The organism is Pseudidiomarina tainanensis, assembly GCF_004214835.1.
In the GTDB taxonomy this organism is placed as follows: Bacteria; Pseudomonadota; Gammaproteobacteria; order Enterobacterales; family Alteromonadaceae; genus Pseudidiomarina; species Pseudidiomarina tainanensis.
This window is the reverse complement of sequence record NZ_PIQJ01000001.1, coordinates 1,667,586-1,725,256: the sequence shown is the minus strand read 5'-3', so window position 1 is coordinate 1,725,256 and position 57,671 is coordinate 1,667,586. Positions and strand designations below refer to the sequence as shown.

The 57,671-nt window shown below is 47.0% G+C and carries 56 protein-coding genes and 1 tRNA gene (2 of these 57 cut by a window edge); 48 read left to right on the top strand and 9 right to left on the bottom strand.

Features of this window, described 5'->3' with window-relative positions:
* Window positions 1-220, bottom strand: partial view of a hypothetical protein gene (locus tag CWI82_RS08405; protein WP_130203153.1) — the beginning only. The gene continues 893 nt to the left of window position 1, outside the view; only the first 220 of its 1,113 coding nucleotides appear in the window; the start codon lies at window positions 218-220; its stop codon lies off the left edge, out of view.
* 104 nt (window positions 221-324) lie between these two features.
* Between CWI82_RS08405 and CWI82_RS08400 the strand changes: the two genes are divergently transcribed.
* From CWI82_RS08400 to CWI82_RS08390, 3 genes are all read left to right on the top strand, one after another.
* Window positions 325-1,776, top strand: a complete 1,452-nt coding sequence (locus CWI82_RS08400; protein WP_092854137.1) for an ExeA family protein — start codon at window positions 325-327, stop codon at window positions 1,774-1,776.
* Window positions 1,776-2,492: a general secretion pathway protein GspB gene (locus CWI82_RS08395; protein ID WP_130203152.1), complete on the top strand. Its 717-nt coding sequence runs from the start codon at window positions 1,776-1,778 to the stop codon at window positions 2,490-2,492. Before CWI82_RS08400 ends, CWI82_RS08395 begins: the two co-directional genes overlap by 1 nt.
* Window positions 2,493-2,571: 79 nt before the next feature.
* The gene (locus tag CWI82_RS08390) at window positions 2,572-4,347 is read left to right on the top strand and encodes an acyl-CoA dehydrogenase C-terminal domain-containing protein (RefSeq protein WP_092854141.1); all 1,776 of its coding nucleotides are present in this window, start codon (window positions 2,572-2,574) and stop codon (window positions 4,345-4,347) included.
* Window positions 4,348-4,389: 42 nt separating this feature from the next.
* On the opposite strand, the gene putA is transcribed toward CWI82_RS08390, so the two are convergent.
* Window positions 4,390-7,557, bottom strand: coding sequence for a bifunctional proline dehydrogenase/L-glutamate gamma-semialdehyde dehydrogenase PutA (gene putA / locus CWI82_RS08385; RefSeq protein WP_092854143.1), 3,168 nt, complete (start codon window positions 7,555-7,557; stop codon window positions 4,390-4,392).
* 228 nt (window positions 7,558-7,785) lie between these two features.
* Here putA and CWI82_RS08380 point away from each other — a divergent pair, with 228 nt between their 5' ends.
* A complete protein-coding gene (locus CWI82_RS08380; RefSeq protein ID WP_092856779.1) occupies window positions 7,786-9,276 on the top strand; it encodes a CYTH domain-containing protein in 1,491 nt (496 codons plus the stop codon).
* A gap of 8 nt (window positions 9,277-9,284) precedes the next feature.
* A complete protein-coding gene (gene glnE, locus CWI82_RS08375) occupies window positions 9,285-12,023 on the top strand; it encodes a bifunctional [glutamate--ammonia ligase]-adenylyl-L-tyrosine phosphorylase/[glutamate--ammonia-ligase] adenylyltransferase (RefSeq protein WP_092856776.1) in 2,739 nt (912 codons plus the stop codon).
* A 9-nt stretch (window positions 12,024-12,032) separates the two neighbouring features.
* Here the strand turns inward: glnE and lpxL are convergent, their stop codons facing one another.
* Both lpxL and tolC read right to left on the bottom strand, forming a co-directional pair.
* Entirely contained in the window at window positions 12,033-12,962 is a 930-nt protein-coding gene (gene lpxL / locus CWI82_RS08370) for an LpxL/LpxP family Kdo(2)-lipid IV(A) lauroyl/palmitoleoyl acyltransferase (RefSeq protein WP_130203228.1), read from the bottom strand.
* Window positions 12,955-14,316 (bottom strand): outer membrane channel protein TolC, encoded by a 1,362-nt coding sequence (gene tolC, locus CWI82_RS08365; protein WP_130203151.1) that lies wholly within the window; start codon window positions 14,314-14,316, stop codon window positions 12,955-12,957. The genes lpxL and tolC overlap by 8 nt, the downstream gene beginning before the upstream one ends.
* A 244-nt stretch (window positions 14,317-14,560) precedes the next feature.
* Here tolC and CWI82_RS08360 point away from each other — a divergent pair, with 244 nt between their 5' ends.
* The 8 genes from CWI82_RS08360 to CWI82_RS08325 all read left to right on the top strand — a co-directional run bounded on the left by CWI82_RS08360 (window position 14,561) and on the right by CWI82_RS08325 (window position 22,957).
* Window positions 14,561-15,166 (top strand): NUDIX domain-containing protein, encoded by a 606-nt coding sequence (locus CWI82_RS08360; protein ID WP_130203150.1) that lies wholly within the window; start codon window positions 14,561-14,563, stop codon window positions 15,164-15,166.
* On the top strand, window positions 15,163-15,603 hold the full coding sequence (locus tag CWI82_RS08355; protein ID WP_092854147.1) for a DUF1249 domain-containing protein: 441 nt from the start codon (window positions 15,163-15,165) through the stop codon (window positions 15,601-15,603). Before CWI82_RS08360 ends, CWI82_RS08355 begins: the two co-directional genes overlap by 4 nt.
* A 3-nt stretch (window positions 15,604-15,606) precedes the next feature.
* Entirely contained in the window at window positions 15,607-16,185 is a 579-nt protein-coding gene (locus tag CWI82_RS08350) for a YqiA/YcfP family alpha/beta fold hydrolase (protein WP_130203149.1), read from the top strand.
* A gap of 56 nt (window positions 16,186-16,241) precedes the next feature.
* The gene (parE, locus tag CWI82_RS08345) at window positions 16,242-18,134 is read left to right on the top strand and encodes a DNA topoisomerase IV subunit B (RefSeq protein WP_130203148.1); all 1,893 of its coding nucleotides are present in this window, start codon (window positions 16,242-16,244) and stop codon (window positions 18,132-18,134) included.
* 14 nt (window positions 18,135-18,148) lie between these two features.
* Window positions 18,149-20,389 carry a DNA topoisomerase IV subunit A gene (gene parC / locus CWI82_RS08340; RefSeq protein WP_130203147.1) on the top strand — a complete coding sequence of 747 codons (2,241 nt, stop codon included), beginning with the start codon at window positions 18,149-18,151 and terminating at the stop codon, window positions 20,387-20,389.
* A 61-nt stretch (window positions 20,390-20,450) separates the two neighbouring features.
* Window positions 20,451-21,185: a 1-acylglycerol-3-phosphate O-acyltransferase gene (locus tag CWI82_RS08335; protein WP_092854155.1), complete on the top strand. Its 735-nt coding sequence runs from the start codon at window positions 20,451-20,453 to the stop codon at window positions 21,183-21,185.
* The gene (gene rraB / locus CWI82_RS08330; RefSeq protein ID WP_130203146.1) at window positions 21,178-21,540 is read left to right on the top strand and encodes a ribonuclease E inhibitor RraB; all 363 of its coding nucleotides are present in this window, start codon (window positions 21,178-21,180) and stop codon (window positions 21,538-21,540) included. Before CWI82_RS08335 ends, rraB begins: the two co-directional genes overlap by 8 nt.
* A 55-nt stretch (window positions 21,541-21,595) precedes the next feature.
* Window positions 21,596-22,957: a GntP family permease gene (locus CWI82_RS08325; protein ID WP_130203145.1), complete on the top strand. Its 1,362-nt coding sequence runs from the start codon at window positions 21,596-21,598 to the stop codon at window positions 22,955-22,957.
* 47 nt (window positions 22,958-23,004) lie between these two features.
* Here CWI82_RS08325 and CWI82_RS08320 read toward each other — a convergent pair whose 3' ends face one another.
* Genes CWI82_RS08320 through pepA form a run of 3 tightly spaced genes read right to left on the bottom strand, consistent with a single transcriptional unit; the run spans window position 23,005 to window position 27,846 of the window.
* On the bottom strand, window positions 23,005-25,854 hold the full coding sequence (locus CWI82_RS08320) for a valine--tRNA ligase (protein ID WP_130203144.1): 2,850 nt from the start codon (window positions 25,852-25,854) through the stop codon (window positions 23,005-23,007).
* Between the two features lie 18 nt (window positions 25,855-25,872).
* Window positions 25,873-26,328, bottom strand: coding sequence for a DNA polymerase III subunit chi (locus CWI82_RS08315; protein WP_092854163.1), 456 nt, complete (start codon window positions 26,326-26,328; stop codon window positions 25,873-25,875).
* A gap of 12 nt (window positions 26,329-26,340) precedes the next feature.
* Window positions 26,341-27,846, bottom strand: coding sequence for a leucyl aminopeptidase (gene pepA, locus CWI82_RS08310; RefSeq protein WP_130203143.1), 1,506 nt, complete (start codon window positions 27,844-27,846; stop codon window positions 26,341-26,343).
* 123 nt (window positions 27,847-27,969) lie between these two features.
* Here pepA and lptF point away from each other — a divergent pair, with 123 nt between their 5' ends.
* Together lptF and lptG are read left to right on the top strand one after the other, a co-directional pair.
* Window positions 27,970-29,076: an LPS export ABC transporter permease LptF gene (gene lptF / locus CWI82_RS08305; RefSeq protein WP_130203142.1), complete on the top strand. Its 1,107-nt coding sequence runs from the start codon at window positions 27,970-27,972 to the stop codon at window positions 29,074-29,076.
* Window positions 29,076-30,146 (top strand): LPS export ABC transporter permease LptG, encoded by a 1,071-nt coding sequence (gene lptG, locus CWI82_RS08300; RefSeq protein WP_092854169.1) that lies wholly within the window; start codon window positions 29,076-29,078, stop codon window positions 30,144-30,146. Before lptF ends, lptG begins: the two co-directional genes overlap by 1 nt.
* A gap of 23 nt (window positions 30,147-30,169) precedes the next feature.
* Here lptG and CWI82_RS08295 read toward each other — a convergent pair whose 3' ends face one another.
* Window positions 30,170-30,712, bottom strand: a complete 543-nt coding sequence (locus CWI82_RS08295; RefSeq protein ID WP_092854171.1) for an RDD family protein — start codon at window positions 30,710-30,712, stop codon at window positions 30,170-30,172.
* A 199-nt stretch (window positions 30,713-30,911) separates the two neighbouring features.
* Here CWI82_RS08295 and CWI82_RS08290 point away from each other — a divergent pair.
* The 12 genes from CWI82_RS08290 to dnaB all read left to right on the top strand — a co-directional run bounded on the left by CWI82_RS08290 (window position 30,912) and on the right by dnaB (window position 40,193).
* Window positions 30,912-30,998 (top strand) — tRNA-Leu (locus CWI82_RS08290).
* Between the two features lie 314 nt (window positions 30,999-31,312).
* The gene (gene rnr / locus CWI82_RS08285; RefSeq protein WP_130203141.1) at window positions 31,313-33,670 is read left to right on the top strand and encodes a ribonuclease R; all 2,358 of its coding nucleotides are present in this window, start codon (window positions 31,313-31,315) and stop codon (window positions 33,668-33,670) included.
* Window positions 33,671-33,683: 13 nt separating this feature from the next.
* Entirely contained in the window at window positions 33,684-34,430 is a 747-nt protein-coding gene (rlmB, locus tag CWI82_RS08280) for a 23S rRNA (guanosine(2251)-2'-O)-methyltransferase RlmB (RefSeq protein WP_130203140.1), read from the top strand.
* Entirely contained in the window at window positions 34,420-34,875 is a 456-nt protein-coding gene (locus tag CWI82_RS08275) for a hypothetical protein (protein WP_092854177.1), read from the top strand. The genes rlmB and CWI82_RS08275 overlap by 11 nt, the downstream gene beginning before the upstream one ends.
* Before the next feature lie 129 nt (window positions 34,876-35,004).
* On the top strand, window positions 35,005-35,379 hold the full coding sequence (gene rpsF / locus CWI82_RS08270) for a 30S ribosomal protein S6 (RefSeq protein WP_092854179.1): 375 nt from the start codon (window positions 35,005-35,007) through the stop codon (window positions 35,377-35,379).
* Window positions 35,380-35,390: 11 nt separating this feature from the next.
* Window positions 35,391-35,714 carry a primosomal replication protein N gene (priB, locus tag CWI82_RS08265; RefSeq protein WP_233340218.1) on the top strand — a complete coding sequence of 108 codons (324 nt, stop codon included), beginning with the start codon at window positions 35,391-35,393 and terminating at the stop codon, window positions 35,712-35,714.
* Between the two features lie 10 nt (window positions 35,715-35,724).
* Window positions 35,725-35,952 carry a 30S ribosomal protein S18 gene (gene rpsR / locus CWI82_RS08260; protein ID WP_006956988.1) on the top strand — a complete coding sequence of 76 codons (228 nt, stop codon included), beginning with the start codon at window positions 35,725-35,727 and terminating at the stop codon, window positions 35,950-35,952.
* Between the two features lie 43 nt (window positions 35,953-35,995).
* On the top strand, window positions 35,996-36,448 hold the full coding sequence (gene rplI / locus CWI82_RS08255; RefSeq protein ID WP_092854183.1) for a 50S ribosomal protein L9: 453 nt from the start codon (window positions 35,996-35,998) through the stop codon (window positions 36,446-36,448).
* A 153-nt stretch (window positions 36,449-36,601) separates the two neighbouring features.
* Complete coding sequence (locus tag CWI82_RS08250; RefSeq protein WP_233340217.1) at window positions 36,602-37,171, top strand: RNA polymerase sigma factor; 570 nt, start codon at window positions 36,602-36,604, stop codon at window positions 37,169-37,171.
* Entirely contained in the window at window positions 37,158-37,688 is a 531-nt protein-coding gene (locus tag CWI82_RS08245) for a hypothetical protein (RefSeq protein ID WP_130203139.1), read from the top strand. The genes CWI82_RS08250 and CWI82_RS08245 overlap by 14 nt, the downstream gene beginning before the upstream one ends.
* 13 nt (window positions 37,689-37,701) lie before the next feature.
* A complete protein-coding gene (locus CWI82_RS08240) occupies window positions 37,702-38,649 on the top strand; it encodes a DUF4097 family beta strand repeat-containing protein (RefSeq protein WP_092854187.1) in 948 nt (315 codons plus the stop codon).
* A gap of 113 nt (window positions 38,650-38,762) precedes the next feature.
* Window positions 38,763-40,193, top strand: coding sequence for a replicative DNA helicase (dnaB, locus tag CWI82_RS08235; RefSeq protein WP_092854189.1), 1,431 nt, complete (start codon window positions 38,763-38,765; stop codon window positions 40,191-40,193).
* 10 nt (window positions 40,194-40,203) lie between these two features.
* Here the strand turns inward: dnaB and zur are convergent, their stop codons facing one another.
* A complete protein-coding gene (gene zur, locus CWI82_RS08230) occupies window positions 40,204-40,644 on the bottom strand; it encodes a zinc uptake transcriptional repressor Zur (RefSeq protein WP_092856791.1) in 441 nt (146 codons plus the stop codon).
* A gap of 69 nt (window positions 40,645-40,713) precedes the next feature.
* On the opposite strand from zur, the gene CWI82_RS08225 reads away from it, so the two are divergent.
* The 21 genes from CWI82_RS08225 to CWI82_RS08125 all read left to right on the top strand — a co-directional run.
* Entirely contained in the window at window positions 40,714-42,255 is a 1,542-nt protein-coding gene (locus CWI82_RS08225; RefSeq protein WP_130203138.1) for an amidase, read from the top strand.
* A gap of 52 nt (window positions 42,256-42,307) precedes the next feature.
* Window positions 42,308-43,330 (top strand): tRNA dihydrouridine(20/20a) synthase DusA, encoded by a 1,023-nt coding sequence (dusA, locus tag CWI82_RS08220; RefSeq protein WP_092854194.1) that lies wholly within the window; start codon window positions 42,308-42,310, stop codon window positions 43,328-43,330.
* A 176-nt stretch (window positions 43,331-43,506) separates the two neighbouring features.
* Window positions 43,507-43,785: a hypothetical protein gene (locus tag CWI82_RS08215; RefSeq protein WP_092854195.1), complete on the top strand. Its 279-nt coding sequence runs from the start codon at window positions 43,507-43,509 to the stop codon at window positions 43,783-43,785.
* A gap of 202 nt (window positions 43,786-43,987) precedes the next feature.
* Window positions 43,988-45,172 (top strand): dipeptidase, encoded by a 1,185-nt coding sequence (locus CWI82_RS08210; protein WP_092856794.1) that lies wholly within the window; start codon window positions 43,988-43,990, stop codon window positions 45,170-45,172.
* A gap of 347 nt (window positions 45,173-45,519) precedes the next feature.
* Window positions 45,520-45,831: a 30S ribosomal protein S10 gene (rpsJ, locus tag CWI82_RS08205; protein ID WP_008488677.1), complete on the top strand. Its 312-nt coding sequence runs from the start codon at window positions 45,520-45,522 to the stop codon at window positions 45,829-45,831.
* A gap of 38 nt (window positions 45,832-45,869) precedes the next feature.
* Window positions 45,870-46,514, top strand: coding sequence for a 50S ribosomal protein L3 (gene rplC, locus CWI82_RS08200; protein WP_092854197.1), 645 nt, complete (start codon window positions 45,870-45,872; stop codon window positions 46,512-46,514).
* Window positions 46,515-46,532: 18 nt separating this feature from the next.
* Complete coding sequence (rplD, locus tag CWI82_RS08195; RefSeq protein WP_092854199.1) at window positions 46,533-47,138, top strand: 50S ribosomal protein L4; 606 nt, start codon at window positions 46,533-46,535, stop codon at window positions 47,136-47,138.
* Entirely contained in the window at window positions 47,135-47,437 is a 303-nt protein-coding gene (gene rplW / locus CWI82_RS08190; RefSeq protein ID WP_092591572.1) for a 50S ribosomal protein L23, read from the top strand. The genes rplD and rplW overlap by 4 nt, the downstream gene beginning before the upstream one ends.
* Before the next feature lie 14 nt (window positions 47,438-47,451).
* Window positions 47,452-48,276, top strand: a complete 825-nt coding sequence (gene rplB, locus CWI82_RS08185) for a 50S ribosomal protein L2 (protein WP_092854201.1) — start codon at window positions 47,452-47,454, stop codon at window positions 48,274-48,276.
* Window positions 48,277-48,292: 16 nt separating this feature from the next.
* Window positions 48,293-48,571, top strand: coding sequence for a 30S ribosomal protein S19 (rpsS, locus tag CWI82_RS08180; protein WP_026860408.1), 279 nt, complete (start codon window positions 48,293-48,295; stop codon window positions 48,569-48,571).
* A gap of 12 nt (window positions 48,572-48,583) precedes the next feature.
* Window positions 48,584-48,916, top strand: a complete 333-nt coding sequence (gene rplV / locus CWI82_RS08175; protein ID WP_055438606.1) for a 50S ribosomal protein L22 — start codon at window positions 48,584-48,586, stop codon at window positions 48,914-48,916.
* Between the two features lie 10 nt (window positions 48,917-48,926).
* Window positions 48,927-49,616 (top strand): 30S ribosomal protein S3, encoded by a 690-nt coding sequence (gene rpsC, locus CWI82_RS08170; protein ID WP_092854203.1) that lies wholly within the window; start codon window positions 48,927-48,929, stop codon window positions 49,614-49,616.
* An 11-nt stretch (window positions 49,617-49,627) separates the two neighbouring features.
* Window positions 49,628-50,041, top strand: coding sequence for a 50S ribosomal protein L16 (gene rplP, locus CWI82_RS08165; RefSeq protein ID WP_092854205.1), 414 nt, complete (start codon window positions 49,628-49,630; stop codon window positions 50,039-50,041).
* Window positions 50,041-50,232, top strand: coding sequence for a 50S ribosomal protein L29 (gene rpmC, locus CWI82_RS08160; protein ID WP_055438609.1), 192 nt, complete (start codon window positions 50,041-50,043; stop codon window positions 50,230-50,232). The genes rplP and rpmC overlap by 1 nt, the downstream gene beginning before the upstream one ends.
* Complete coding sequence (rpsQ, locus tag CWI82_RS08155; RefSeq protein WP_092854207.1) at window positions 50,232-50,495, top strand: 30S ribosomal protein S17; 264 nt, start codon at window positions 50,232-50,234, stop codon at window positions 50,493-50,495. Before rpmC ends, rpsQ begins: the two co-directional genes overlap by 1 nt.
* 126 nt (window positions 50,496-50,621) lie before the next feature.
* Window positions 50,622-52,592: a BCCT family transporter gene (locus CWI82_RS08150; RefSeq protein ID WP_130203137.1), complete on the top strand. Its 1,971-nt coding sequence runs from the start codon at window positions 50,622-50,624 to the stop codon at window positions 52,590-52,592.
* Window positions 52,593-52,602: 10 nt separating this feature from the next.
* Window positions 52,603-53,946, top strand: a complete 1,344-nt coding sequence (locus CWI82_RS08145; protein WP_130203136.1) for a tropomyosin — start codon at window positions 52,603-52,605, stop codon at window positions 53,944-53,946.
* A 53-nt stretch (window positions 53,947-53,999) separates the two neighbouring features.
* Entirely contained in the window at window positions 54,000-56,021 is a 2,022-nt protein-coding gene (locus CWI82_RS08140) for an NADPH-dependent 2,4-dienoyl-CoA reductase (RefSeq protein ID WP_130203135.1), read from the top strand.
* Window positions 56,005-56,847 (top strand): PHP domain-containing protein, encoded by an 843-nt coding sequence (locus CWI82_RS08135; RefSeq protein WP_233340216.1) that lies wholly within the window; start codon window positions 56,005-56,007, stop codon window positions 56,845-56,847. The genes CWI82_RS08140 and CWI82_RS08135 overlap by 17 nt, the downstream gene beginning before the upstream one ends.
* A 53-nt stretch (window positions 56,848-56,900) precedes the next feature.
* The gene (locus CWI82_RS08130; protein WP_130203134.1) at window positions 56,901-57,527 is read left to right on the top strand and encodes an L-threonylcarbamoyladenylate synthase; all 627 of its coding nucleotides are present in this window, start codon (window positions 56,901-56,903) and stop codon (window positions 57,525-57,527) included.
* A gap of 6 nt (window positions 57,528-57,533) precedes the next feature.
* Window positions 57,534-57,671: the 5' portion of a segregation and condensation protein A gene (locus tag CWI82_RS08125; protein WP_130203133.1), read on the top strand. Its footprint extends 696 nt past the window's final position; the window shows 138 of its 834 coding nt (coding positions 1-138); the start codon lies at window positions 57,534-57,536; its stop codon lies beyond the right edge, outside the window.

The window sequence follows — 57,671 nt, the reverse complement described above, 5'->3', positions numbered from 1 at the left end:
AGCCAGTGTAGCCTGCTCCAGATTTACGTTCGGTGCGGGCAAGAGCATATTCTTCGCCAGTTTGCGGGTGCAAAAATACCGGAAAGTCTTTGCCGACTTGGCGGAAACCTTGCGCAAGCATATCTTCTGGGCGCGCGCCTACTACCACGTAGTCGCGTTCATGAACGAACTTACCTAAGAGTTGATCACGCACTGCGCCACCGACGAGATAAACTTCCACATTTGCTCCTTTTGCTTTTTAATGATCATCGCGAATCACTAGCTCTGATGCAAGCGAGTCGTTACACTGTTTCATACTATAACTATTAATGCAGCGAAGTTGCCATGTATCTCAATTATTTTGGATTGCACACCGAGCCATTCTCAATTGCACCCGATCCACAATTCTTATATCTCAGTGAGCGCCATCAAGAAGCGCTCGCACATCTCAGTTATGGTTTGCAAGGTAGCGGCGGTTTTATCTTACTGACCGGCGAAGTCGGCACCGGGAAAACGACCGTTTCGCGTGCACTATTAGAACAACTTCCGGAGCAAACCCGTACCGCATTCATCTTAAACCCAATGTTGAACTCAGATGAATTGCTGGCAACGCTTTGCGATGAGTTTGGTATTGAGTACAACAAAAGCCAGGTAACAGCGAAGCAACTAACCGATAAACTCAGCCAATTTTTACTCGAGGCTCATGCGCAAAATCAACAGTGTGTGGTGTTAATTGATGAAGCGCAGCATTTGCAACCACAGGTACTTGAGCAACTAAGGCTACTGACGAATTTAGAAACGAATCAGCACAAATTGCTGCGGGTTATACTAATTGGTCAACCGGAATTACAAGATTTATTGCGCCGGCGCGAATTACGTCAGCTAGCGCAGCGTATAACGGCTCGTTATCACCTGTTACCGCTGCAATTGGCTGATTCTGAACGCTACATTAATTATCGGTTACAGGTAGCCGGCGCGCAGCGCGGATTATTTGACAAGAAAGCTATTAAAAAAGTCCATCAGGCAAGTGAAGGCATTCCGCGTCGATTAAACTTACTTTGTGACCGCGCTTTGCTTGCGGCTTATAACGAGCAACTGCCGGTAGTATCGGTGCGTCATATTCAAATTGCCACGAACGAATTAGACGGTCCAGTACCGCAGCATAGAGCTCGTGGTCAGTTCGGTTGGCTACAGTTATTAGCGGCTTGTGTTGTGATTGCGGGATTAACTGGATTAGGAAACTGGTATTGGCGCCAGGTTGAAACGCCACAATCAATGGCTGTGTCGACGCCGACGAATAAATCGGGAATTGAGTTGTTGGCACAGGCTTGGAGACTTCCGAATCCACCGCAGCAACAAGCTTTTTGTGAATGGATCCAGTCGTTTGAATTACTTTGCCTAGGCGGGAGTGCGCGTCTCGATCAAATTCTTATCCCGGAAATCCCAGCGCTGTTGACGTTACAAGATGGCGCGTATCAGTTGGTAAACGATAAAGCCGCTACACCAAATAGTGATTGGACAGGTGAGTTCGTGATTGTGATTGCGCAGCCGCCAGGCTATTTCGACGGTGATGCTGAAGAGGAACAGTCCGTGTATCAACAATGGCTGGCGCAGCAGTTACTCAAGCATGGTGCTGATCGACGCGAGGAAGTCACCGCGCAAATTCGACATGTGCAGCAGCAAGCTGGTGTGAAAGTCACGGGTCAACTGGATGCACTAACATTGGCATGGTTGAGTGCTAATGACACGACATCAGGTCCGCGCTTAGCTGATACTCAAATTTTGGAGGGGCGTTAATGTCTTCCGTACTTAAAGCGTTGCGCAATCAACAGTCGCCGCTGTTGCAGCAACCGGGGTCGATCGCTCTGCAGTCTGCGCAACAAGGCACCGGTATTCTGATAAAATTATTTATTGCGGTGGCGGTCATTTTCATCGCTGGCGTTTCGGGGTGGTTAATTAGTCAGCAATTGATGAATAACGCTTCCGGCACGCATTCGGCAGTATCACAAGATGAACAACCAGTAACGGCGCCAGCGCAATATCAGCTCGGCTCTGTGGTCGCTATTATTCAGCCCAATTGGCGTATTGAGAGAGAAGTAGAGCCTGAAGTGACAGAGCAATCTGGCGAAGAATTAATCAGTGCAGCAGAACAGCAAGCCGACAGCTCGGTCGTGAACGATAATCAAGCGATTGACCTCAATCAAATTTCTCCCGAAATGCTCAGTGCGTTCGAAAGCGCATTAGGGGAACAGGGAGAAAATTTAAGTGTGGTGCCAACGCTGGCGCAATTAAACCCTAGCTTTCAGCGTTCAATTCCAAGCTTTAGCTACGATGGGCACCAATATTCCTCCCGTCCTAACTCGCGTTGGATTGAGTTTAGTGGCATCCGCTTATTTGAAGGCGAAAGTTATCAAGGTTTGACAATCTTAGCTATCGCACCTGCACACGTGGTGCTGTCAAAAAATGATCAAGCTTTTCAGCAACCCGCCTTAGAAGACTGGACAAAGCCATAACGAATCTGTTATTAAAACACCTGTTTAAATCTACTGTTTGATTTCACCGTGAAATCATCGTCAGCAAAGAGGTGTTGTTATGGCGGATTATCGTGTTCCACGTGAAGATATGCAGTTTGTACTGCAGGACGTTTTCCAAGTTGATAAAGATTGGGCGCAGTTCGGCGAGCTTGCTGAATTGGATATTGATACCGCTGTAGCGATTATCGATGAAGGCGCTAAGTTAGCAGAAACGCTCATTGCTCCAAATGCTCGCGCCGCAGATGAAGAAGGCGTGTCTTTTGACAATGGCGTTGTGACTACGCCAAAAGGCTACAAAGAAAACTTTAAACAACTAGCCGAAGGCGGTTGGGTTGGTGTTACCGCTAACCCTGAGTTCGGTGGCATGGGATTGCCGAAAAGTGTATCCGCCCAGTACGAAGAAATGCTATGCGCAGCTGATATCTCGTTCTCACTTTATCCTGGCTTAACTGCTGGCGCGATTATGACGATCGATCAGCACGCTGATGAAAGTCTAAAAGCGACCTATCTCGAGAAAATGATCACAGGGCAATGGACCGGATCCATGTGCCTCACTGAACCGCATGCGGGCACTGACTTAGGTATCATCCGTTCAAAAGCGGTACCTAATGACGATGGTAGTTTCTCCATTTCAGGGACTAAGATTTTTATCACTGGTGGTGAACATGATCTTGCTGACAATATCATTCATTTAGTGCTGGCCAAGTTACCTGACGCACCAGCCGGCAGCAAAGGTATCAGCCTTTTCTTGGTACCAAAGTTTCTGGTTAATGTTGATGGTGATATTGGCGAGCGTAATGGCGTTCACTGCGGCTCTATTGAGCACAAGATGGGGATTCATGCCTCAGCAACATGCGTGCTGAACTTTGATGGGGCGAAAGGGTGGTTAGTCGGTCAGCCACATCAAGGATTACCAGCCATGTTTACCATGATGAACTACGAACGTCTTGGGGTGGGTATTCAAGGGTTAGGCGCAGCCGCGCGCTCTTATCAAAATGCTTTGGAATACGCGCAAGATCGTATTCAGGGTCGCGGCGCAAAAGCAACGCGTGAACTGGATAAAGAAGCGGATCCGTTAATTGTGCATGGCGACGTGCGTCGTATGTTATTGACGATGAAGGCGTTCGTTGAAGGTGGTCGTGCCTTTTCAACTTACGTTGGCCAGCAGTTAGACATTGCAAAATATGCACAAGATCCACAGCAAAAAGCTCGTGCCGAAGCGTTAGTTCAATTACTCACGCCGGTGGCAAAAGCCTTCTTAACTGACACCGGATTTGAAACTACTGTGATTGGTCAGCAAGTATTTGGCGGACACGGGTTTATTCGTGAGTGGGGTCAAGAGCAACTAGTTCGCGATGCCCGTATTGCTCAGATTTATGAAGGCACCAATGGTATTCAAGCACTTGATTTATTGGGGCGGAAAGTCGCTGGTTCACGAGGCGAACTACTTAAGCCTTTATTGGAAGATATTCAGGCTCTTTTAGCAGAACCACAAGCTGGTTTAGAAAAAGAATATCAGCAATTGGCGGAGGCAACTCAGTTAGTTGGCAAGGTCACGAAACATGTACTTGAGCGTGTTACACAGGATGAAAATATCATCAACAGTGTTGCTGTCGAGTATCTGAACTTGGTCGGTTATGTCGCATTTGCATATATGTGGTTGCGCATGGCAAAAGTTGCTCAACCGTTAGTTGACGAGCGCCCGTATCTGGCAAGCAAAGTGAAAACTGCGAAGTTCTATATGGCTCGTATTTTACCGCGTATCCACGGTTTGGTTGGAGCGATTGAGGACGGCAGTGAGAGCCTTTATAAACACGAAGTGGGCGAGTTTTAGTCGCCCACCTTATTTGAATTTCAACGTAATAACTTGTTGTCGCTAGTCACCTAGTGACAACAAGGTTGCATTACCACCAACCGCAGTAATGTTGTTGGTGCGAGTTTTTTCCGTCACAAAACGGGTGAGGTAGTGCGGGCCACCAGCTTTCGGACCAGTGCCTGACATTCCGCGACCACCAAACGGTTGCACGCCAACCACCGCACCAATCTGGTTACGGTTGATGTATACGTTACCCACATCGATACGACGAGCGATATCAGCAGCAAAGGTTTCGTTACGGCTATGAATGCCGAAGGTTAAACCGAAACCGGTACCGTTAATACTTTCGATCACTTGGTCAAGCTCGCTGGTTTTATAACGAATAACGTGCAAGATTGGGCCGAAGTTTTCTTTGACTAACTGGTTAATGCTATCAATCTCAATCGCAGTTGGAGCAACGAAAGTGCCGCCATTGGTGTATTCAGGCATTGGCGCTCGAGCAATCAAGCGACCAGCTTGTGATATATCATTAATATGTTGCTCAAGGTTGCTTTTCGCAACGCCATCGATCACTGGGCCAACATCGGTTTCATGCAACATCGGGTCACCAACTTTTAACTCTGCCATCGCACCTTTGAGCAAATCAATCACGCGATCCGCAATATCGTCTTGTACAAACAATACGCGTAATGCTGAACAACGTTGGCCTGCACTCTTGAAGGCGCTAGCAACAATGTCGGTAACCGCTTGCTCTGGTAAGGCGGTTGAGTCGATGAGCATGGCGTTCTGACCACCAGTTTCAGCAACTAATGGTACGATTGCGCCGGTACGGGCTGCCAAAGCACGGTTAATTGACTGCGCAGTGTAGGTTGAACCAGTAAAGCACACGCCGCCGATATCTTCTTGCGAAACCAAGAAGCTACCTACTTCAGCACCACTGCCTGGCATATAATGCAGTACGTCACCAGGAATGCCAGCCTCTAATGCCAATTGAATTGCACGGAAGGCGATTAAACCGGTTTGTTCAGCAGGTTTCGCAATGACACAGTTTCCAGTTACTAGAGCAGCAGCGATTTGGCCCATAAAGATAGCTAATGGGAAGTTCCACGGGCTGATGCAGATAAATGTACCGCGACCTTGTAGGAACAATTCGTTCGTTTCGCCAGTCGGTCCTGGCAATGTCGTACCATCGCCCATCAATTCACGTGCTTGCTGCGCATAATAGCGACAGAAGTCAACGGCTTCCCGAACTTCATCAATACCGTCTTGTAAGCTCTTACCAGCTTCCATGGTACACAGCGCAATAAGTTCATTGCGGTTTGCTTCCATTAAGTCAGCTAGCTTCTCTAGCGCAGAGGCGCGAACGTTAACATCAGTATCACGCCAGCGACGATAAGCCGCGTTTGCGCTTTGTAATGCTTGCTCAGCGAGCGCTTTGTCACCCCAACAAATTGTTCCAATCTGTTGACTAGTATTCTGTGGGCTATGAATAGCGACGCGATGGTGTGCATCAACCACATCACCATTTACAATCGGACCACCTTGCCATTGCTTATCACGATATTGATGAACGGCGTTGATAAAATCATCAGCTTGCGAGTGAATGTTCATATTCAATCCTAACGAGTTTTTCCGATCGCTGAAAATCTGCGTCGGTAATGGAATCTTATGGTTTGCGAAGTGCTCATGCTTCAGCATGGTACGCAGTGGATGCTCGGTGAGCTCTGCAACAGGCGTTTCTGGGTCCACTAGTTTGTGTACAAACGAGGTGTTCGCACCATTCTCAAGTAATCGACGCACTAAATACGGCAATAAGTCTTTGTGAGCCCCCACTGGTGCATAAATACGCACGGTTACCTTCGGGTCTTGCTCAAGCAAAGTGTCATAAAGGTCATCACCCATGCCATGCAAACGTTGAAACTCAATACGACGTTCGTATTTCTTATTGAGTTCACGAATCGCGACAACCGTTTGTGCATTATGCGTTGCAAACTGCGGATAAATGGCGCCATCGGTAGCCGGACTCATTAGATAGTGAGCACAGGCGAGATAAGATACGTCAGTGTTGGCTTTGCGCGTATACACTGGGTAGCCTTGTAAACCGTTTACTTGGCATAGTTTGATTTCGGTATCCCAGTACGCACCTTTTACCAAGCGCACAGGAATTTCATCGCCGCACTCACGCGCTAACGCAGTCACCCAACAAAGTACCGGTAATGCTCGCTTCGAATAGGCTTGCACAACCAGGCCAAAGCGCGGCCAGCCTTTGCATACGCCACTGCGGTACACCTTCTCGAAAAGCTCGAGTGAGAGTTCAAGACGGTCCATCTCTTCAGCATCAATGCTCACACCAACGTCAGCTTCTTTCGCTAGTTTTACCAGTTCGGTGAGGCTTGCTGCGAGTTCAGTAAGAACACGTTCATGATTCGCGACTTCATAGCGCGGATGCAAAGCCGATAACTTGATCGAAATTGTCGGTCGCGGCGCATTTGGGTTGTTGAAGTTTTCTTTGCCAACAACTTTAATCGAGTTGACATAATCAGCGTGATAGCGACGTGCATCAGCCATCGTCAATGCTGCTTCACCCAACATATCGTATGAATGGGTATAACCTTTATCGCGGTTATTTCGGCTATTTTTTAAGGCTTCTTGAATTGTGCGACCAAGAACAAACTGGGTCCCCATAATTCGCATGGCAGCATAGGTTGCCTTGCGCACCACCGGCGAACTCAGGCGACGTACCATGCGACGGAACACACCGCGTGGCGTTTCCATCGGTTGCCCCGTCGGGTTAATCATGCTGTTAGTTAAAGCAAGACCCCACGTTCCGCTATTAACTAGCCACGAAGCGCTCTGTCCCATATGACGTTGCCAATCACCGCCGGACAAGCGATCTTGGATAAGAGCATCTGCTGTCGTCGCGTCGGGAATACGCAGTAGAGCTTCCGCAAGACACATCAAAATGATGCCTTCTTTGGTATCAAGACTGTACTCTTGCAAGAAAGCGTCGACGCCACCGCCATCAGCACGGTCGCGAACTTTATTCACTAAATCGGTTGCTGCCTGAGTTACCGTATCAAGAGTTGATTCTTCTTGAGGGACTAAAGGCAATAGCTCACGCAAATAAGCATCTTCATCTACCAAGTAGTTGGCAGTTATCGCTTTTTGGAGTCGACCAAGGTCGGCGCCGGTATACTGAGCCGCAAGTACTTCACTCGCTTTGAACATAGCATCTCCTGTTGGACTCAGCCCAAGGCTGGCGGTGACATATTTCGGGCGCCAGTATATGACTTTTTTGGCGCGCGTAAAGCCTAGTCTGATCAGATTTTTTTTAATCTGTAAAACGCGCCCACGGTGCATTTTTTAAACACCGCTGTCAAGCCCAATTAAGTTGACCCGCACAATGAGTACGAGTAACGTATGAAGCAAGCAAAATCAACGTGTAAGAGACCACTTGTGAGTCAAGAAATAGAACTTAAGTTACTGGTAGAACCAGCCAAGCGCGAGGCCGTTTTGGCGTTGTGTCAGCAACTGGCAAAAGAAGCGCAACCAAGCCAACTTGAATTGAGCAATGCATATTTCGATACGCCAGACCTGCAACTGCGTCAGCACGATATCGGATTACGTATTCGGCGCCGCGATGATCAACGCGAACAAACTGTTAAATTGGCTGGCGAGGTATTGGGCGGTATGCATAGCCGTCCCGAGTACAATGTTGTGGTTACTCAAGACCAACCTGACTTAACGCTGTTTGAGGAAGACATTTGGCCGGACGAATTTCCAGTATTTGATGTACAACGTGAGCTGACAGAAATATTTCGCACCGATTTCACACGGCATCGTTGGCACATTGCCAGTGGTGATGGCGTTATCGAATTAGTATTCGATGAAGGTAGTATTATTGCCAACGATAAGCGTCGTTCAATTTGTGAAATAGAGCTAGAGGTTCAAGGTGGTGACGTTGCACAAGCATACAAACTGGCTCGACGGTTTATTACCCGCGTTAATGCGCGCGTAGGAAGTTTAAGCAAAGCGGCGCGCGGCTATTTATTGGCCGAGAAATCAGTTCTAGAGCCATTTACGCATGCGCATTTTGTTCGACAACAACCGAATGATGACGCTGGTAGCGGCTTGTACCGTGCGCTAGCATACGCACTACAGTATTGGCAGCACAACGATGCTTGCTTGAATGAGCAGCCCAGCGTGCGCGCAGTTGCTGGAATTACCGATGGTATTCGCTTATCAAAAGTGGTGTTACAGCAGCTGGCGTTATTTGAAATTGATGTCAGTGACCATATTGTACGCTTAGAGCAAGTGTTGGGGCATCTCGGTTGGTTGAGTCGATATGATGGGCTTAACGAGCTGACCGCTGAAGATGGCGCCTATCATCGCGCGCTAGAACAAAATCAGAAGCTTTATGATGAAATTCTTGAACAGCAAGAACATGCGGTTCAGCTCGAGCTTGTGATTAACTTGAGTAAACGAGATGACTATCAACTGACATTGTTTGAATTGGGCGAGTTATGTGCTCAACAACCACGACATGAACAACTCACTCAGCTCCCACTGAAGCAATGGGCAGCACAACGTTTGCGCGAAGATTGGCAACAAGTGTTAGAGGCATTTACTCGCCATGAGGAACTTCGCGCGGACCAGTATTTAAAACTCTTACCGCAGTTACAAAGCTCCTTGCAATTGGGATATTGCGTCGGCTATTTATTTGACGCTGATGACCGTGAAAGCTTCCGTGCTCCATGGCAGGATATGCTCCGCGGTATTCGAGAGATTATGGCTCTCAAACTATTGCGAGAAGCGATAAAAGATACCGATGACATAAACACCGACAAGCTATTAAGTTGGCAAGAGGTGCAACTGGAATCACTGCTATACGCCCTAGAACGTTCACGGCGAGCAGCTCTCAAACAAGAGCCCTATTGGATTCTGTAACGGTGGAAATGCTAACGCGGGTAAAATCAATTAGCGAGTTCGTTGCTCGTGTACTGGAGCAACAGCCGGATGCAATTGTCTGGCAAGGCGAACAAGTTGTATTGCCTTCGGTCACTGATTATCAACGTCTGTTAGACGAGCATCTTGGGCAATGCACAAATGAAACTGAGGCGAACCGTTTGGTGCGGCAGTTGCGGCAGCGTTGGTATGCAACCATTGCAGCGGCTGATTTATTGCAACAAATGTCCTTAGAGCAAGTTCTAGCGCATATTACCGCCACAGCTGATGCATTTATCAGTGCTTCATTGGCATGGCTATATCCGCGCTTTTGTGAGCGCTTTGGTACCCCGCGCGATGAAGACGGCACAACACTACCATTGCTAGTTATCGGTATGGGCAAACTTGGTGGTGGCGAACTCAATTTCTCCTCGGATATCGATCTGATTTTTTGCTATCCGCAGCAGGGCGAAACCGACCATCCTCGTAAACCTATCGAAAATAGTGTGTTCTTTACTCGGTTAGCTCAAGCGTTAGTGAATATGCTCGATCAAATTACCGCCGATGGACGCGTGTTTCGTGTTGATTTACGTCTGCGGCCTTTCGGTCAGTCTGGGCCGGTGGTCGCAAGCTTATCTGCACTTGAGTATTACTATCAGGAGCAAGGGCGTGACTGGGAACGTTATGCGATGGTGAAAGCGCGTATCATTGGCGCTGAACCCAATTATCAACACCAGCTATCGGCATTGTTACGTCCCTTTGTCTATCGGCGCTATATCGACTTTTCTGCGATTGATGCATTACGCAAAATGAAAAGTTTAATTACGCAAGAAACTCGAAGAAGAGGGCTTGAACGAAATATTAAGCTGGGGCCCGGTGGGATTCGTGAAATTGAATTTATCGCTCAGGCATTTCAGTTAATTCGCGGTGGACAGCAACGTCAGTTGCAAACGCAATCAATTTATCAAGCTTATCGTGCTATCGCCGAACTCGGATTACTGACGCCAGAAACGGTAGATGAACTTCTAGATTGTTATACGGTTTTAAGAAAAATGGAACACGTATTGCAACAGCTCAATGATGAGCAGACACAAACATTACCGGACGATGATGCTGCACAGCAACGTATCAGTTTAGCCTATCAAAAACCTTGGCGAGAAATTGACGAATTAATCAAAATAACGATGACCCGTGTTCATCAGCATTTTCGTCAAGTGATCGGTGACCCTGACGCTGAAGATGAAGAGGCCGGTGAGTTACAGCTGCTGTGGCAAGATATGATCGAAGATGACACTGCGGTAGATGTATTGATCGATTTAGGTTTAGCAAAAGCCACGGCACAATTGATATGGCAACAAGTGAATCAGTTACGCATGGATGTGCGCAAACGTGGTTCAGGCCCTCGTGGGCGCAAAGCGATGGCACGTTTGGTCCCACTATTGCTCGAGCGAATTGTCCAATTTGCTGATTCTGATTCGGTACTGGAGCGGGTGTTCCAAGTGCTCCGAAAAATCATGACGCGTACCGCCTATGTCGAATTACTTGTAGAGAACAGTGGCGCACGTGAACAATTGATTAAGTTATGTCGAGCCAGCTCATGGTTAACACAGCAATTAGCGACCTATCCACTGTTACTGGATGAGTTAATTGATCCCCAACATCTCTATCAACTACCTCAGTTAGAGGAATATCCAGCGCTTCTAGATGAGTTTCTATTACGCCTTCCGGAACAAGAACAAGACTTAGAAGCGCAGATGGATGCGCTGCGCCAAGCGCGACAAGTGCTGCAATTAAAAGTGGCGGCTGCAGATATCAGTGGTGCACTGCCGCTCATGAAAGTGAGTGACCATTTGAGTTACCTAGCTGAAGCAATTATTGCAAAGGTGGTACGACTCGCGTGGTTCCAGTTAACTGAAAAGCACGGAAACCCGCCGGGTCGGGATATCGACAACATGGGTTTTGCGGTATTGGCCTACGGTAAGCTTGGCGGGCTGGAACTTGGTTATGGTTCTGATTTAGATTTAGTATTTATCACCGACTCAGATTATTCCGGTGAGACTAACGGACCGAAAGCAATCGAAGTTCAGCAGTTCTATTTGCGGTTAGCACAACGAATTTTACATTTATTCACCACGCGAACCTTGGTCGGTACGCTTTATGAAGTCGATATGCGTTTGCGGCCATCAGGTAAGGCTGGGTTGTTGGTATCGAGGGTTGATACCTTTGCTGGCTACTTGCGCGAAGATGCTTGGACATGGGAATTACAGGCTTTAGTGCGTGCGCGTCCAGTATTCGGTAGTCCGGAGTTATGCCAACGGTTAATCGATATTCGACAACAACAATTGTCGCTAAAGCGAGACAGGACAAGTCTGCGAGAGCAAGTGCTCAGTATGCGTGAAAAAATGCGCGAGCATCTGCAAGCAAAAGTGGAAGGCTTTGAGTTTGACGTTAAGCAAGGCGCAGGTGGTATCACTGATTTGGAGTTTCTCGTGCAGTTTCTCGTATTGTGTTATGCCCATGAACACAGTGAACTGACAGAATTTACCGATAATATTCGTATATTAGAACAAGCGGCACAGGTTGGCTTGATGCAGTCTGAACAAGCGCAGAATCTTATTAATGCGTATATTGGTGAGCGCGAAGTTGCGCACCAATTAGCTCTTGATGATCGTGGTAACGTAACGCGAAGAAATTTAGAGGAATATCGCCACACGGTGATTGATGCGTGGCGATATTGGCTGACTGACTAACGTTACTAGTTAACGTTGATAAAGGTCGGGATCATCTTCATTAGGACGCGTTTTGAAGCGGCGATGAATCCACATATATTGTTCAGGTTGCTGCTGAATAGCGAACTCAATCATATGATTGACACGGGTGACGTCGTCGACATCATTGCCGGTTGGGAAGTTTTCAAATTCCGGATAAAACGTCATGTCATAGCCGCTACCATCATCCCGTCGAAAGCAGGTAACCGGTAACACAGCACAATTAGCATTACCGGCAAACAGCAGGGTACCTGTTGTTGTACTGGCTTTTTCAACCGCGAATAGTGGGGCGAAAACAGTCCGCTTTCGGCCGTAATCTTGATCTGGCAAATAACCTGCAATTTCACCTTGGTCGAGCGCTTGTAACATACTTCGTACGTCGGTGCGCGGAATCATGTACTTGTTTGAGCGTCCGCGCCCCAAGGTCTGAAGATATTCCATGACTGCATTATTGTGTGGTCGATAAAGGCCAACCGCAGGTTTCACAAAGCCATGTAAGCGAGCATGAACTTCAAGGCTCAAAAAGTGAAACAATAAAAGTAATACACCTTTACCATCCTTCTGTGCAGCGTGCAGATGTTCCTCGCCATGCACATGCAACTTACGACGAATACGCCAATCGGGCCACCACCATGCCATGCCGGTTTCGAAAAAAGCGATACCGGTATTTTGCATATTTTTTCTGACGAGAGATTCGATGTCGCTTGAAGACATATCTGGAAAACAGAGTTCGAGATTACGTCTGGCGATAGCGGCACGGCGGGGAGCAAAGCGGTAGAAGAGTCGACCTAAACCTCTACCCATTCCTAGCTGCCAACGATACGGCAGCCAAGAAATGGTATAGAGAATGCCGACGCTGAGCCACGTTAACCAATATTTTGGTAATAGAAAACGTGCCTCAAAGTGCGGTTTTTCAATTATTTTCATTAATCAAGCTTGCGTTAATGGCTACTAAATCTTGTTCACTAATTAGGCCTGAAGCTTGCTTCAAGGTCAAATACTGACGAATGTATCCATAACGAGCGCTCGATAAATTGCGGCGAGCATTGTACAAGTTACGCGTGCTATTTAGCACGTCAACAATGGTACGGGTGCCCACTTCAAAACCAGTTTGTGTTGCTTTCAATGCGCTTTGCGCCGAGACAACTGCCTGCTCGAAAGCGCGAATCGTGGCTTGTGAAGCAACAACGTCGTAGAAGGCATTGCGTACTTGACGTTCAACGCCGCGACGGACACCTTCCAGCTCTTGGCTCGATGCGACATAATTTTCACGCGCTTGATCAACTTCTGATGACGTTCTAAAACCGGTGAAAATTGGTACGTTCAAGGACAAACCGATTGAGTTTGAGTCCATACGCGGCATGTCAATCTCGTTACCACGGGCTGTGGTTGTCGTATCGCGAGTTGAGTATGAACCATTCAATGACACGGTTGGTAAATGACCGTTACGCGCTAAATCGATTTGTTGCTCAGCAATTTCAACAGATACGCGCTGTACGAGTAACTGCAAGTTTTTATCTTCTGCAATTTTCACCCACTGCATGGCATCTGCTGGCGCTGGGCTCTCGGGAGCAAAAGTTTCAGTATTTAATTGAGCGAGGTCTTCATGATAACGACCGGTGATTTCACGCAATGATTCTTGCGCTATTTCTACCGCATTTTTAGCTTGGATTTCCGCTGCAACCGAGGTGTCATATTGTGCTTGAGCTTCGTGTACGTCGGTAATTGCTGTTAAACCAACTGAGAAACGTTGTTTGGTTTGCTCAAGTTGACGCTCGATCGCTTTCTTCTCGGCGGTTGCAAACTCCAAGTCATCTTGACGTTCAAGTACTGTGAAGTAAGCATTAACGACGCGAATCATGAGTTGCTGACGTACACTTAAATAGTTCACTTCAGCTTGATAAGCTTGCTTCTCACTTAATTCTGCGCGATCCCAAACGTTCATGTCGAACACTGTTTGGCTCAGGTTTACACCCGCATTCCAGCCACGGTTTTCACTATCAATGACGATAAAGCTTTGGGCCACGGAATCGTAAGTCGCGCTCTCGGATTCATTGCGAGAGTATCCAGCAGAGAGGCTCACTTGCGGCCAAAAAGCTGATTTGGTGATATCGATACCTTTTTGTGCGGCGCGGCGCTGAGCATCAACTTGTTGTAGTGTAGGATCGTTTTGCAATGCAAGTTGGAATACTTGTGCAAGGTCGTCGGCATAGGCAACACTGGTTGTTGCGCTGAGCGTTAAGCCGACTAAAACTGATAATACGTGCTTTTTCATGGATAGGGTGTCCTAATTATTTGAAAGCATCATCTTGCCAAAAAACTGGCTGCTATTTTACATACACTCGTGAATGTTTACTAGTTTACCGTTAAACGAATTTAAATGCATGGCGCCAGTTGCAACAGAATGGGTTCAAGTGTAACTAATTATGTGCCAAAGATGGCTTTTTTTACAATTGTTATGAATCAATTTCGCGTTCAATCGAGTACATAAGACGTTAAATAACGAGAAAAGGTTGCTTGTGCAAAAATATCATCAAAACGACGTAAAAATTATCGAGAAAACACCGATTAGAGAGGGTTTTCTTAGTATTTACAAATTACAGTTACAGCACCGTTTATTTGCGGGTGAATGGTCACCTGTATTTGAACGCGAAGTTATGGACCGAGGCCATGCAGTGGTGGTGCTGCCATATGATCCGAGCAATGATGCGTTGGTGGTGCTCGAACAATTTCGAGTGGGTGCCTTAGATACTGGCGCGTCACCGTGGTTGCTCGAGTTTGTTGCTGGCATGTACGATAGCCACGATGAAACGGCAGAGCAGGTGGCCCACCGCGAACTCGAAGAGGAAGCTGGGTTAACCACCGAGAGCTTACATTATGCGCTCACGTATTTATCAACCCCCGGTGGCTGTACGGAAAAGATCTCTATTTATATCGCACTGGTTGATAGCAGCAAAGCTGCTCGTCACGCCGGATTAGCCACAGAAAATGAGGATATCCGTGTGCATGTATTACCGTTCAGTGACGTGGTGCAATTGCTTGAAGCAGGAAAAATTAACAATGCTGCAAGTGTGATTGGGCTACAATGGTTGCAATTACACAAACGCCAATTTGAGGATTTATGACAACTGATGTGATTCGAAAGCGTTACAAGTTTGACCTCGCAGCTCTGCAAAGACTTGCGGCGATAAACTATGCAGCGCTGCGGCCAATCATTGCTGGGGTCAAACAATCAGGCTCAAAAATCATTAAAGTAGGGCAACAATTACGGTTTGCGGTGACGGTGTTAGAAACCGCGCCTTACACTACTGAAGTTAGAATTGAACAGCAGGCGTTGATGACGCAGTTACCAGGATTGCGAGAAACGCAAATTGATGTGCGTCTTTATCACGATGCGCAGCTTGCAGAAGTTGTTAGAAGCCAAGGTGTTGGTAGACTTCAAGCAAGCTATGAGATACCAAACCCCGATATGCACCACGCTGATGAGAAGCATCAGGTCAATCATTTTTTACAAGAGTGGTTGCAACTTATACGAGCGAATGGCTATTTCCAGGAGGTTTAAGCCTTGTTGTTATATTTACATGGATTTGAAAGCTCGCCAGCCAGTTTGAAAATTATCCAAACCCAAGATTATTTGCAAGCCCAAGGTGTCGACGCGAACTTACTCTTTGCGCCGCAACAACCGCCGCGTATGAGAGCGATTCGAGCCATGCTGGATGAGTTGATCGAGCAGCAACCAATCAGTGCAGTCATGGGCAGCTCGTTAGGTGGTTTTTGGACGCATTATGTGGTGAGTCAACTGCATCACCGTCAACGCCAAGTTCGTGGTGTATTGATTAATCCGGCAGTACGCTCTTACAGTTGGATGCCAGAAGACGCGGTTAAACGGATTCATCCGTACACACAAGAGCATTATCAACTCGACAGTGACGACCGTGAAGTTTTAATTGCGGCAGAGCAACAGTTCTCGCAAGATGTGGACTTAATGGTGCTATTGCAGGCAGGTGATGAGCGTTTGGATTACCAGCTGGCTCGAGATTATTACCGAACTCAGCGAATGCTAGTTGAGCAAGGCGGCGATCATAGTTTTGTTGATTTTCCACGCTACTTGCCAGCTGTGCTTGAGTTTCTCGACGTCCTGTAACAGTATATGGGCATTCCTATAACAACGATTCCGTGCAACACGAGATAAAAAAGCGCATGTCAGATTACAAAGCCGATGCGATAGAGGTCCTCAATGGCCTCGAACCGGTCCGTCGCAGACCGGGAATGTACACCGATACCACGCGCCCCAATCACTTAGGCCAAGAAGTCATCGACAACAGTGTTGATGAAGCCCTAGCTGGCCATGCACGCGAACTGGTGGTGACATTACACCCTGATCAATCACTTGAAGTGCAAGACGATGGTCGTGGTATGCCTGTTGATATTCACCCTGAGGAAGGTGTTCCAGGGGTCGAATTAATCATGACCAAGCTCCACGCTGGCGGTAAGTTCTCGAATAAGAACTATAAATTTTCCGGCGGTTTGCATGGCGTGGGTATCTCGGTGGTAAACGCATTATCAACGCGAGTTGATGTGACGGTTAAACGCGACGGCCAAGTTTACCAAATGGCCTTTGAGAACGGTGATAAAGTTGCCGAACTTGAAGTGACGGGTACAGTTGGTAAACGCAATACTGGAACCAACTTGCGTTTCTGGCCAGATCCAAAGTATTTTGACTCACCTAAATTTTCAGTACTGAAATTGACGCATTTATTGCGCGCTAAAGCAGTTCTATGTCCGGGTTTAAAAATTACTTTTCGTAACCTTGTTGATAATGAAGAGCAAACTTGGTTTTACGAAGATGGCTTACGTGACTACCTAGTCGAAGCGGTCCGCGAGTTACCAACACTTCCTGAAGAACCATTTATTGGTGCATTCTCCGGCAACGAAGAAGCGGTTGATTGGGCTGTGACTTGGTTACCGGAAGGCGGTGAGGGCGTCACTGAAAGTTATGTCAACCTGATCCCAACTCCACAAGGCGGTACACATGCCAATGGTTTACGCCAGGGGTTGCTCGACGCCATGCGCGAGTTTTGTGAATTCCGTAATTTGTTACCGCGTGGTGTGCGTTTAACACCTGAAGATATTTGGGATCGCTGCGCTTATATCTTGTCGGTAAAAATGCAAGATCCGCAATTCGCAGGTCAAACGAAAGAGCGTTTGTCTTCACGTCAATGTGCGGCATTTGTTTCAGGGGTTGTGAAAGACTCTTTCAGCTTGTGGCTGAATGAACACACTGAACAGGCAGAGCAATTAGCGGAGCTATGTATCAACAATGCCCAGCGACGGATGCGGGCGAGTAAAAAGGTTGTTCGTAAAAAGGTCACTCAAGGTCCTGCATTGCCGGGGAAACTGACCGACTGCGCAACACAAGATCCATCGCGCGGTGAATTGTTTCTCGTTGAGGGTGACTCTGCTGGTGGTTCGGCGAAGCAGGCGCGCGATCGTGACTTTCAGGCGGTAATGCCATTGCGCGGAAAAATCCTAAACACTTGGGAAGTCGAGTCTGATCAAATCTTAGGTTCGCAAGAAATTCACGATATTTCAGTAGCGCTGGGTGTGGACCCAAACTCTGACGATTTAGAACAATTACGTTACGGCAAAATATGCATTCTTGCCGATGCGGATTCCGATGGTTTGCACATTGCAACTTTGCTTTGTGCATTGTTTGTCAAACACTTCCGAGCGCTGGTTGATCATGGGCATGTATACGTTGCGATGCCGCCATTGTATCGTGTTGACGTTGGTAAAGAAGTTTACTATGCGCTGGATGAAGCGGAAAAGCAGGGCATTTTAGATCGTATTGAAGCAGAGAAGAAAAAAGGCAAAGTAAACGTACAACGCTTCAAAGGATTGGGTGAGATGAACCCTTTGCAATTACGCGAAACGACCATGGATCCGAATACACGACGCTTGGTGCAACTGACTGTTGATGAGCCAGAAGCAACAGAAGAGTTAATGGATATGCTGCTTGCCAAAAAACGCTCGGGAGACCGTCGCGACTGGCTGGAAAGTAAAGGTAACTTAGTCGACTTGGCCGAGCTTTAAGGAGAATTATTCACATGTCTATGGACGCTTTAGAGCAACTCCCATTGCGCAAATTTACTGAAGATGCGTACCTGAATTACTCCATGTATGTGATCATGGATCGTGCTCTGCCGCACATTGGTGATGGTTTAAAACCAGTTCAGCGCCGCATCATTTATGCGATGTCTGAACTTGGTCTATCGGCACTAGCGAAATATAAGAAATCAGCGCGTACTGTCGGTGATGTTCTAGGTAAGTTTCACCCACACGGTGATAGTGCATGTTATGAAGCCATGGTCTTGATGGCGCAACCATTTTCGTATCGCTATCCATTAGTTGATGGACAGGGAAACTGGGGTTCGCCAGATGACCCGAAATCGTTTGCAGCAATGCGTTATACCGAAGCACGCCTATCACGATTTAGTGAGGTTTTGCTCAGCGAACTTGGCCAAGGCACTGTAGATTGGGCGCCAAACTTTGATGGCACCATGAAAGAGCCGCGCATGCTACCGGCTCGTTTACCACATATTTTGCTAAATGGTGTTACCGGTATCGCGGTTGGAATGGCCACTGATATTCCGCCCCACAACGTACGTGAAGTAGCGCAGGCTTGCGCATTGCTACTGGAAAAACCGAGCGCTGATTTAGCTGAAGTAATGGAGCACTTGCGTGGTCCGGACTATCCAACGGATGCGGAAGTCATCACGCCTCATCAAGAAATCGTGAAGATCTATGAGTCTGGGCGTGGCACGATTCGTATGCGCGCGAAGTATCACATGGAAGACGGTGAGGTGGTTATCACGGCGTTGCCACACCAAGCCTCCGGTGCCAAAGTACTCGAACAAATTGCCGCCCAAATGCAAGCGAAGAAGTTACCAATGGTGACTGATTTACGTGATGAATCAGACCACGAAAACCCGACTCGCTTAGTCATTGTGCCGCGCTCGAATCGCATCGATGTCGAGCAAATGATGCAACATTTGTTTGCGACAACTGACCTTGAGAAAAACTATCGTGTCAATTTGAACATGTTAGGGCTCGATGGTCGACCGCAAGTAAAATCAATTCTAAGTGTTCTGAAAGAATGGTTGGTATTCCGCCAAGATACCGTCACCCGTCGTCTGCAGTATCGTCTAGACAAAATCTTAGCGCGCTTACACATTTTAGAAGGCTTGTTAATTGCTTATCTAAATATCGATGAAGTGATTGCTATCATTCGTCATGAAGATGAACCTAAAGCTGTTCTTATGGAACGTTTTGGACTCACCGACACGCAAGCTGAAGCAATTCTTGAATTGAAATTACGTCATTTAGCAAAACTTGAAGAGTTTAAGCTAAAAGGTGAGCAAGACGAGCTCGAGCAAGAACGTCAACAACTTGAATTGTTGCTCAGCTCAGATCGTCGTATGAAGACACTTATTCGCAAAGAGATTCTTGCGGATGCAGAAAAATATGGTGATGACCGCCGTTCGCCACTTATCGAACGCCAAGAGGCGAAGGCTCTGAGTGAGCGAGATTTAACGCCAGCTGAAGCCGTGACTGTGGTGCTCTCGAAAAAGGGTTGGGTACGTGCTGCCAAAGGTCATGATATTGATGGCGCTAGCTTAGCGTATAAATCGGGCGACAGTTATTTGGCTCAGGCCGAAGGAAAAAGCAATCAGCAAGTGGTATTTCTTGATAGCTCCGGCCGCAGTTATTCTTGTGAAGCACACGGATTACCGTCAGCAAGAACACAAGGTGAGCCATTAACTGGCCGCTTTAGTATGGTTGCAGGTGAAACGGTCGATCAAGTGCTTATGGCGAAAGATGACCAGCGTTATCTATTAGCTTCAGATGCAGGTTACGGTTTTGTCTGTAAGTTTGGAGATCTGGTAAGCCGTAATAAGAACGGCAAGGCTATTTTGAATCTCCCAACTGGTGCCAAGATATTACCCCCAAGTACCGTCGGTGATCTCGAAAATGACCTGTTAGCTGTGGTGTCAAATGAAGGTCGTATGTTGTTGTTCCCAGTTCGTGATTTACCTGAGCTAGCAAAAGGTAAGGGAAATAAAATGCTCAGTATTCCGACGTTGCGAGCACAATCACGAGAAGAATACGTGGTTGCGGCTGCTGTCGTCCCAGCAGACAGCCCGATTACTTTACTCGCAGGCAAGCGCAAGCTGACGTTAAAGCCTTCAGATCTTGAGCATTATCGCGGTGAACGTGGTCGTCGTGGTAATAAATTACCACGTGGATTACAGCGAGTTGATGCAATTACTGTTGAAAATCAAGACTGATCGGACGTTTTTCGGCGCCTAACAGGTTATACTAGCGGGCATTGGTGATTAAGGAGACTACATGCTCGCTGTTTTACGTATAGTACTGTTAGGTGTTTTTATCGTTGTTGGCAGTACATTGTTATTGTTAATTTGTATTTTTCGTCCATTCCATCGTAACAACACCGCCGTCGCTGCGCATTGGTATGGGCGTATGCATCGGTTATTAGGTGTCAAACTCGATATTCGTATTCCTGACGAAGTCAAAGAAAGCGGCCCGCACGTCTATATTGCAAATCATCAAAATAGTTATGATATTTTCACGCTTGCCAGAGCGATGCCTCTAAACACCGTAAGTATCGGCAAGAAGAGTCTAAAGTGGATTCCATTCTTTGGCCAATTATATTGGCTAGCTGGCAATATTCTTATCGATCGCAAAAATAAAGGCCGTGCTCACGGCACTATAGAACAAGCCGCCGAAGCGATTCGTGAACGTAAACTTTCAATTCTACTGTTTCCGGAAGGCACACGTAGCTATGGCCGTGGTTTACTCCCATTCAAAACCGGCGCGTTCCGTACTGCAATGCAAGCCAATGTCGATATTGTTCCTATTTGCGTGTCAAATTTGCATGGACGGATTAAACTGAATCGATGGAATAACGGCACCGTTATTGTGGAGATGTTAAAACCCGTTAAAATTGCAAATTACAGCGCTGATTCAATTCGAGCTTTAGCAGCTCATTGTCATGAGCTGATGCAGTCGAAAATTAGCGAACTTGATCACGAACTGGCGCAAGGACAAACGACACATGGCTAATGATCTTTCTGAATTATTGAAGCAAAGTGACGAAACTGTTGATGCACTACTAGCTGATGGTGCTGATACCCAAGAAAAATTTCAGATTGAACACCATTTAGTGAGTGCAGATTTTACCAAGCTTGAGAAGGCCGCTGTTGAGTTAGTTAAAGTTGGTTATCATGTTGATGACGCAGATGAGTTCGATCTGGATGATGGCTCACGTTTATTTGCATTTGTAGCTGTTAGTGAGGTAAAACTTGAGAAACAAGTTTTACAAGCACAGACCAAGGAAGTGACCAAGATAGCGGATATCGCAGGTGTCGATTACGATGGCTGGGGCACGTTTTTCGGTGAAGAGGACGAAGAAGAGTAAACTGATTCGCTAATCACCGCGCCCTTTAAGAACAATAATAAAAGGGCAATACATAATGTTAGGTGATTTGGGGCTGGTTGCTGGATTAGCATTACTGATTTTATTGGCGCTGCGTGGCGTCAACATTTTATTGGCTGTACTGATTTCAGTGTTGGTTATTGGCGTAACTAATAACCTCCCCATTGAAGATATATTCCTCAAGCATTTTCCTTTCGGCCCTTCTGGGGCATTCAGCTTTGCTGGTAATTTTCTCCTGCTCTTTCTGTGCGGCGGCCTGTTCGGTCGCGTTATGGCGGCTAGTCATGCGGCGCAGGGCGTTGCTGTTGGAATTATGAGTTGGTTAGGGCAAAAGCGTGCGTTGCTCATCGCTATGCTCGTCTGCGCGGTGTTAACTTACGGCGGAGTGGTCGTATTTGTGGTGATGTTTACCATGTACCCGATTGGCGTCACGTTAATGCGCACCGCGAATATACCACGCCGTTTATATGCGGCAGCGATAGCGCTTGGTGCCGGTACGTTTACCATGACGGCGCTCCCTGGTACGCCATCTATTCATAATGTTATTGCAGCACGAAGCTTGTCGACCGATTTATTTGCTGGCGGTTGGTATGGTGTATTAGCTGCTGTGATTATGGCTGGTCTCGGCATGTGGTATCTGCAACGACAGTGGCATGCAGCTCAGCGGCAGGGCGAGGACTATATCGCGAACGATAAAGATCAACATATGGCAGCGTTGGCGCCCAAAGAGGGCGAGCCGCTGCCAGGCCTAGGGCTTTCGTTAGCGCCTATTATTCTAGTGCTCGCCACGATTATTTTGCCAAGGATTCTACAAAGCATCGGTTTTGATAGTACGTGGCAGCAGTTTGCGTCGACTCAGCCAGTGTTATGGGCAAGTTTTGCCTTATTGGTGGGGAGTGCGCTGTGCTTTGTTCTTTTCCCGCCGGTTCGCAAGCAGTTCGTGCAAGCTGCAGGTCAGGGCGTTGACGACGCTCTATTACCGCTCATCAACACAGCTGCAGTGATTGGCTTTGGTGGTGTGGTCATTCAAACCACCGGTTTTCATGCCTTTGCACAGTGGTTGCTGGCATTAGATATTCCAGCCTTGGTATCCGTATTTGTCTCTGCGAACTTAATTTCCGGGGTAACGGCTTCTGCATCTGGTGGGTTACAGATCTTTATGTCGAGCTTGGCTCCAGCTTACCTTGAGGCAGGAATTGCACCGGAATTGTTACACCGTATTGCTAATTTGGCGGCTGGTGGGCTCGATTCACTGCCGCATTCTGGCGCAGTGATTGCGTTACTTACGTTGATGGGATTGACCCATAAAGAGGCTTATAAAGATATTTTTGTGGTCACGGTGGCGATTCCAATGCTCGCGGCATTGATTGCTGTAGCGGCTGCACTCGTGTTGGTTTAGAACACGAGTGCAGCGTAACGAACGGCAACTAGCAATCACTATCGATATTATAGTGCGGCTATCTTAGCGCGCTGTTGCTGCAACTGATGAAGTGTTTCTTCAGCTTCGGCTTGTTTGGCGCGCTCTTTCTCAATGACTTCTGCTGGCGCCTTGCTAACAAAATTCTCATTGCTTAACTTACGCGTAAACAAATCAAACTCCTTTTGCGCCTTTTCGATTGCTTTATCTAGTCGAGCAAGTTCAGCTGCTGTGTCAATTAAACCAGCCATCGGAATATGAATTTCCATACGAGCCACTAACGCTGTGGCGCTCGCTGGAGCCTCATCGTTTGCCCCTAAGAACGTGACTGATTCTAATTTTGCCAACGCGCTTAAGAAGTTTGCGTTTTGCTCAAGGCGCTGATGAGCCAAGTCATCGGCGTTTTTAAATAAAACCGGTAGTGGCTTGCTTGGGGATAGATTCATTTCACCACGAATGTTACGCACCGCGACGATGACCTGCTTGAGCCATTCCATATCGTCACGCGCGCTAGCAAATTGCTGTGCTTGCACTTGCGGATAAGGCTGCATCATGATGGTATCGCTGCTCACCCCTGCCAGAGGTGCTACACGCTGCCAAATAGCTTCCGTGATAAATGGTAGTAGTGGATGTAATAACCGTAACAACTGTTCTAACACTGAAATTAACGTATGGCGGGTGCCGCGCAGTTGTTCGGCGGTACCATTAAACAGAACAGGTTTGGTAAGTTCTAAATACCAATCGCAGAATTGATTCCAGGTAAATTCATACGCGATGCTTGCCGCTTGGTCGAAGCGATAGTTATCAAGTGCGCTACGGAACTGTTTTACAGTGTCGTTGAGCTGTTCAATAATCCATTGATCGGCAAGTGATAACGTCATTTCACCGCCTTCAACACCGCAATCTTGTTCTTCGGTATTCATCAACACGTAACGGCTAGCATTCCAAAGCTTGTTACAGAAATTACGATATCCTTCGAGACGTTTCATATCCCAGTTAATATCGCGGCCTGTCGAAGCTAATGCCGCCAGGGTGAAACGTAACGCGTCAGTACCATGAGCAGAAATGCCTTCCGGGAATTGTTTTTCGGTACGCTTCTTAATTTTGGCTTCGAGCTGCGGTTGCATCATATTCGCTGTGCGCTTCTGTACGAGCGAATCCAAATCGATACCATCAATCATGTCGAGCGGGTCAAGGACGTTACCTTTTGACTTCGACATTTTTTGACCTTCTTCGTCGCGAATGAGCCCGGTAACGTAAACTGTTTTAAATGGTACTTGCGGTTTACCATTCTCATCTTTGAGGAAGTGCATGGTCATCATGATCATGCGTGCCACCCAGAAGAAGATAATATCGAAGCCCGTTACCAGTACATCCGTAGGATGGAAGGTTTTCAGGTCATCCGTATTTTCTGGCCAACCGAGAGTCGAGAAAGTCCACAGCGCAGATGAGAACCAAGTGTCCAAAACATCGTCGTCTTGACTGAGTTTGATGTCACCTAAATTATGTTTGGCACGAACTTCTGCTTCGTCACGACCGACATAGACATTACCTTGCTCGTCATACCAAGCTGGAATGCGATGCCCCCACCAAAGTTGGCGAGAGATACACCAGTCTTGAATGTCGCGCATCCATGAGAAATACATGTTTTCGTATTGTTTTGGCACAAACTGAATGTCGCCATTTTCAACAGCTTTCGTTGCAACTTCAGCTAACGGTGCCACACGCACATACCATTGGTCGGTTAGGTGCGGCTCAATTGGCACACCACCACGATCGCCATATGGCACTTTATTGGTGTGTTGCTCTGTTTTATCGAGTAAACCCTGTGACTCGAAATCAGCAATGATTTTCTTGCGTGCTTCAAAACGTTCTAAGCCTTGGTATGCGGTCGGCAATGTTCCGTCAAAACCATCAATACTTGGCAGTTCTTCACCGGTCGGGGTGTATAAGCCAGCTATCTCGCGTACGTGTGCGTGATTGTCAAGAATGGCGATCATTGGCAGATTATTTCGTTTGCCAATTTCATAGTCATTAAAGTCGTGGGCCGGAGTGATTTTTACACAACCCGTACCGAATTCTTGGTCGACATAACTATCGGCAATAATTGGAATTTTGCGGCCGACAATTGGTAATTCGACATGCTTACCAATAAGGCTTTGATAACGTTCGTCGTCGGGATGCACGGCAACACAAACATCGCCTAGCATGGTTTCTGGGCGAGTTGTAGCGACGACTAGGTAATTATTGCCATCAGCGGTCGTTGCGCCATCAGCTAGCGGATAGCGCAGGTGCCAAATATGTCCCTGTTGCTCTTTGTTTTCTACTTCAAGATCAGAAATAGCGGTTTGCAGTTTCGGATCCCAATTAACGAGGCGTTTACCACGATAAATTAGGTTTTCTTCATGCAAGCGGACAAAAACTTCTTTCACCGCATTCGATAAACCGTCATCCATGGTGAAACGTTCACGATCCCAATCGACTGAATCACCGAGGCGACGCATTTGCGATGTGATGGTGCCACCTGATTGCGCTTTCCAATCCCAAATTTTATCAATGAAGGCGTCGCGACCTAGCTCTTGACGCGAAACCCCTTGCGCTGCTAGTTGACGTTCCACGACCATCTGCGTTGCGATACCGGCATGGTCACTACCCACTTGCCAAAGTGTATTGTAGCCATCCATACGTTTGTATCGAGTCAGCGTGTCCATAATGGTGTGCTGAAACGCATGCCCCATATGCAAGCTGCCAGTGACATTGGGGGGCGGAATCATGATGCAATATGAATCGCCATGACCCGATGGTTTGAAGTAACCTTGCTTTTCCCAATTTTTATAGAGCTCTTGCTCAATGGCTTGCGGGGAATACGTTTTGTCCATAGAAACCTTCACTTCGTTCTATTTGGTTAATGAATTTATCTGCTCAGATGCTTTTACGGTTTGTAATTCAACACCTTGATGACGATAAGTTTTGTATCTTTCACGTGCGGCCTGACGCTCGTGCTCTGCGGCTGGAACACGTTCTAGTATAAGTCGAGCACCTTGCCAGTTTGGGATGTCGTCCATCAAATTGACAATAGCCGCTGTGCGTCGTTGCGGCACATTCGCTTCGGGCCAGCACAATTCGACAGGCGCGCCTTGTGGCGGACCTTCACCGACGAGGTTGTGCGGTACAAAAGCGTCCACGGGTGCTTGCCATAAGGCTTCATCCAATTGCTCAGCAGCGGCTTGGCTTGGGCACCACACACGCACACTGCGAAACTCACGCCATGCTTGAGTAATGCGCTCGCAAAAGAACTGCAGTTGCTGTTCCTCAGTGAGGTTATCGAGTACGTAGAAAATGCCTTGGGCCATAATGTGCTTAACTTAATCCTGTTCGCCAGAGGCGGTTCGATTAATGATAAATTGGGTTAGCAAAGGAACCGGTCTTCCGGTTGCGCCTTTTTTCGCGCCACTGCGCCATGCTGTGCCGGCGATATCAAGATGAGCCCAATGATACTTTTTGGTGAATCTTGATAAGAAACAGGCTGCGGTAATCGTTCCAGCATCACGTCCACCAAGGTTAGCCATATCAGCAAAAGGACTATCTAGCGCATCTTGATATTCATCCCACAATGGTAATCGCCACGCTCGGTCGCCGCTTTGTTCTGATGCAGATAAAAGCTCATGAGCTAGTGGGTTATGGCTACTCATTAGGCCACTGGCATGATGTCCAAGTGCGACGATGCAAGCGCCAGTTAATGTCGCGATATCGACCACAGCTTCTGGCTCAAAACGCTCGACATAAGTTAGGGTATCACATAATACCAAACGCCCTTCAGCGTCGGTATTTAATACTTCAACGGTTTGACCGCTCATGGTTGTCAGCACGTCGCCCGGCCGATAAGCGCGACCATCTGGCATGTTTTCACAGCCGGCAATGGCGCCGATAACGTTGATTGGTAATTGTAATTCAGCGATGGCTTGCATGGCACCTAGTACGGCTGCAGCGCCACCCATATCGTATTTCATTTCATCCATATTTGCTGCTGGCTTAATCGAAATACCACCAGCATCAAAGGTCAACCCTTTGCCAACTAAAACGATAGGTGCCTGCTCTTTTGCTGCGCCTTGATAATGCAACAGGCTCAACACTGATTCGTTCTCTGAACCACGACCGACAGCAAGGTACGCATGCATCCCGAGTTCAGCCATTTCTTGTTCGGTTACAGCGTTAAACGAGAGGTTATCGTAATTCGTCGCGAGTTCTTCACAACGCTCAGCTAAATATCGTGGTGTGCAAATATTCGGTGGCATGTTCGCCACGTCGCGGCAAATCGACATGCCTTTTGCCACAGCGAGACCATGAGCAATGGCTTTTTCGCTAAGCGGTAATTCACGACGCGTTGGAACGTTAAAAACAAGCTTACGAAGTGGTCGACGCGGCTCTTCTTTACGAGTCTTCAATTGATTGAATGTGTAGAGACCGCCTTGTGCGGCTTCAACCGCTTGGCGCACCTTCCAATAGGTATCACGACCTTTAACGTGGAGCTCACTGAGAAAACAAACCGCCTCCATTGAACCGGTTTCGTTCAAAGTATGGATGGTTTTTTCTATAATTTGTTTATACTGACGTTCATCGAGCTCGCGTTCCTTACCACAACCTACGAGCAATACACGCTCGCTAAATATATTAGGAACGTTGTGTAACAGTAGCATCTGACCTGATTTACCTTCGAGGTCGCCGCGGCGTAATAGGTTACTAAGGTAACCGCCGCTGACTTTATCGAGTTGCTCTGCTACACCGGATAGGCGGCGTGGTTCATAAACACCGACCACGACACAGGCAGAACGTTGCTTTTCAGGACTGCCGCTTTTTACGCTGAACTCCATATGTGCTCCCGTTGGTTGCGGTTGACAGTGGATCGCTGTCGTAGAATAATTCTTGTTAAAATGACAAGTTTACTTAAAATTCGCAGCATTTCCAGTAAAAAGCAATGTTAAGAGTGGGTTTCAGTGCGCATATTTCGCTATTTAATACGTGAAACATTTAAGTCTCAAATCGCCGTATTGGTGGTGTTGATGACTATATTTGTGAGTCAGAAGTTTGTTCGCGTATTGGCTGATGCTTCAGCCGGTGAAATTCCAAGCAACATTGTCATTCAATTGCTCGGATTAAACCTTCCTGCTTTAGCTGCACTTATCCTGCCATTGAGTCTATTTTTAGGTATTTTGTTAGCTCATGGACGTATATATGCCGACAACGAAATGACCGTACTCCATGCTTGCGGTGTCAGCGAATGGTATGTCACACGAGTTACGTTGGTTCTCTCGGTTGTATTGGCGATAATCACTGCGACGATGACGCTTTATCTGGTGCCTTGGTCACTCGAACAAGAGCGCGTTGTTGAAGAAAAAGCGCGCAGTGAAAGCGGACTCAGTGTGATTATGCCAGGACGTTTTCAACAGGCGAGTAACCAGAAGGCGGTGATTTACGTACAAGGATTGACTGATAACGGCGATCTCGATGAGGTATTCGTCGCACAATCATTGCGTGATGAAAATGATCAGGTTATCGGCGGCAGTGTTGTTATGGCTGATCGTGGAAGCGTTCTCGCTGCCGAAACTGGGGCGCAGACACTCGTTTTGAATAATGGCATGCGTTACGCCCAAAGTTTTGTTGAGGGCGAATATCAGATCATGCAATTTGATGATTACCAGTTGCAGATTAAAGAACAAGAGGGATCTGAGTATATCCGTAAACTGGAAGCCTACAGCACCTTAGAACTGATGCAAGAGCAAGATGCTGAAGCCCAGGCAGAGCTGCAGTGGCGTATCGCTATACCGTTAGCTATGCCGCTATTGACACTCATTGCAGTGCCTTTGAGTCGGGTGAATCCGCGTCAGGGCAAGTTCGCGCGAATGGCGCCAGCGTTATTAATATACCTCGGTTATTTTTTGACACTCATGGCGGCACGTTCAGCGGTTGCTGATGAAGCAATCCCGCCAACAATAGGCTTGTGGTGGATACATATTTTGCTATTGGTTTGCGGAGTTGCATTAATCGGTAAAGGAAGACCTTGGGGGCTAAGAGCTATGGCTAAGCTGAAGAGGTCACGCTAATGTTTTCAATTCTTGATCGTTACATTGCGCGCTCGGTGCTAGTCACGTCATTACTCAGTTTGGCCGTGCTGAGTGGTCTTTCAAGTCTGATTCGCTTCGTTGAGCAGTTAAAATCTGTCGGTAAAGGTACTTATTCGGTAGCTGATGCTGGTTTATTTGTGCTCTATAGCCTACCACGCGATATCGAAGTGTTTTTTCCCATGGCCGCATTGCTCGGCGGACTTATCGGCATGGGGATGTTGGCCAGTAACTCTGAGCTTGTCGTGATGCTAGCAGCAGGGCGGTCGCGGTTAAATATTGTCGGTTCCGTAATGAAAGCAGCTGTGGTGATGATGTTAGCGGTTATGGCGATGGGGGAATGGATTGCACCAGAGCTTGAATCACATGGTCGCGAACTGCGAGCTCGGGCGATTTCAGGCGGTAGCTTGATTTCAGCGCAGCAAGGTATATGGGCCCGGGATGGTTTGAGCTTCGTCAATATTGGCGAAGTTGAGAATACGGGAAGACTGCGCGACGTTACTATTTATAATTTTGATCAAAACAATGAATTAGAATCTATCACGCAAGGCAAAACAGCAACATATGCTGCCGATCAATGGCGTCTTGTCGATGTTACGAAAACGCAATATACCCTTGAAAAAATCATTCAATCGTCACAGCCAGCATTTATGTGGCAATCATCGTTAACCCCCGACAAACTTGGGGTGGTGACAGTTAAGCCGGAATCATTGTCGATTCGCGGGTTGGTGGACTATTTAGAATATCTGAAAAGTAACCGACAAGCTGCAGAACGCTACGAGTTAGCGCTTTGGCGTAAGTTATTGGCACCATTAACCGTCGCCGTTATGTTGCTGGTTGCACTGTCTTTTATCTTTGGACCGCTACGTTCAACCACTATGGGGGCACGTATCCTACTGGGGGTAATCACCGGTTTTGGCTTCCATGTCAGTAATGAAATCTTTGGTCCGATGGCACAGGTGTATCAACTGCCACCAGTACTGGGTGCGCTGTTACCGAGTTTATTGTTTGCCGCTTGGGCACTTTGGATGATGGGGCGCCGCGGCAGTTAACCGTGGCGCAGAGCAATCAATATCTATAATTCTTTCCAGTAATAGAGTTGGTTGGCTTCTTTTGACAGGGTAACAAGCTCAGTGCCGGCAGCGTAGTCGTGCCAAGCCCGCCGATTCTTAAAATCGACTAAAACCCACAAGTTACCAAGACCAAATGCGCAGGTGATAATGCGGATGAATGCTTGCTTCTTGGTTAAACGTTGGCCGTGTCGTTGCTGTACTTTTAATCGCCATGCCCGCATACCAATTGTTTGCCCACTGCGCCACCAAAACCAACCGAAAAATAGGCCAAGTACAGTCATTAGATAAATACCGTACAATGGCGTTTGATTCAGCCAATCGGCAGCCGTGAATGATTCGGTAAGCTCAATTATGCCCGCTTTACTGAGTATGCCCGGTAATAACATGGCAATACCCGAGGCCAACATTAATATGGCAACAGCAACCAACAAATCATAAACCATTGCCGCTAAACGTCGAAAGAACCCAGCACTCGGAAAGCTTGCATGAATTTGCGCCGTTGTTCGAGGCGGGTCTTGATTTAATTCTTCAGATTGAACGGTCATTGCTGCTAATCAGTCTCTCATTAAAATTGATGGGTATTATCTTAACCAAAACTGGCGTTGCAACACTAATTTTTAAATCAATTTGCTCATGAAATAATCGAACAAACAAATGTTCATTAAAATGTCTTGATTGACTGTAATGGTTCAGTATAATGCGCACCATACTTCAGCTAGCCAAGCTAGCGCAAAAGTCCCCAGTGCCTGGGTGGCGAAATTGGTAGACGCAGCGGATTCAAAATCCGCCGGGATAAAACCCGTGTCGGTTCGAGTCCGACCCTAGGCACCACTTCCTAAAATCGTTATTCGTTACTGGTTATTCGAAAAAACAAAAGCAAAAGCGTTGTTCGTTATTCGTGCGCTTCGCTGTTCGTCCGCTTCGCTGTTCGATAAATTCAAATCCAATTCTGAGGAATAATTTCTTTAGCTGCAATGAACTTGCGTTCTTAAGCTTTGGTCTTATCTTTAACGAATAACGAATAACGAATAACGAATAACGAATAACGAATAACGAATAACGAATAACGAATAACGAATAACGAATAACCTGTTATGCTTAGGTTATTCTTTCAGTGCAAGAACGCATTGCCAATTTGAGAAATTATGACATCTAAAGAAAACGAAACCCCCGAATATGAAGTAGAGATACCCTCGCGTGAGCAACTTCTCGAAGCAGTAAAAGCGCGCCTTAAGCCAATGCGCTTCGAAGAGTTAATCGAACAATTCCAATTGATCGACGAGCGTCAACATATCGGAATGAAGCGCCGATTGCGGGCCATGGAACGCGACGGCCAACTTATTTATACCAAGGCTAATGCCTACGGTTTGCCAGATCGAATGAATTTAATCAAAGGCAGAGTCATCGGGCATCGCGATGGTTTTGCATTTTGCCGACCGGACGAGGGCGGTGCCGATTTATTTATTCCCCATCACCAAATGTATAACGTGTTGCACGGCGATAAAGTGCTGGTTCAGCAACAAGGCACTGACAGTAAAGGTCGAATTGAAGGACGTGTCGTTCGAGTAATTGAACCACGCCAAGGCGATATTGTTGGACGCTATTTTGTAGAGCACAATATTGGCATGGTCGTGCCCGACGATAGCCGAATTAGTCAGGATATTCTAATCCCCGAAGGGCAAGCTAATGGTGCTCGACATGGGCAAATCGTTGTTGTTGAGATTACTCAGCGGCCAACGCGGCGAAGCAGTCCACTCGGTAACATCACCAAAGTACTTGGTGAACATATGGCACCGGGTATGGAAATTGAAATTGCCATTCGTGAACACGACATTCCAAATACTTGGTCATCGGCGGTAGAGCAAGAGCTGGCGCGATTTGGTGAAACCGTGCCACCGGAAGCCTACGAAGGACGCGTTGACTTACGTGAATTACCACTCATTACAATAGATGGCGATGATTCTCGTGATTTTGACGATGCGGTGTGTGCTGAGCCGCATGGCGACGGCTGGCGATTGTGGGTAGCTATTGCCGACGTTAGTTATTATGTGCGCCCGAATACAGCGCTTGATAAAGATGCCTTAGAGCGCGGGAACTCGGTTTATTTCCCGAACTTTGTGGTGCCAATGTTACCTGAGAAGTTATCCAATGGTTTGTGCTCATTGAACCCTGATGTTGACCGTTTGTGTATGGTTGCTGAAATGGAAATCAATGCGCGCGGTAAATTGCAAAAATCAAAATTCTTTCCAGCGGTTATGAAATCGCACGCGCGTCTCACTTATACCAAAGTTGCGGCGATTTTAGACGGTGAACCCAAACTACGCGCTGAATACGATCACGTGATGAGCAATATTGAGCACTTGCACGGATTATTCAAAGTGCTCAAAAAAGCCCGTCAGCAACGCGCTGCTATAGAATTTGAGACATTAGAAACGCGGTTTATTTTTAATGCGCAGAGAAAGATCGAATCAATAGAACCAGTGCGTCGCAATGTCGCTCATACCATCATCGAAGAATGTATGATTATGGCAAACGTTGCGACTGCCCGCTTAATTGAAGGGCATGAAGAGGCGGGGGCGCTATTTCGGATTCACGAGCCGCCATCAACGGAACGACTCAGCGCATTTCGTAGCTTCCTAGCTGAACTTGGCATCACCATGAAAGGTTCAGATGACCCGAGTCCACGAGATTATACCGAAGTATTGCAGCAAGTCGCTGAGCGCCCTGATGCCGAACTCATCCAGACCATGTTGTTACGCTCCATGCAACAGGCTGTTTATAGCCCAGATAACGCCGGGCATTTTGGCTTGGCGCTGGATGAATATGCGCATTTTACGTCGCCGATTCGTCGTTATCCTGATTTGATTTTGCATCGAGCCATTAAAGCGCTACTGAAAAAACAGCAGGGGCCAAACTCAGCGCTTGAAGGTGCATGGATGTATCCTGATGATCAGCTAGATGAGTTGGGTGCTCATTGTTCAATGACCGAACGTCGCGCTGATGATGCGACGCGCCAAGTCGATGAGTGGCTGAAATGTGAATATATGCAAGATCACATTGGTTCTGAGTTCGGCGGCGTTATTGCATCTGTAACAAACTTTGGTTTGTTTGTGCGTATTGATGACATGCAAATTGATGGTTTAGTGCACATCAGTAACCTGTCGAACGATTATTATCAGTATGATGGCGATAAGCAGATGTTGATTGGTGAAAATAGTCGAATTGTTTATCGATTAGGTGATAAAGTCCGCATCCGCGTCAAATCAGTTGATTTGGATGAGCGCAAAATCGATCTCGACTTGCTGTCTGCAGAAAGCCCTTTAGGCAAAAGCCGCCTACCGCAGGCCCGTCAATCTGGTAAGCGAGACGAACAGCGCAAGCCGCCGGCAAATAGCAAGAAGCAAAAGAAGCAAGCCACGAAAGCACGCATAAAATCGAAGCGAAAAGCGACTGAAGCGGCACGTAAGGGCAAAAAGCCGAAACATAAAAAAGTAAGAAAGTGAGCTAACTATTCCCATGAGCAAGAAGATTACAATATTTGGTATGCACTCGGTTCGAGCTTTGTTAGAGCAACATCCCGAGCGTTTAGTGGAAGTGTTTGCAACGCGCGAACGCCAAGACAAACCTTTGCAGTTATTGGTGAGTCAAGCACAACGCTTAGGCTTACGAGTGCAGTTTGTACCGAAAGCAACGCTGGATAAAAAGGCGGAAGGCGGTAATCACCAAGGCATCGCAATTACAGCGCTTGAAGCGCCGCAGCTCACCGAAAATGATTTGGATAGCTTATGTGAGCAGGCTGGCAACCGAGCATTATTTTTAGTTCTCGATGGCGTCACCGACCCACATAACTTAGGCGCATGTTTACGTACGGCTGATGCTACGGGCGTTACAGCAGTTATTGTTCCGAAAGATAAATCAGCGTCGATTACCCCAGTTGTGCGTAAAGTGGCAAGTGGTGCAGCAGAAACGGTTCCGTTTGTGCAAGTGACCAACTTAGCGCGCACCCTTAGGCAACTGCAAGACAAGCAAATTTGGGTAATTGGTACCGCCGGTGAAGCGACCCAAGAACTATACGCTGTCGACCTAAAAGGGCCAGTAGCAATTGTCATGGGAGCTGAGGGTGATGGCATGCGTCGACTCACTCGCGAAACGTGCGATGAATTAATTAAGATTCCATTGCTGGGCACCGTAAGTAGTTTAAACGTATCGGTAGCGACAGGCGTGTGTTTATATGAGGCGGTGCGACAGCGTCATGGCAGTTAAACGCGGTTGGAAACCGCTATTTATAGCGGCATTAGTTATTGTGATGCTGGCTTTGGCGTGGTTACCACTCGGCGATCTTGACCCTGGCGAGCGCTCGAACAAGCCATTTTTATATGTGACCTACCAAGTACAGGCAACCGCCGACGCTCAGCAGCTAGAGGATGTCTTATTTGATGTGCGCGAGCGTATTGAAAGTCGCCATGAATGGCGACTTTTAGACCAGCAGGAAAGTTATGGTTGGCAATTAGAAGTTACTGTTTCACATAATGAATTATTGCAGATAAATGGCCAACTGAATGCGCCATCAACTGAAGGCAACGCCAGCTCAGTCCAACGTTTTAAAGTGCAGGGGCCTATGGCAACTTTCGGTGCATTACCAGAACAGTATGTGAAAATTTTAATTGAGCTTGTAGAAAACGGCCACGAAGCGCAATCAAACTTGTGATTGCAACCGTTATAGGCTAAAATCCCGCCGCTTAAATCAGTCTGAAGTATTTTATTCATTTAAAAAGCGTTCCTTGCTGCTGAGGGTGTGACTGAGCCAGTTAGTAGCTATGAACCATAAGGAGCAGAAATGCGTCATTATGAAATCGTATTCATGGTCCATCCCGACCAGAGCGAGCAAGTACCTGGCATGATCGAGCGTTACAGCGAGACCATTAAATCAGGTAACGGTACCATTCATCGTTTAGAAGACTGGGGCCGTCGTCAGTTGGCATACCCAATCAACAAGTTGCACAAAGCACACTATGTGTTGATGAACATCGAAGCGACTGCTGAAGTTGTTGAAGAGTTGGAAACAGCTTTCCGCTACAACGATGCAGTATTACGTAGCATGATCATGCGCAAGAAAGAAGCAGTAACTGAAGCTTCTCCATTGAGCAAGAAAGACGAGCCGCGTAAGAGCGAAAGCCGTAACGAAGAGCAAGACGACAGCGAAGCGGCATAAGCCAATACGTTGTGTCTACTACTGTGGAGCCTGTGCAAAATCACTATCAAGTCAGTGGCTCGGTTATAAAACCGCCGCAATTGACGCACAGCCCGGCCGGCATTAGCCATTTACGATTTGTTCTAGAACACTTGTCTGAGCAAATTGAAGCCGGATTACCGCGCCGCAGCTATGTTCGTATAGTTGTTGTAATAAGCGGTGATAGCGCAGCACAGTGGGCAAAAGAATTAAACGTTGGAACTGCAGTACAAGTCACTGGTTTTTTGAATCGAATTGAAGATAAAAACGGTATTGGCAAATTGGTACTACACGCCCAGCAACTTGTGAAGATTTGAGGAGACCATCATGGCTCGTTTTTTCCGTCGCCGTAAATTCTGCCGCTTTAAGGCTGAAGGCGTTAAAGAAATTGATTACAAAGATATCGCTACTCTGAAAAACTATATCACTGAGAGTGGCAAAATCGTTCCTAGCCGCATCACTGGCACTTCTGCGAAGTACCAGCGTCAGTTGGCGCGTGCAATTAAACGTGCACGTTACTTGTCGTTGCTGCCTTACACTGATTCACATCAGTAAGCCGGCATCGCGAACGATCTCAGAAACTCAGAGGTAGCGTACAATGGAAATCATTCTATTAGACAAAATTGCCAACTTAGGTAGCTTGGGTGACCAGGTTTCAGTTAAGTCTGGCTATGCACGTAACTTTTTGTTCCCACAAGGTAAAGCAGTTCCTGCAACCGAAGCGAACATTAAAGTATTTGAAGAGCGTCGTGCTGAACTTGAAGCTAAATTGGCAGAAGAGTTAGCGGCTGCGCAAGCACGTGCAGAGAAAATCAATGCACTTGAGCCTGTAGTAATCAGCTCTAAAGCTGGTGACGAAGGTAAATTGTTTGGTTCAATCGGTACTCGCGACATCGCTGATGCAGTTACTGCTGCTGGCGTAGACGTTGTGAAAGCTGAAGTATTGTTGCCAAACGGCACCTTGCGTGAAGTTGGTGAATACGATATCGAGTTGCACTTGCACTCAGACGTATTTGCAACTGTTAAATTGCAAGTTGTTGCTGCTGACTAATTTAGTCACAGTTAGACAATCAAAAGAGCTGTCCATTTGGGCAGCTTTTTTTTTGGAAATTTTTCGAGCCGCGTAAACCTTGCTAATTATTCCTGCGACTAAAGAAGCAAGACAAATGCAACAAGCTGTACCAACTGCAATCAAGGACTAACAGTGACAGCCCAGATTCTTACATCAACACAGTTTGACGACCCTGATATTGCGCTGGTGAAACGCGCTGCAGGAGGTGATCTCGAAGCTTTTCGTGACATCTACGAGCGTCATCATCGACACGTCTATGGATTGGTTCTGCGCTTGGCAGCAGATCAGGACGCTGCGCAAGACGTGACGCAGGAGGTATTTATTCAGTTGTGGAAAAACCTCGAGCGCTTTCGTGGTGAAAGTAAATTTAGCACTTGGTTACATACAGTGGCGACGCGAGTTGCCATTACCGAGTTACGCAAGCAAACCAAGCGATTGAATAAATTACAGCTTGCTGGAGATGACCAGGTGCAATATGAACAACAGCTTGTGCATGAAGATAGTGCTGACTTGAATGTGCTTGACCAACTACTTACGCGGTTACCGTTACAGATGCGCTGGGTTTTCGTGTTGCATTGCTTAGAGGGTATGCGCCACGAAGACGTTGCCGATGAGTTAGGTATCGCAGTGGGAACAAGCAAAGCTCAAGTGCATCGCGCCCGTGGTCTTTTAGAGGAGTGGCTTAGCTATGACAACGCCTGAGAAACAAACCCCAAAACTTGATGCGCTTATTCAGCACGCTACGGAAGAAAACCGTGAGGTTACGCCACCGCGCGATCTTTGGCGAGGTATTGAGGCGAGTATAAGCCGTGGCCAAGTGACGTTGAAGCGCCAGTCTCATCATTATTGGCTTTGGTTTACCAGTGCGGCCGCTTCACTATTTGTTGTCGCCGGTATTACCTTGAGTTTATCAATGAATTCAGGAAGTAACGCTGTAAATGGACAACAGCTTGAATTGCTAACTATGGTGAACCAGCAACATCAGCAACAACGTCAAATTCTATTAACGAACTTTGAAGATGCCGGATTACAGCCGTCATTTTCAGAGCTACAAGCGGAACTCGATCAACTGCGTAGCGCTGCTGTGCAAGTAACTGAGCAACTACGTCTTGATCCTGATAACAGCGAGCTATGGCAGTTTTTGCAATGGTTACATCAACAAGAACTCGATTTATTAAAAGTCATGTATCAACAACCACGCACCTATCAACAGGTGTAAGAGGAGTACAACCATGAAAGTATTAAATATGTTGATTGGCGCCGTCATGATTGCGCTATCGTTTTCAGCGCACGCGCAAGGTGAACGTGTGGACCAGAAGCTCGATATTCCAGCGAATGCGCGCGTTGTCATCGATACCATGCGTGGTGATGTCGATATTCGTGGCGGATCAAAAAACGTTGCTCACGTAGCTGGGCGTTTAGATAAACATGCAGAGAAGTTTGTGTTTGAGTTAAATGGCGACACCCTGACGATTAAAGTTGAAATGCCAAAGCGTGGCAATTACAACGACGACGATGGTAATGAATTAACCATCACGCTGCCGGAAACGGCAAGAGTTGAAGCGCGAGGTGTTTCAGTTGACTTTACCTTGGCTAACTTTACGTCTTCGGTGACTGTAAATACAGTGAGCGGTGACATTGACGCAGAAAAACTGACCGGTAAGTTGCAGTTAGAATCAGTGAGCGGTGATATTGAAGCTAAATCGCTTTCCGGTGAGTTGGCATTACGCAGTGTGAGCGGTGATGTGAAAGATGATGGTAGCGATAGTTCACGTGCGACTTACTCAACTGTTAGTGGCGATGTAGAGGTCAAGACAAATGCTAATGTTGTGCGCGTTGAGGCTGTTTCCGGCGAAGTCGAGCTTGCTTTACAACGTATCGAATCACTTCACGTCAATAGCGTCAGTGGTGATGTGAAAGCACAATTGGAAGTAGCCCGCGAAGGTCGTGTTAGTGTTGAGAGTGTCAGCGGTGAAGTGACGATGTTGTTTAACGGCTCAATTGATGCTGATATTGACGCGAAGACCAGCGCCGGAGGTACGATTCGTAACCATTTAACGTCACAAAAGGCGGAAGAGTCAGCGTTTGGTATTGGTCAGCGTCTTAATCTTGAACTCGGCGAGCGCAGCGGCTCAATGAGCTTCCGTACGGTCAGCGGCGATATCGTTTTGAAGAAATAAAGTTTGCATTAAAGCAAAGCGAATCAGCAAAATTATGCTGATTCGCTTTCTTACTTGAGCATCATTTTGTATAGTCTCGCTTGGTAACTTCTAAATAGTTCATTGGGACATTCATGGCAGACAAGCGCAACGATAAGCAATCACGGCAAGGACAGCAAAAAGCAAAAGATGCCAAACTTGATGCAATAAAAACACCTCCTCATTCCATCGAAGCTGAGCAGTCAGTCCTTGGTGGCTTGATGCTGGACAATCAAGCGTGGGATACCATTGCCGGTGAGCTGATTGCTGATGATTTTTATCATCGCGGCCATCGTTTAATTTATCGTGCCATGCATCATTTGTCTGAGCGCACGCAACCAATCGATTTAGTTACTGTTTCTGAAGTTCTTGAAATATCAGGTGAACTCCAAGATGTTGGCGGGTTTGCGTATCTCGGAGAAATAGCAAAAAACACGCCGAGCGCAGCGAACATCCGAGCGTATGCTCAAATTGTACGTGAACGCGCAATATTGCGTGAAATGATTGCGGTCGCGAATGAAATTGCTGAGTCTGGGTTTGATACACAAAATCGCACTTCGAGTGAGTTACTTGATCTTGCTGAGAGCAAGGTATTTCAGATTGCAGAAAAGCGAACCAACGAAAATGAAGGTCCACAACCAATTTCCCCGATTTTGCAAAAGACCATTGATAGAATTGACGAATTGAGTCGAAGCAAAAATCATAATGGTATTACCGGAGCATCTACTGGTTTTTACGATCTCGATCAAATGACAGCTGGTTTACAGCCATCCGATCTAATTATAGTCGCGGCCCGGCCATCGATGGGTAAAACAACCTTTGCTATGAACTTGGCGGAAAACATTGCAATGCGTTCCGACAAGCCTGTTTTGGTGTTCAGTTTAGAGATGCCGTCAGAACAAATTATGATGCGTATGCTCGCATCACTCAGTCATGTCGACCAAACCCGTATCCGTACCGGACGACTGGAAGAGGACGAATGGTCACGTATTGCCTCAACCATTAATATTCTCAAAGATAAAAATAACATCTATATTGATGATTCATCTGGCTTAACACCAACGGAAGTGCGTTCACGAGCCCGCCGAGTGTATCGTGAGAGTGGTGGCTTATCGATGATCATGGTCGATTACCTGCAATTAATGACGGTGCCAGGTATGGCCGAAAATAGAACCCTTGAAATTGCTGAAATTTCTCGCTCGCTCAAGGCTCTCGCAAAAGAATTAGAGGTGCCAGTGGTCGCGCTGTCACAGTTGAACCGTTCATTGGAACAACGCACTAACAAACGCCCAGTGAACTCAGACTTACGTGAATCAGGTTCAATTGAGCAAGACGCCGACGTGATTATGTTTATCTATCGTGATGAAGTTTACCACCCAGAAAGTGAAGAGAAGGGTGTGGCAGAAGTCATTATTGGTAAGCAGCGTAATGGTCCAATAGGCAGCGTAAAGCTAAAATTTCAGGGCCATTATTCACGCTTTGATAATTTGGCTAAGATGGAAATGCCAGATGGGCCTGATTATTAGGCCCATCTGTTTAACGACAGTCTTTGCAGAGGCCGTGTGCCTCAATAGTTTGCGAAGCCACTAAGAAACCTTGACCCTCTGCCTGTTTCTTCAACGCATCATACACGCCATCAGATTGAATTTCTTGAACGGAACCACAGCGTTCGCAAATGAGCATTTGTACCGGATGTTGGTGGTCGAAATGACTACATAATACGTAGCTATTTGACGATGTGATCTTGTGAACAAAACCTTGCTCTTGTAAGAAGTCCAAGGCGCGATAAATCGTTGGTGGCTTTGCGTTCGGTACAGCCGCTTTCAGTTTATCAAGTAAATCATAGGCACCAATGGCACCTTCTTGTTCTGCAAGGATCTCAAAAACCTCGCGACGAGCTGGCGTTAGTCGAGCTCCGCGTTGTTCACATAATTTTTCGGCCTTGTTGACGAGGCGCTGGGTTTCTTGTGTGTTCATGAGCAGCAGTTTATCATCGGTTTCATCAGGCGCAAAGCGCCATCTATCAGTGACTTGAAAGGACAACAAATGAAAACAATAAAAGCATTTTGCTGGTTGGCGTTTTTTGCACTGCTCAGTGTGAATGTCTGGGCGGCTGATGAGCCGTCAATTGAGCAATTACAACATCAAATGAATCGTGGTGAAATTACCAGTGTTTCTTTGGTTGAACGTTATTTAGACCGAATCGCTCGGCATAATCGTGATGGCGCTGAACTGCAGGCTGTCATTACCGTGCAAGATAGAGAAAAATTAATTGAAATTGCAAAGCAACTCGATGAACAGCGCAAGGCGGGACAAGTGCGCAGCGCCATGCATGGTATCCCGGTTCTATTAAAAGACAATATAGATACGGCCGATGGCATGCCCAATACCGCTGGCTCGTATTTACTGCGCAATCATATGCCACCGGATGATGCATTTATTGTTGAGAAACTACGCGAAGCTGGCGCCATTATTCTGGGTAAAGCAAACTTGAGTGAGTGGGCAAATTTTCGTTCAACGAATTCATCATCGGGTTGGAGTAGCCAGGGTGGACTTGTTAAAAATCCATATGATCAATCGCGCACTGCTTGCGGTTCAAGCTCAGGCTCAGCAACAGCAGTAAGTGCTAACTTTATTACTGTTGCTGTAGGCACTGAGACTGATGGTAGCCTAGTTTGCCCAGCAGCCATTAACGGTATTGTGACTATTAAACCAACAGTAGGTCTACTGAGTCGCGATGGCATCATTCCTATTTCGGCGAGCCAAGACACCGCTGGGCCAATGGCGCGCAGTGTCGCCGATGCAGTTCATTTGTTGCAGGCCATGCGTGGCGTAGATGACTCAGATACTGCGAGTTATAACGACACCACGAACTATATTAAGCACCTGAAGACTGATGGTTTGAAAGGTAAACGGATTGGCGTGATGCGTGATTTAGCCGGTTACAATACCGAGTTAGACGAAGTATTCAATGGCCGTATTGAACAATTGAAAGCAGCGGGCGCGATCGTTGTTGATGGCCTCGAGTTTCCTAATGGTCGTAACTGGGGTGGCGATGAATACACGGTTTTATTGTACGAGTTCGCCCATGGCATGCGTGACTATTTTGAGCAGAGCCCTCATCCTGAGTTTAGCTCATTGGAAGATCTTATTGCTGCGAATAAGGCAAATGCGGGCATTACTATGACTTGGTTCGGACAAGAGTTATTCGAAATGTCGGTATCACGCCAAGCGGACAAAGAGGCTTACGAACAGGCGAAAGTTGATGCTAAACGTAAAGCCGGTGCAGAAGGAATCGATGCGGTGTTAAACGAACATCAATTGGATTTATTAATTGCACCAACGGTATCCCCAGCTTGGAAGATAGACTTAATTAATGGTGATCATTTCACAGGTTCAGCAAGCGGCGCTGCTGCAGTAGCTGGATATCCTCACATTACCGTACCAATGGGATTTGTTCAGCATATGCCTGTGGGCTTGAGCTTTTTTGGAACCGCTCGCAGTGAAGCGCTACTAATTGAAGCGGCTCACGCGTTTGAGCAGATGACCCAAGCGCGCCGTGCACCAGTTGTGGCTAGCCCTCACTAGGAGAGAATGGTAGAATCGCGCGCTCGAATTTAAGCCGCTGTGAAGACGTACGATGAATTACTATGATGCCGACAAGTTGATTGCTATTGCGCCGATGCTCGATTGGACCGATCGGCATTGTCGGTATTTTCATCGGTTATTGACTAAAAAATCCGTGTTATACACTGAAATGGTGACGACGGGCGCGATAATTCACGGCAAGATGGACTTTTTACAGTTTAACTCTGAAGAGCAACCTGTCGTTTTGCAACTCGGTGGCAGTGATCCTGGCGCAATGGCAGAGTGCACCGCACGGGCGGCTGAGCGTGGCTATCACGAAGTAAATATTAATGTCGGTTGTCCTTCAGACCGTGTGCAAAACGGTAGTTTTGGCGCTTGTCTGATGGCCGAACCTGATACTGTTGCTGCATGTGTAAAGGCAATGCGCGAAGCGGCGCCAAATACAATTGTTTCAGTCAAAACGCGGCTGGGCATTGATGAGCATGACAGCGATGAGTATCTTCAGGCGTTTCTTGAACCGGTGATGGATGCCGGATGCCAGCACTTCACCTTACATGCGCGCAATGCGTGGCTAAAAGGCTTAAGCCCGAAGCAAAACCGTGATGTTCCGCCGTTACGTTACGACCGCGTTTATCGTATGAAGGAACGTTTCCCACATCTGCACATCTCAATTAACGGCGGTATTAAAACGCTCGCCGAAATTAATACCCATCTGCAGTATGTTGATGGCGTAATGATTGGCCGCGAGGCTTATCAAAATCCTTATCTTCTAACCCAGTTCGATGAGTTATTAGGTCATCAACGTCATGTTGATGTCGAAGCCGTTATCGAGACTATGATCGCGTACACAGACCGCCATGTTGAGCAAGGTGGCCGCCCATGGCACGTATTGCGACACATGATTGGCTTATTTCAAGGTGGTCCCGGTGCGAAAAAATGGCGCCAAGTACTCAGTCAACTTGGTCCTCAAGCCATCGCCGCTCGCCCTGTACTTGACGCAGCCTATGCGGAAGTTATGTCAGCACGTGCGCATTTTGCCGAAAATTTAGCTAATTTCACAAACGAAATGAGTTAGCTTTTATTTTGCATCAATTTAGTCTTGCGCTATTCCGAATTAAAAATAGATAAATTAAGTTATTGAAATAAATATAAAAACATAAATAAAAATCTTTTTTGTAAAAGTTGGCACAACCTTTGCTTATCTCCTATTGACTAAATAATTAGTCAATAACACAAACTAGGAGATGACCCATGAAAACCACAATCACTTCAATCGTTGTTGCATCAGCTTTGTTATTTGGTTCAGCGCAAGCGCAAGAACAAGAACAACAAACCGACAGCAATCTCGAATCATATTTAACGCAAAGTATTTCTCAAGAAGTTAGTAATACGCGCAAACAAGTTAAAACTGAAAATCAACTTGAATTGATGCAGTACTTTGCTGAAGTAAAACTAGCTCTGAATCCATCGCGCATGTTGAATAACGTTGCCGAAGTTGCAGTTGAATTAATTTCTGGCAACGAGGAATAACAGCATGTGGATGCAATCCAGTTTACTTGTGGTAATGATGGCAGCACCAGTATTGGGTACCGTGGTTGCTGGTGCGGTCGTTATCGCCTCTACTGCGATGAGCGTCGACAAATCCAAGTGAATGCAACATAAACATGTGGTAGGCTGATTTTCACTGTTAATTCTTATAATAAGAGGAAGTTGTCGCGTGAATAAGCCACTTATGTTGGGGTTGGTTGGCGCCCTAAGTCTGACGGCTGCTGCTACTGCACAAGAGTACACAGCTAGTGAAAAGGCGCATGAAATTGCGCAGAAAAATTTAATCATTGATACGCATATCGATGTACCGTATCGCCTCAATAAAGCATGGGAAGATGTTACCCGTGCTACAGCAAACGGTGATTTTGATTACCCACGCGCAAAGCAAGGCGGACTGAATGTTCCGTTTATGTCGATTTATATTCCGGCACAGCTAGAGCAAACACCTGGAGCCAGTTATCAACTCGCACATCAGCTCATTGATAGCATGGAAGCCATTGCCTGGCGGGCGCCGGATAAGTTTGCAATGGCTTATAGTGTTGATCAAGTGATGCAGCAACAAGAGCGCGGCGTGATTTCAATCGCTCTTGGAATGGAAAATGGCTCACCGATAGAGGGTGATCTCAAGAATTTACACGAGTTTTATAACCGTGGTATTCGCTACATTACATTGGCGCATAGTCAATCGAATCATATATCTGACTCGTCGTACGATATTCGTCGTCAGTGGAACGGTTTAAGCCCGTTTGGTAAAGAGTTAGTGAAAGAGATGAATAATGTGGGTGTTATGGTTGATATTTCACATGTATCAGACGAAGCGTTCTGGCAAGCGGTGGAATTATCAAAAACGCCCGTTATTGCATCGCATTCATCGTTGCGTGCTTACACACCAGGATTTGAGCGCAACATGAGCGATGAGATGATCAAAGGCCTTGCGAAAAACGGTGGCGTGATCATGATTAACTTCGGGTCGTCGTTTGTTACGCAACAAGCGAACCGTTACGGTGATATCGTACGTAAGCAAATTGCGGCTATTAACGAACAGTACGGGGAAGGTAGTGAAGAAGCTGAGAAGCGAATTGCAGAAGTTCGTGCCAAAAATCCGTTCCCATTCGCAACGCTAGAAGAAGTGTTGGATCATATTGATCATGTTAAGAATCTAGTTGGCATTGATTTCATTGGTATTGGTTCAGACTATGACGGAGTTGGTGACTCGTTGCCGGTTGGATTGAAAGATGTGTCGACCTATCCAAACTTGGTTCAAGGCCTTCTTGATCGAGGCTACAGCGAGGAAGAAATTGAGAAGATTCTGTATAAGAACTTCGTTCGTGTTTGGCGCGAAGTAGAAACCTACGCCGCCAACCACTAATACCAGAAGCGCTATTAGCTGTTAGATATTCGATATTAGATCTTCAATTTCGAAATTTGGCTGATAGCGCAATTTCCTCGCATACAAACATGCACCTCAACCGCCCGAATATCTAATATCCAATAGCTAATATCATCCTTGCTTTTCCCCTGTAAAAGTGTATAATTCGCGGCCACAGTTGATGAACTCCTTGGAGCTCTCGTGAACTGTGTTAGGTTGCCACAGCAGTCCCGATAGGGGATTGAATGGATTTTTCGTTGAAAATACCACGCCCGGTATGCTGCCAGGGTGTCGGTTTTTTTCTGTGCTCTTTTTTAAATGCTCTTTAATTGAGGCTTTGATTTTTTATGGCTAATCAAAGAATTCGGATTCGCTTGAAAGCGTTCGATCATCGTCTGATTGACCAGTCGACTGCAGAAATCGTTGAGACTGCAAAACGCACTGGTGCTCAGGTACGTGGCCCAATCCCACTGCCTACACGCAAAGAACGTTTCACTGTGTTGATTTCTCCACACGTGAACAAAGATGCGCGTGACCAGTACGAGATCCGTACCCACAAGCGTTTGATCGACATCATGGACCCAACTGACAAGACTGTAGACGCGTTGATGCGTTTAGACCTTGCAGCGGGTGTTGATGTACAGATCAGCCTGGGCTAAGCGGGCAGTAATAGGATTACACACGAGAGGTTTTAACAATGGCTATTGGTCTAGTCGGTCGTAAAGTAGGAATGACTCGCGTCTTCCAAGAAGACGGCGCTTCTGTACCTGTTACTGTGATCGAAGTGACAGCAAACCGTGTGACTCAGGTGAAAACTGAGGAAACTGACGGTTACCGCGCGCTTCAAGTGACTGCAGGTACTAAAAAAGCAAACCGCGTTACAAAACCACTTGCTGGTCACTTCGCGAAAGCGGGTGTTGAAGCAGGTCGCGGTCTCTGGGAATTCCGCCTAGAGAACGGTGAAGGTGAAGATTATGCAGTGGGTTCTGAAATCACTGTAGAGATTTTTGCAGACACCAAAAAAGTAGACGTTACCGGTACCTCTAAAGGTAAAGGTTTCCAAGGTGCTGTTAAGCGCTGGAATTTCCGTACTCAGGACGCTACCCATGGTAACTCGTTGTCGCATCGTGCGCCGGGTTCTATCGGTCAAAACCAGTCTCCTGGTCGGGTATTCAAAGGCAAGAAGATGGCAGGTCAAATGGGTAACAAGCAAGTAACAGTACAAACGCTTGACGTTGTACGTGTTGACGCAGAACGTGGCTTGTTGCTGATTCGCGGTGCTGTCCCTGGTGCTATTGGTGGCGATGTAATCGTCAAGCCAGCAGTCAAGGCTAAGGCGTAACGTCTGAGGAGAATGGTGATGGAATTAACATTAAAAGACGCAAAAGGCGCTCTTGAAGTTTCCGAAGCTACCTTTGGACGTGAGTTCAACGAAGCTCTGATTCATCAGGTAGTCGTTGCTTATGCTGCGGGCGCTCGTCAGGGCACCAAAGCACAAAAGACGCGTTCTGAAGTATCTGGCGGTGGCAAAAAGCCATGGCGTCAGAAGGGTACTGGCCGCGCTCGCGCAGGTACTATCCGTAGCCCAATTTGGCGCTCTGGTGGTACTACGTTTGCAGCGAAACCACGCAGCCACGACCAAAAAGTAAACAAGAAAATGTACCGCGGTGCTATGAAAAGCATCTTGTCTGAACTTGTTCGTCAAGATCGTTTAATCGTGGTAGAGAAGTTTGGTGTTGAATCACCAAAAACTAAAGCATTAGCAGCTCAGCTTAAGTCTATGGATTTGAACGACGTTCTTATCGTGACTAAAGAAGTTGATGAGAACTTGTTCTTAGCAGCACGCAACTTGCATAAAGTTGACGTTCGCGACGTTCAAGGTCTTGACCCTGTAAGCTTGATTGCTTTTGAGAAAGTTTTGATGACTGCTGACGCAGTGAAGCAAATCGAGGAGGTATTATCATGATGCGCGAAGAACGTTTGCTGACTGTAATTCTGGCTCCTCACGTTTCTGAAAAGTCTACCGTGACTGCAGAAACTGCTAACACTGTCGTGTTCAAAGTAGCGAAAGACGCCACTAAACCACAAATTAAAGCAGCTGTTGAAAAGTTGTTTGAAGTTGAGGTTGATAGCGTTCGCACTGTGAACGTAAAAGGCAAAACCAAACGTACCGGCATGCGCTTCGGTAAGCGCAGCGACTGGAAAAAAGCGTATGTCACCCTGAAAGAAGGTGCGGACATCGACTTCGTCGGCGGCGCTGAGTAACAGGAGGAATTCACATGGCATTAGTTAAGTGTAAGCCTACGTCTCCAGGTCGTCGCCACGTAGTTAAAGTGGTTAACGAAGACCTGTACAAAGGTAAGCCTTACGCCCCGTTGTTGGATAAAAACAACAAGAAAGGCGGTCGTAACAATAATGGTCGTATTACTGTTCGTCACATTGGCGGTGGTCACAAGCATCACTACCGTATGGTCGACTTTAAACGCGACAAAGACGGTATCCCAGCGAAAGTTGAGCGTTTGGAATATGATCCAAACCGTTCAGCAAACATCGCTTTGGTTCTGTACGCAGACGGTGAACGTCGTTACATTCTTGCGCCAAAAGGCATGAAAGCTGGCGATCAAATCGTATCTGGTTCAGATGCACCGATTAAGAGCGGTAACGCACTTCCACTGCGCAATATCCCAGTGGGTTCAGTGATTCACGCTATTGAAATGAAGCCTGGTAAAGGTGCTCAGTTGGCTCGTTCAGCTGGTGCGTCAGTACAGCTTCTAGCTCGCGATGGCGCGTACGTAACTGTACGTTTGCGTTCTGGCGAAATGCGCCGCATCCAGTCGGATTGCCGTGCAACCATCGGTGAAGTAGGTAACGCAGAGCACATGCTGCGTCAATTGGGTAAAGCTGGTGCGCAGCGCTGGCGTGGTGTTCGTCCTACCGTTCGTGGTGTGGCGATGAACCCAGTTGATCACCCACACGGTGGTGGTGAAGGTCGTACTTCTGGTGGCCGTCATCCGGTTACTCCATGGGGTACTCCGACTAAGGGTTATAAGACCCGTAAGAACAAGCGTACTGATAAGTTCATCGTACGTCGTCGCAACAAATAAGAGTTGAGGATTAGACATGCCACGTTCTCTTAAAAAAGGTCCATTTATCGACCTTCACCTACTGAATAAGGTGGAGAAAGCGTTGGAAGCCGGGGATAAAAAGCCAATTAAAACTTGGTCCCGTCGTTCAATGATTATCCCAGATATGATCGGCTTAACTATCGCTGTTCATAACGGTCGCCAGCACGTACCAGTTTTCGTTTCTGACGAAATGATTGGTCACAAGCTTGGTGAATTCGCACCAACCCGCACTTATCGTGGCCACGCCGCTGATAAGAAAGCGAAGAAACGCTAAGGGAGACATAAGATGGAAGCTATTGCTATTCACAAGTTTGCCAAGCTTTCTGCGCAGAAGGGCCGTTTGGTAGCGGATCAGATTCGCGGTTTGCCAGTAGCGAAAGCGCTGGATATTTTGAACTACAGCCCTAAAGACGCAGCTGTGCTGCTGAAAAAGGTGTTGGAGTCAGCTATCGCGAATGCTGAACACAACGAAGGTGCCGACATCGACGAGTTAAAAGTTGCTAAAGTAATGGTAGACGAAGGTCCAACCATGAAACGCATCAAGCCTCGTGCGAAAGGTCGTGCTGATCGTATCTTTAAGCGTACCAGCCACATTACTGTGGTTGTATCAGATAGCTAGGAGATAAATTATGGGTCAGAAAGTACATCCTAATGGTATTCGCCTAGGTATCACCAAACCATGGAATTCAACCTGGTTCGCGAATACGAAAGATTTTGCTGATAACCTGCACAGCGATCACTTGGTTCGCAAGATGTTGAACAAAGAACTGGCTAACGCGTCAGTTTCACGTATCGTCATCGAGCGTCCAGCGAAGAGCATCCGCGTGACTATCCACACTGCACGTCCAGGTGTTGTGATTGGTAAGAAAGGCGAAGACGTTGAGAAGTTGCGTCAAGCAGTTTCTAAACTGACTGGTGTTCCTGCGCAAATCAACATCTCAGAAGTGCGCAAGCCTGAGCTTGACTCACAACTGGTTGCTGAAAACATCGCTGGCCAGCTAGAGCGTCGTGTAATGTTCCGTCGTGCTATGAAGCGCGCGGTACAAAACGCCATGCGTCTTGGCGCCAAAGGTATCAAAGTTGAAGTTAGCGGCCGTTTAGGCGGCGCGGAAATCGCACGTACCGAATGGTACCGCGAAGGTCGTGTTCCATTGCACACATTGCGTGCGGACATCGACTATTCAACCGCTGAAGCTAACACCACTTACGGTATCATTGGTATCAAAGTATGGATCTTCAAAGGCGAAGTTCTTGGCGGTATGCCAGTTGCTGAAGAAAAACCAGCAGCTCCAGCAAAACGCCCTAAAGGCCGTAAGTAAGGAGATACGATATGTTACAACCAAAGCGTACTAAATTCCGTAAGGTACACAAAGGCCGTAACCGCGGTCTGGCGCAAGCAGGTAACAAAGTTAGCTTCGGTACTTTCGGTTTGAAATCGGTTGAGCGTGGTCGTATGACTGCTCGCCAAATCGAAGCGGCTCGTCGTGCCATGACGCGTCACGTGAAACGTCAAGGTAAAATTTGGATCCGCGTGTTCCCTGACAAGCCAATCACTCAGAAGCCTCTTGAAGTGCGTATGGGTAAAGGTAAAGGTAGCGTGGAATACTGGGTAGCTCAAATTCAGCCAGGTCGTGTCCTGTATGAAATGGACGGTGTTTCGGAAGAGTTGGCGCGTGAAGCGTTTGACCTTGCGGCACGTAAGCTGCCATTCAAAACCACCTTTGTGACTCGGACGGTGATGTAATGAAAGCGAACGAACTGAAAGAAAAAACCGTTGAGCAGCTGAACGAAGAGTTGTTAGGTTTGCGTCGTGAGCAGTTTAACCTGCGCATGCAAGCAGCCACTGGTCAGCTGAATCAAACTCACATGTTGAAGCAAGTGCGTCGTGATATCGCACGTGTGAAAACTATCTTGAATCAGAAGGCAGGTGCGTAATGGCTGAAGAAAAACGTGTTCGTACTCTGCAAGGTCGTGTTACTAGTGACAAGATGGACAAGTCTATCACTGTTGCGGTAACCCGCCGTGTAAAACACCCGGTATATGGTAAGTACATTACCCGTACCACTAAGTTACACGCACACGACGAGAACAACGAGTGTAAAGCTGGCGATACCGTGATTATTCGCGAAACTCGTCCAGTATCTAAGACCAAGTCTTGGGCACTTGTTGAGATTGTAGAGCGCGCTGAAGTAATCTAATCGATTACAGACTAACGTGAATGCGAAACGGCTACCCTCGGGTAGCCGTTTTTTTATTTGCACAGGAAATCTGCCTAAACACCGCTATACTAACTACAAGTTTTTCAATTCAAGCAAGGACATAGAATGAATGATACTAACGCTCCTGCAAAACTAAACCCACCCGTTTTCTATAGTGCCGCTGGCCTTATCATCCTTATATTATTGTTCGCAGCAGTCGTTCCCGAAACCGCCGATGCAGTTTTTCAATCTGTTCAGGCTGCTATCATAGAGAATGGTAGTTGGTTTTACGTATTAGCTGTCGCAATCATATTAATCAGCGTGCTCTATCTTGGGTTTTCCAAAATGGGGGCGATTAAGTTAGGTCCCGACCACTCAGCACCTGATTACTCCAAGATAAGTTGGTTTTCGATGCTATTCTCTGCCGGTATGGGTATTGGTCTCATGTTTTTCGGTGTGGCCGAACCAGTCATGCACTTTTTGGCCCCTCCCGTTGCAGAAGCCGGTAGTGTCGAAGCCGCACGCGAAGCCATGAAAATTACATTCTTTCATTGGGGACTTCACGCATGGGCCATTTATGCCATTGTAGCTCTCATTCTTGCCTTTTTTGCATACCGCCACGGCTTACCGTTAACGCTACGTTCAGCCTTATATCCGTTAATTGGTGATAAAATTTACGGCCCGATTGGCCACATTGTTGATGTGTTTGCGGTAATTGGTACGGTGTTCGGAGTCGCGACATCGTTAGGGTATGGTGTAACTCAGATTAATGCTGGTATTAATTACCTTTTCGACATTCCAGTCTCTGACACAGTTCAAGTTATTCTGATTATCGGTGTGACTCTGCTGGCGGTAATTTCAGTGACTACTGGTTTAGATAAAGGCATCCGTCGGTTATCTGAGCTCAATATGATTTTGGCTGTATTGTTGTTGGTATTCGTATTGTTACTTGGGCCAACGGTCTTTTTATTACAAGCGTTTGTCCAGAATACAGGGTCATATGTCTCTGAATTGGTGAATAACACCTTTAACTTATTCGCCTACGAGAAAACCGACTGGATAGGCGGTTGGACCGTGTTCTATTGGGGTTGGTGGTTGAGTTGGGCGCCGTTTGTTGGTCTCTTTATTGCGCGCGTATCACGCGGCCGTACGATTCGCGAGTTTGTACTTGGCGTGTTGTTGGTGCCAGCTGGCTTTACTTTGATGTGGATGACTTTTTTTGGTAACTCAGCGATTGATATGATTCTGAACAAGGGCGTGACATCGCTTGGTGAGATGGTCGAAAATGATGTTTCCATCGCCCTGTTCGCGTTTCTTGAGCAATTCCCATGGAGTGGCTTTTTAAGCTTGGTTGCGACGCTAATGGTCGTGGTGTTTTTCGTCACATCATCCGATTCAGGCTCAATGGTCGTCGATATGTTGTGCTCCAATGGCCGAGATGACACGCCGGCATGGCAGCGTATTTTCTGGGCCAGTGGTGAAGGGATTGTAGCCATCATTTTACTACTAGCTGGTGGCTTGGGCGCGCTACAAACCATGACCATAGCGAGTGCGTTACCGTTTACGATTATTCTTCTGATTGCAACGTATGGATTGATCCGTGCCTTGCGCGTTGACGTTCATAAGAAAGAAACGTTGCAAAATAATTACTTAACAGCATCGTCGCAAAGCAATAAAAATTGGCGTGAGCGACTGCATAATATTATTGATTTTCCGAGTAAATCCGTTGGTCAGCGTTTCTTGTTGCAAGTTGTTGAGCCTGCCTTTAAAGATGTTGCAGAAGAAATGGAAGCGAGTGGGTTAACGGTTACATTGCAGGTTGAAGACAAGAATCTTAAGACTTTCCGTGTTGTTCACGGTGATGAAATTGATTTCATTTATCAAGTGGAGCTCGCCTCTCATATTCAACCAGCGTTTATCTATGCCGAAGGCGAGCAGGAAGACGCACCAGAGGAACAGAAGTATTATCGTGCCGAAGTTCATTTGCGTGAGGGTGGACAAGATTACGATATTCTCGGTTGGTCACGCGATGCTGTGATTGGTGACATCATTGATCACTACCACAAACACATGCACTTTTTGCATGTACTGCGTTAAGGAACAGACGATGAAATTAAAACTGTTAACGGTAGCTATCGCTACTTTAATCGCTGCACCAAGTGCTTTTGCTCAATCAACTGAGTTAACAAGTGCTGAGGAATTACAGCAATTGCTTGAGCAAATCGAACAGTTAAAACAGCGCGTCGTTGATTTAGAGCAGCGTGTTGCTGCACAACAACAAGAGCAGCAAACTTCTGTAGAAGATGTAGCGCCACGTCGGCAGGTGAAAAATTCAGCCTTAGCGGCGCGCGTGGAACGCTTAGAAGAAGATGTGCAAGAAGCTCAAAATGCGCCGATTCGTGTTGGCGGGGCGGTGCGGGCCCAATACGTGTGGGAGGATTACAATGATCCGCTAAAAGATCGGGGCGGTGATTTCGATTTTGACTTAGTGCGCATTGATTTTGGCGGCGAAATTGGTGATGTCATTCTTTCCGCGCAATATCGCTGGTTCCAGTATATGGATGTGGTGCATCACGCTTGGGTTGGTTATAACTTCAGCGAGAACTGGCAGGGACAATTGGGTGTCACGAAAGTCCCATTTGGTAACACGCCATACAATTCAAACAGTTACTTTTTTAGTTCGAACTTTTATGTCGGCTTAGAAGATGACCATGATATCGGTGCAAAAATGCGCTATCGCGATGCCGACTGGGATTTCGATGTTGCATTCTTCAAATCCGATGAACTCGGCGGTGCGGATGGCCTTGCCACAAATAAATCTGATCGTTATGCCTACGATGCGGTCGGTATTCGCTTTGCCGATGAAGGGTTGTATGCAGAGCCTAATGCACTTGCTGCTGAAACCAATAGTTGGGCTTTTCGCGGTGTACGTAAATGGTCGTTTGACGACATTCGTTCAGCTGAGTTTGGCGCATCCGTGCAGTGGGGCGATATGAACGATGGCGTCGATAATGTCGGTGAGCGCAATGCTTGGGCAGTTCATGGCTTATACACTTACGATCGCTGGACATTTATGGGGCAAGTTACTCAATACGACTATGATATGGATATGGCGAATACCGGTATTGTTGTTGGCGCCTACAACTATTTTGACACTATTCCCACGAAAGCCACTTTATACTCGGCAAACATCGCATACAGTCTTCCAGTAAAATGGGGGCCGGTTACTAATTTAACATTCTATAATGACTTTAGTTTAATGACCGACAAGCGGTTTTATTCTGAAGATACGCTAATGAACGTGCTGGGGGTTGCGGTTTCAGCCGGTGGCTTGTACACCTACTTTGATCTTGTTACCGCGCGCAATCAACCATTTGTGGGCGGCTCAATGAGTGGCAATGCAACAGACACCAATACCCGTTTCAACATCAATATAGGCTATTATTTTTAAGTAAAAATGAGTACAGTGACCTTATTCAAACAGTTGTTTAAGTTGAGGTCACTGTGACTACCAAATATCAGCATTTATTCCAGCCTTTAGATCTAGGCTTTACGCAACTCAAGAACCGCGTGCTAATGGGCTCGATGCACACCGGGCTTGAAGAAGAGAAAAATGGCTTTGATAAACTTGCCGCCTTTTATGCAGAGCGCGCAAAGGGCGGTGTTGGTCTAATTGTAACCGGTGGTATTAGTCCCAACTTCCGCGGACGAGTCAGTCCTTTTGGCAGTGAGCTGAGTAAACCTTGGCATGTCGCCAAACATCGCAAGGTGACAGAAGCCGTTCACGCAGAAGGCGGTAAGATTTGTATGCAAATCTTACATACCGGTCGTTATGCGTATCATCCTTTTTCGGTTGCACCGAGCAAAATCAAAGCGCCAATCAATCCGTTCGCACCGAAAGCAATGAGTGAACGCCAAATTCAGACGACCATTCGACATTTCGCGCGTGCAGCGAAACTGGCACAGAAGGCGGGTTACGATGGCGTTGAGGTGATGGGTTCTGAAGGGTATTTGATTAACCAATTTATTTGTCCACGAACCAACAAACGCAACGATCGTTGGGGCGGTTCGTTTGAAAATCGTAGTCGCTTAGCCATCGAAATCATCAAAGCAATTCGAGCGGCTGTCGGAAAAGAATTTATTATTGTGTATCGCCTCTCAATGCTCGACCTCGTGCCAGACGGTAATACCTATGAAGAGGTTATCGAGCTTGGTAAAGCTGTTGAAAAGGCGGGGGTGACCATCATTAATAGTGGTATTGGCTGGCATGAAGCCCGGGTACCTACCATCGTCACATCAGTTCCACGCGGAGCGTTTAGCTGGATAACTGCGAAGGTTCGACAAGAATTATCAATTCCTGTCGTTGCCGTTAACCGTATTAACACACCAGAGGTGGCTGAGAAAATTTTAGCTGATGGCGAAGCTGATATGGTGTCGATGGCGCGTCCATTGCTTGCTGATGCGCGTTTTGTCGCAAAAGCGAGCCGCGACCAAGCAGACAAAATCAATACCTGTATCGCCTGTAACCAAGCCTGTCTAGACCATGTATTTGAGAACAAGCGCGCCAGTTGTTTGGTTAATCCGCAAGCGTGCTACGAGAGTGAGTTAGTATTTACTCCAGTAGCCGCAGCTAAACGCATTGCTGTTGTTGGTGCTGGGCCTGCGGGGCTTGAATTTGCCTGTCGCGCTGCCGAGCGTGGTCATTATGTTGATTTATTTGATGGTGCGGGCGATATCGGCGGGCAGTTTAATTATGCTAAGCAGATTCCGGGTAAGGAAGAGTTTCATGAAACTATCCGGTACTTTAAAAATCGCCTTGTCGATGCCGGCGTCAATGTTCACTTGAATTCGCGCCAAACAGCAGAAAGCTTAAGCTCTGGTGGCTATGATGAAGTGGTACTTGCGACCGGTGTTGTGCCAAGACAGTTAGATATTCCAGGAATTGATGGGCCGAACGTACTTGGCTATCTTGATGTGTTGCGTGATCATAAACCAGTTGGCCACAAAGTTGCGCTTATCGGTGCCGGTGGTATCGGTTTTGACGTGGCTGAATATCTCACAACTGAGCATTCGCCGACGTTAAATGTCCAAGACTGGTCACAAGTTTGGGGAGTTGATGAAAGCTATCAACATCGCGGTGGATTAATGCCTCCAGCCGCGGAACATAGCCCTCGTGAGGTTTGGTTATTGCAGCGCAAAACTTCAAAAGTTGGTGCTGGTTTGGGTAAAACATCAGGTTGGGTGCACCGCGCAACATTGAAGAAAAAAGGTGTGGAAATGGTGGCTGGCGTTACTTACCAAAAAGTAACTGACGAAGGATTATGGATTGAAGTGGACGGTAAGGAACAATTGCTAGCGGTAGATACTGTTGTTATTTGCGCTGGCCAACTTCCACAACGTGAGTTACATCAAGCCCTACAAGACAAAGGCGTCACAGTTCATCTCATTGGTGGTGCTGATGTAGCTGCTGAACTTGATGCCAAGCGCGCTATACGACAAGGAGCTGAGCTTGCAGCCAGCATCTGATGCCGTAACACGCTACGACTTGCATTGTCATAGCTATTATTCCGATGGCGCGTTAAGTCCAGCGGACTTAATACAGCGAGCCTGTGAGCAGGGCGTCACTCATCTCGCGTTAACTGATCATGACTCTGTTGATGGTGTGAGTGAAGCGCAAGCTTTCATTGAGCAACATCGGTTGCCGATTGAGCTCATTGTTGGCACCGAAATTACCTGTTCATGGGAAGGCTTCGAAATTCATCTGGTAGCATTAAACTTTAACGCCGACGCATCCAGCATGAAGGAATTACTCATGCAACAACAGCAATGTCGGCGCGACCGTTATCAAGCGATGGTGGCAAAGTTGCACAAAGCGGGTATTGATGTGCAACCACCGATGGCACAGGCGATGACGATGCCTACGCGCAAACATTTGGCCGATGCATTAGTTGACGGTGGCTGGGTTTGTTCCTTCGAAACCGCATTTCGCCGTTATTTGGGCAAAGGACAGCAAGCGTATGTTGCAACCCAGTGGGTGACTTTAGCTGATGCCGTCACCGCTGTGGCAGCCGCCGGTGGCGTGACAGTGATTGCGCATCCACATGCTTATCAACTGAGTAATAAATGGTTACGACGATTGTTAACTCATGCCAAGGATGTTGGCGTAACCGGCGTTGAAGTTGCCATTGGCACACAATCACCAGGACAGCGAGAAGCTTTGGCAACGTTTGCTGAGGAGATTGGTTTGGCAGCCTCCGTTGGATCCGATTTTCATTACCCCGCACGATGGCGTGAACTAGGTAAAAATCTTTGTTTACCAGAGCGCTGTGTGCCAATATGGACGCTATGGTAAACAATATAATTAGGCTGTGTTAAAGCCACTGCCATGAGACGAATTTACTTATTATGAGCCAATACCTTAGTGTACATCCAGAAAACCCACAGAAGCGCTTGATGCAACAAGCCGCTGAAATTATTTTGCAGGGTGGCGTGGTGGTTTACCCAACCGATTCAGGTTATGCCATAGGTTGCCGTATTGGTGACAAAAACGCCATGGAACGCATTTGTCGTATTCGAAATATTGATAAAGACCACCATTTCACACTGATGTGCCGTGATTTATCAGAGCTCTCTACGTATGCACGTGTTGATAACCAAGCGTTTCGGTTGCTTAAAAACAACACGCCGGGAGCTTATACTTTTATTTTAAAAGGTACCAAAGAAGTCCCGAAACGTCTGCTGAATCCCAAACGAAAAACGATCGGTATTCGGGTGTCGGATGACCCCATAGTTATGGCATTACTTGAAGCCTTGGGTGAACCATTAATGTCGACCAGTTTAATTCTCGACGATAATGAGTTTGCTGAGTCTGATCCTTATGAGATTCGCGATAGATTAGACCAACAAGTCGAGCTGATTATTGATGGTGAGCATCGTGGTGAAGAGCCAACTACAGTGATTGACTTAGCCGACGATGTGGTCAAAGTAGTACGAGAAGGTGCTGGCGATATTTCGCCCTTTGCGGATTTATAAGCGGCGATGAGTAACGCTGACTTAACTACCGCACAACAACAATCATTACCGCTCGGTTTCGTTCGCGGTGAGCCTGTCATTGAGAAGCCAGAAGACCTATATATTCCTCCAGACGCGCTGGAATTAATTCTCGAGAGCTTCTCG

Bases quoted from the DNA above. Each gene is read 5' to 3' on its own strand.
- CWI82_RS08400 (WP_092854137.1), top strand. From the start codon at position 325: ATGTATCTCAATTATTTTGGATTGCACACCGAGCCATTCTCAATTGCA.
- CWI82_RS08395 (WP_130203152.1), top strand. From the start codon at position 1,776: ATGTCTTCCGTACTTAAAGCGTTGCGCAATCAACAGTCGCCGCTGTTG.
- CWI82_RS08390 (WP_092854141.1), top strand. From the start codon at position 2,572: ATGGCGGATTATCGTGTTCCACGTGAAGATATGCAGTTTGTACTGCAG.
- putA (WP_092854143.1), bottom strand. From the start codon at position 7,557: ATGTTCAAAGCGAGTGAAGTACTTGCGGCTCAGTATACCGGCGCCGAC.
- glnE (WP_092856776.1), top strand. From the start codon at position 9,285: ATGCTAACGCGGGTAAAATCAATTAGCGAGTTCGTTGCTCGTGTACTG.
- tolC (WP_130203151.1), bottom strand. From the start codon at position 14,316: ATGAAAAAGCACGTATTATCAGTTTTAGTCGGCTTAACGCTCAGCGCA.
- CWI82_RS08355 (WP_092854147.1), top strand. From the start codon at position 15,163: ATGACAACTGATGTGATTCGAAAGCGTTACAAGTTTGACCTCGCAGCT.
- parE (WP_130203148.1), top strand. From the start codon at position 16,242: ATGTCAGATTACAAAGCCGATGCGATAGAGGTCCTCAATGGCCTCGAA.
- parC (WP_130203147.1), top strand. From the start codon at position 18,149: ATGTCTATGGACGCTTTAGAGCAACTCCCATTGCGCAAATTTACTGAA.
- CWI82_RS08335 (WP_092854155.1), top strand. From the start codon at position 20,451: ATGCTCGCTGTTTTACGTATAGTACTGTTAGGTGTTTTTATCGTTGTT.
- rraB (WP_130203146.1), top strand. From the start codon at position 21,178: ATGGCTAATGATCTTTCTGAATTATTGAAGCAAAGTGACGAAACTGTT.
- CWI82_RS08325 (WP_130203145.1), top strand. From the start codon at position 21,596: ATGTTAGGTGATTTGGGGCTGGTTGCTGGATTAGCATTACTGATTTTA.
- CWI82_RS08320 (WP_130203144.1), bottom strand. From the start codon at position 25,854: ATGGACAAAACGTATTCCCCGCAAGCCATTGAGCAAGAGCTCTATAAA.
- CWI82_RS08315 (WP_092854163.1), bottom strand. From the start codon at position 26,328: ATGGCCCAAGGCATTTTCTACGTACTCGATAACCTCACTGAGGAACAG.
- pepA (WP_130203143.1), bottom strand. From the start codon at position 27,846: ATGGAGTTCAGCGTAAAAAGCGGCAGTCCTGAAAAGCAACGTTCTGCC.
- lptG (WP_092854169.1), top strand. From the start codon at position 29,076: ATGTTTTCAATTCTTGATCGTTACATTGCGCGCTCGGTGCTAGTCACG.
- CWI82_RS08295 (WP_092854171.1), bottom strand. From the start codon at position 30,712: ATGACCGTTCAATCTGAAGAATTAAATCAAGACCCGCCTCGAACAACG.
- rnr (WP_130203141.1), top strand. From the start codon at position 31,313: ATGACATCTAAAGAAAACGAAACCCCCGAATATGAAGTAGAGATACCC.
- rlmB (WP_130203140.1), top strand. From the start codon at position 33,684: ATGAGCAAGAAGATTACAATATTTGGTATGCACTCGGTTCGAGCTTTG.
- CWI82_RS08275 (WP_092854177.1), top strand. From the start codon at position 34,420: ATGGCAGTTAAACGCGGTTGGAAACCGCTATTTATAGCGGCATTAGTT.
- rpsF (WP_092854179.1), top strand. From the start codon at position 35,005: ATGCGTCATTATGAAATCGTATTCATGGTCCATCCCGACCAGAGCGAG.
- rpsR (WP_006956988.1), top strand. From the start codon at position 35,725: ATGGCTCGTTTTTTCCGTCGCCGTAAATTCTGCCGCTTTAAGGCTGAA.
- rplI (WP_092854183.1), top strand. From the start codon at position 35,996: ATGGAAATCATTCTATTAGACAAAATTGCCAACTTAGGTAGCTTGGGT.
- CWI82_RS08245 (WP_130203139.1), top strand. From the start codon at position 37,158: ATGACAACGCCTGAGAAACAAACCCCAAAACTTGATGCGCTTATTCAG.
- CWI82_RS08240 (WP_092854187.1), top strand. From the start codon at position 37,702: ATGAAAGTATTAAATATGTTGATTGGCGCCGTCATGATTGCGCTATCG.
- dnaB (WP_092854189.1), top strand. From the start codon at position 38,763: ATGGCAGACAAGCGCAACGATAAGCAATCACGGCAAGGACAGCAAAAA.
- zur (WP_092856791.1), bottom strand. From the start codon at position 40,644: ATGAACACACAAGAAACCCAGCGCCTCGTCAACAAGGCCGAAAAATTA.
- CWI82_RS08225 (WP_130203138.1), top strand. From the start codon at position 40,714: ATGAAAACAATAAAAGCATTTTGCTGGTTGGCGTTTTTTGCACTGCTC.
- dusA (WP_092854194.1), top strand. From the start codon at position 42,308: ATGAATTACTATGATGCCGACAAGTTGATTGCTATTGCGCCGATGCTC.
- CWI82_RS08215 (WP_092854195.1), top strand. From the start codon at position 43,507: ATGAAAACCACAATCACTTCAATCGTTGTTGCATCAGCTTTGTTATTT.
- CWI82_RS08210 (WP_092856794.1), top strand. From the start codon at position 43,988: ATGTTGGGGTTGGTTGGCGCCCTAAGTCTGACGGCTGCTGCTACTGCA.
- rpsJ (WP_008488677.1), top strand. From the start codon at position 45,520: ATGGCTAATCAAAGAATTCGGATTCGCTTGAAAGCGTTCGATCATCGT.
- rplC (WP_092854197.1), top strand. From the start codon at position 45,870: ATGGCTATTGGTCTAGTCGGTCGTAAAGTAGGAATGACTCGCGTCTTC.
- rplD (WP_092854199.1), top strand. From the start codon at position 46,533: ATGGAATTAACATTAAAAGACGCAAAAGGCGCTCTTGAAGTTTCCGAA.
- rplW (WP_092591572.1), top strand. From the start codon at position 47,135: ATGATGCGCGAAGAACGTTTGCTGACTGTAATTCTGGCTCCTCACGTT.
- rplB (WP_092854201.1), top strand. From the start codon at position 47,452: ATGGCATTAGTTAAGTGTAAGCCTACGTCTCCAGGTCGTCGCCACGTA.
- rpsS (WP_026860408.1), top strand. From the start codon at position 48,293: ATGCCACGTTCTCTTAAAAAAGGTCCATTTATCGACCTTCACCTACTG.
- rplV (WP_055438606.1), top strand. From the start codon at position 48,584: ATGGAAGCTATTGCTATTCACAAGTTTGCCAAGCTTTCTGCGCAGAAG.
- rpsC (WP_092854203.1), top strand. From the start codon at position 48,927: ATGGGTCAGAAAGTACATCCTAATGGTATTCGCCTAGGTATCACCAAA.
- rplP (WP_092854205.1), top strand. From the start codon at position 49,628: ATGTTACAACCAAAGCGTACTAAATTCCGTAAGGTACACAAAGGCCGT.
- rpmC (WP_055438609.1), top strand. From the start codon at position 50,041: ATGAAAGCGAACGAACTGAAAGAAAAAACCGTTGAGCAGCTGAACGAA.
- rpsQ (WP_092854207.1), top strand. From the start codon at position 50,232: ATGGCTGAAGAAAAACGTGTTCGTACTCTGCAAGGTCGTGTTACTAGT.
- CWI82_RS08150 (WP_130203137.1), top strand. From the start codon at position 50,622: ATGAATGATACTAACGCTCCTGCAAAACTAAACCCACCCGTTTTCTAT.
- CWI82_RS08145 (WP_130203136.1), top strand. From the start codon at position 52,603: ATGAAATTAAAACTGTTAACGGTAGCTATCGCTACTTTAATCGCTGCA.
- CWI82_RS08130 (WP_130203134.1), top strand. From the start codon at position 56,901: ATGAGCCAATACCTTAGTGTACATCCAGAAAACCCACAGAAGCGCTTG.